Consider the following 57,230-nt stretch of genomic DNA (forward strand, 5'->3'; position numbering starts at 1 on the left):
GCCGTGGTGTTGAAGAAGCACCGGTTCTGCGCCGCCACACAGTCGGCGGTGACGTTCATCTGGATCTGGGTGGCGCCGTCGACCGGGATCGACGACGTGCCGGAGTTGGATGCGCCGGCGGCCGTGGCAGGCTGCGCGAGCCCCGCCGCTGCCAACAGGACGGCGGTGCATGCTGCTGCGAGCCGGTTCATCGTCACGAAGGTAATCCCTAGCTACTCGTCGTAGGTGACTTCGACCGAATCCGACAGGGGATGGGCCTGGCAGGCCAGGATCAACCCCTCCTCCAGATCGGAGTCCTCGAGGACATCGTTGACCTCCATCTCGGTGTCGCCGGATTTCTTCACCACCGCGCACGCGCCGCAATGCCCTTCCCGGCACGAGAACGGCGCGTCGAGCCCTTTGTCCAGCAGCACGTCGAGCAGTTTCGCGCGCCGCGGCCAGGACACCTCGTGCGTCTGACCGTCGAGGGTGACCACCGCGGAGGCCGGTCCCTCGTCGCTGTCGTCCTCCTCCAGTACCACGGCAGCGAACGGGTCGGAGTCGAGTGACTTGAACACCTCGATGTGGATGCGGTCGGGGGACATCCCGGAGCTGGTCAATGCCTCCTCGGCGGCTTTCATGAACGGTCCCGGGCCGCAGATGAAGGCTTCACGGGCGCCGAACGGGGCGACCAGCTCGGCCAGTCCGGCCACTGCCGGCAGGCCCTGCACCGACTCCAGCCAGTGGATGACGGTGAGCCGGTCGGGATATTGGGCCGCGAGCTCGCGTAGCGCGGCGGCGAAGATGACCGAATTCTCGTCCCGGTTGGCGTAGATCAGCGTGACCTTGCCGCTGCCTTCCGCCAGCGCCGACTTCAGGATCGCCATCATCGGCGTGATACCGCTGCCGGCGGCGAGCAGCACGAAGTCGGTGTCCAGCGACTTCGGCACGAAGGTGCCCGAGGGCGCCAGCACATGCACCTTCATGCCGGCCTGAGCGTGGTCGCACAGCCAGTTCGACGCGTAGCCGTCGGCGGTGCGCTTGACGGTGACGGTCATCGGGTCGCCGGTGAACGGCGAGCTGCACAGCGAGTAGCACCGCGCGACCGAACCGGTCAGATCGCTGGGCACCCGCAGGGTCAGGAACTGGCCGGGTTGGTAGCGCAGTTTCTCCGGTGCGACGGGGGCGTCGGCAGGAGAGGTGAACACCAGGGATCGGGCGTCGGCCGTCTCGTCGATGACCTCGGCGATCTCCAGTTCGAGCACATGGGTGCCCAGTGGTTCGTCGGCTTTGACGTCCGTCACTCGCGCGCCTCCCTTTCGACGGGCACCGTCATCTGACGCCACCCCAATAACTAGAACAGGTTACAGAAATGAATGTCTGCAGGTCCAGCCGCCGCAGGGCACCGCTGCTCGACACAAATCGTAACGTGTTCTAATCTCAATACCGTCAGTCCGCACTCCCTGGGAGGCATACCCGTGACGTCCATTGAACAGCGCGACGTGCAATCGGTGCTATCGGGCATCGACGATCTCCTGCCGCGGATCGCCAAGCGCTCCGCGGCCGCCGAAGAGTTGCGGCGTCTGCCCGACGAGACGGTCGCCGAACTCGACGAAGTCGGGTTCTTCAAGCTGCTCCAACCTGAGCAGTGGGGCGGACTGCAGTGCGATCCGACGCAGTTCTTCGAAGCGGTGCGGCGCATCGCCAGCGCGTGCGGCTCCACCGGATGGGTCTCGTCGATCCTCGGTGTGCACAACTGGCACCTGGCGCTGTTCGATCAGCAGGCTCAGGACGACGTCTGGGGCGACGATCCGACGGTGCGCGTGTCGTCGTCGTACGCGCCGATGGGTGCGGGCACCGTGGTCGACGGTGGCTACCTGGTCAGCGGCGCCTGGCAGTGGTCGTCGGGCTGCGACCACGCCACCTGGGCGTTCCTCGGCGGTCCGGTGATCAAGGACGGCAAGCCGGTCGACTTCGGCAGCTTCCTGATCCCGCGCAGCGACTACCGCATCGACGATGTCTGGAACGTGGTGGGTCTCAAGGCAACCGGAAGCAACACCGTGGTGGTCAAGGACGTGTTCGTCCCGCGTCACCGGTTCCTGTCCTACCGGGCGATGAACGACGGGACCGCCGGCGGATACGCGAACAACACCGCACCGGTCTACAAGATGCCTTGGGGCACCATGCATCCCACCACCATCAGCACCCCCATCATGGGGATGGCGTACGGCGCCTACGAGGCGCATGTCGAGCATCAGGGCAAGCGGGTGCGTGCCGCGTTCGCCGGTGAGAAGTCCAAGGACGATCCGTTCGCCAAGATCCGTATCGCCGAGGCCGCCAGCGACATCGACGCCGGCTGGCGTCAGCTGATGGGCAATGTCGCCGACGAGTACAAGCTGCTGCAGGCCGGTGAGGAGATCCCGTTCTCGCTGCGGGCCAGCGCACGCCGCGATCAGGTCCGCGCGACCGCGCGGGCGATCGCGTCGATCGATCTGCTGTTCGAGGCGTCCGGTGCGACGGCACTGCAGCTCGACCAGCCGGTGCAGCGGTTCTGGCGGGACGCACACGCCGGCCGGGTGCACGCCGCGAACGAGCCCGAGCGTGCCTACCTGATCTTCGGCAACGAGGCGTTCGGCCTGCCGCCCCAGGACACGATGGTCTAGATGACATCCTTCGCCGCCGAAACTGCTCAGCAGCAAGAGATCACGTTCGATTCGACCTCCCGCTATGCGCAGGTCCGCGAGGACATGCGGTTGCACTATCACGAGGCGGGCGACCCGGAGTCGCCCACCATCGTGCTGCTGCACGGCGGCGGCCCGGGCGCATCGAGCTGGTCGAACTTCGGGCGCAACATTCCGGTGCTGGCCGAGCACTTCCACGTGCTCGCCGTGGATCAGCCCGGCTACGGGCATTCCGACAAGCACACCGAGCACGAGCAGTACAACCGCTACAGCGCCACGGCGCTGCTCAACCTGTTCGATCACCTCGGCCTCGAACGGGCTGCGCTGGTGGGCAACTCACTCGGTGGCGGCACCGCGGTGCGCTTCGCTCTGGACAACCCGAAGCGGGCGGGCCGTCTGGTGTTGATGGGGCCCGGTGGGCTGAGCGTCAATCTGTTCGCGCCCGACCCGACCGAGGGCGTGAAGCTGCTCGGCCGCTTCGCTGCCGACCCGACGCGGGAGAACATCGAGAAATTCCTGCGCATCATGGTGTTCGACCAGAGCCTGATCACCCCCGAACTGGTCGAGGAACGTTTCCAGATCGCCAGCACGCCTGAGTCGTTGGCCGCCACCAAGGCGATGGGCAAGTCGTTCGCGGGTGCGGACTTCGAGCTCGGCATGATGTGGCGCGACGTCTACAAGCTGCGCCAGCGGGTACTGCTGATCTGGGGCCGTGAGGACCGGGTCAATCCGCTGGACGGGGCACTGGTGGCGCTCAAGCAGATTCCCCGCGTCCAGCTGCATGTGTTCGGCCAGTGCGGGCACTGGGCGCAGCTCGAGAAGTTCGACGAGTTCAACAAGCTCACCGTGGATTTTTTGTCCGACGTCGCTGAGGGGGGTTCACGATGATCCGCTCATTGGGGTACCTACGCATCGAGGCCACCGATATGGGGGCCTGGCGCGAGTACGGGCTCAAGGTGCTTGGCATGGTCGAGGGGTCCGGCGGCACCGAGGGTGCGCTGTACCTGCGTATGGACGAGTTCCCGGCACGCCTGGTGATCGTGCCCGGCGAGCATGACCGGTTGCTGGTCTCCGGCTGGGAGACGAGCAACGCCGCGGGGTTACAGGAGATCCGGCACCGACTCGACCTGCAGGGCGTCCCGTACAAGGAGGGCACCTCCGCGGAGAAGGCTGAGCGTCGCGTTGACGAGATGATCGTGTTCGACGATCCGTCCGGCAACACCCTGGAGGTGTTCCACGGTGTCGCGCTCGAACACCGCCGCGTGGTGAGCCCCTACGGCCACAAGTTCGTCACCGAGGAACAGGGCCTCGGTCACGTGGTGCTGACCACCCGCGACGACGCGGAGACGCTTCACTTCTACCGCGATGTGCTGGGCTTCAGCCTGCGCGACTCGATGCGGCTGCCTCCGCAGCTGGTGGGCAGGCCCGCCGACGGGGAGCCGGCGTGGCTGCGGTTCCTCGGGGTCAACCCGCGCCACCACAGCCTGGCCTTCATGCCCGGCGAGACTCCGAGCGGAATCGTCCATCTGATGGTCGAGGTGGGAAACGCCGACGATGTCGGCCTCTGCCTGGACCGGGCACTGCGCCGCAAGGTCAAGATGTCGGCAACGCTGGGGCGCCACGTCAACGACAAGATGCTGTCGTTCTACATGAAGACGCCCGGCGGGTTCGACGTCGAGTTCGGTTGCGAGGGTCTCGAGGTGGACGACCACAGCTGGGTTGCGCGGGAGAGCACCGCGGTGTCGCTGTGGGGACACGACTTCAGCGTCGGCTTCAAGAGTTGATGACGGGCGCTGACACGGGGAGCCATCGGTAGTGGGTAGCCCACCGATCGACCCCCGCACTTTCCGCAGTGTGCTGGGCCAGTTCTGCACCGGTATCACCGTCATCACGACGGTGCACGACGACGTTCCGGTGGGGTTCGCCTGCCAGTCGTTCGCCGCGCTGTCTCTCGACCCGCCGCTGGTGCTGTTCTGCCCGACCAAGATGTCACGGTCGTGGGCGGCCATCGAGGCGAGTGGCTCGTTCTGCGTGAACATCCTGCACGAGAACCAGAAGGACGTTTCGGGCCGGTTCGGCTCCCGGGAGCCGGACAAGTTCGCCGGCATCGACTGGACCCCGTCCAAGCTCGGCTCGCCGATCATCGACGGGTCGCTGGCGCACATCGACTGCACCGTGGCGTCGGTGCACGACGGTGGCGACCACTTCGTGGTGTTCGGTGCGGTGCACTCGCTGTCTGATGTCCCGCGCAAGAAGCCGCGGCCGCTGCTGTTTTACCAAGGTCAGTACACCGGCATCGAACCGGACAAGAACTCGCCGGCCGACTGGCGCAACGACCTCGAGGCTTTCCTGACCGCGACGACGGACGACACCTGGCTCTGAGCAGGGAGTTACACGAGTGTGATTCATCCACACTGTGCACAACTGCTGTGGATAAGTGCCGTCCCGTCGCCGTCAGGCCTGTAGCGCGATCAGCATTTCCCGGACGTGCGCAATGTGCAGAGCGGCGGCGGTGCGAGCGCCCTGCACGTCGCCCGAGATGATCGTGTCGAAGATCGTCTGGTGCTCGGCGATGGAGAGATCCAGCCGGCCCGCCGGGGTGAACCCGACGGACCGGGCTTCGCGCAGGTGCTGGTGCAGCTCGCCCAGCAGGTCGACGAGCAGTGGGCTGCCGCTCGCTTGGGCGATCGCCAGGTGGAATGCGATGTCGAGGTTCGCGAGCGTGTCGAGGTCGCGCTCGCCGGCCCCGACGGCGGCGACGAAGGCGTCATGCGCAACCCGCATCGCCGTGCGGTGCTCCTCGTCGGCGCGCCGCGCGGCTTCGCCGGCGGCGAGTTCATCCAGCGCGCCCCGTACGAGCATCATGTCCATCACCTCGGCGCGATGTTCGCCGAGCCACTTCATGACGTCGATGGTCGGCCGCCGCACCGTCGCCTTGACGAAGTAGCCGTGGCCATGTCGGACTTCGACCAGTCCGACCGCCTCCAGGGACCGCATCCCTTCCCGCACGCTGACCCGGCTCACGCCGAGCATCTCAGTGAGTTCGCGTTCGGACGGCAGCTTGGCGCCCACCGGATAGATACCCTTCTTGATCGCCTCTCCCAGTTGGTCGCGGACCTGGTCGGCGCGCGAGCGCGACGGCAACCGGGTGAAATGGCTGGAACTCGTCACATACTCACCGCCCGCCGGCGCTGTTCAATCCTGTTCCGCACGCCCTGCCACTGACTGCTGCCGACCGTCACCGGCGCACGGCGCCCCATTCCCCTCGCCCACACTGCGCGATGGCCTAGCTCGGTCGCGGCGCTCAGATCCACACTCCCCGGAGGCGCTGAAATGTCCACCACCAATGAGCCCGGACGCAGACCGGTGAGAACGCTGCTGTCCACGATCGGTGCCGGCACGGCCGAGAACAACATCGACGCGCCGGTAACGGCGGAGGGCAGCTCGGCGAGCGGCACCGATTGGAGGTGGGCCGCGTAGGCGGCGGCGCGCTGCACCGGATTGCGCGCGGCTACCGTCACTGAAGCGCCGAGTGCACGCAGTGTGGTCGCCAACCGAGCGCCGATGTTGCCATAGCCGACCACCACCGCGGCTGCGTCGTTGAGGGTGAACCGGGTGTTCTCGATCGCCACTCGCAGTACCCCCTCGACGATCGCGGGGGCCCGCAACAACATCAGTTCCTGGTCGTGCTCGTATTCGTCCAGTCGTGCCCCGACTTGGGCGGCCGCTGCAGCGAGTGCGGGATCGGCCTTACCGAGGATTATATGTGCCGGCGACACCATCAGCTTCAGGAGCGCGGCGGTGATCACGATGGGGGGAGCGTGGCCCGGCGCGAAGAGAGACCCGTCGGCTGCGATGCCCGGGATCGGCAGTAGCAGCACATCAGCACCATCGACTGCCTCTTCCAGTCCGGCCACGCTGTGCACACCGTCGATCGGCGTGTCCGCGCCGACGAATCCGTATGCCCGAACGGATGCGCCCGTCTGCGCGGCCAGCCTGGCGATCTCTTGCTCGCGCTCGTCACCACCGACGACTGCGATGGTGAGATCTGACCAGTTCATAAGGCTCCACTTCTCACGAGACCCCGAAGCTCCTCCACGCTGTCCGTCTCCAGACCGATGTCGTGGAGCCGCAGCCCCGTACGCGTCGGCTCCCCACGCAAGGCGCAATCCGCCAACGTCAGCAGTGCTCGCGCGACCGGCACGTCGACACCTGCGACAGCGGCCAATTCGATCAGCGGCACTACGGCGAATCCGAAGTCCTCTCGGTAGTAGCGATGTCGGAGGGAAGCCGGTGCCGTGATCGAAGCGTTGGCCCGCCCGGTCGACACCGCCACCCTCAACTGCTCGTCGGTGGTGCCGTCGGCAGGCAGCGCATCGACTGTTCCGATAGCGAGCATCTCCATCATGAGTGGATCGAGTGTATGGCCGTAAGCGCTTGCCACATTGAGCCTTTCATTGTCGAGATCAGCCATTACGGCCGCAACCGCAGGGGTGGTGGCGTCGGCGTAGTAGGCGAACTCACCTCCTGTGGCCTCCACCCAGGCAGCCGCGAGGACTGCCGCCGGTGGATGCAGGACCATGTTGACGTTGGAAAGGCCTGTCGCGAACACATCGGATTGTGGCTTGCACGCAGGCCACAAGCCGGTCGCAAAGGCCAGCGCCGCATCGTCGACACCGATCACCGCGGCGCGGACGCGCCGTGCCGTCCCGGTGATTCGTACGGTGGCGCCGGCACCTGTTCGCGCCACGTAGGTCATAGTCGACAGCTCGACGATCGATGGCCGTTCGACCCCGAGGCGGGCGAAACGTGAGGCGAAATGCGCCGCTCCCAAGGTGTGACCGGGGTTCAACACCAACGGAGTGCGTGACTTGAGTGTCGCCAGTTCGTCGGCCAGTGCGCGGTGACCCAGAGCGGGCAGACACACCACCGCGACGTCGGCTCCGTCGAGCACTTCTCCCAAGGAGGTGGTCATGACCGGCAGCTCCGTGAAGCCGTCGCCCAATACGCCGCTGGCGTCCACTCCACCGGCCTGCCGGTAGGCGGCCAGCGTGGATTCACGGCGGTTCCACACCCGCACGGCGTGCCCACCCCCGGTGAGTTCGACTGCGGCGGAGAGGCCTCCTGCACCAGCGCCGAGAACCGCGACCGTCGTCACACCGGAACCGATTCGTCGGAGTACTTGTCGAGCTTGTCCTGGTCGACCTCGATCCCCAGTCCGGGACCGTCGGGGCAGAGCAGGATTCCGTCGCGGAAGGTGAACGGCTCGGTGATCAGGTCGTCGAGATAGTAGACACCTGCGATCCGGGGGCCCTGCGCGCCCTGCACGGTGGTAACCGGGCACACGCTCGGCAGGATGGCCGCCTCTGCGGCTACCCCGAGGTGCAGGTTGGCGGCCGTACCGATGCCGAACTCGATCGAGCCGCCGACATCGTGGTAGAGACCCATCGCCGCGGCGAACTCGGCTTGCTGGCGGGCGCGCCACAGGCCACCCGGCTTGGTCACGTAGCAACTGAAGCACTCTGCCGCCCCCCGCTGATGCAGTTCGAGGATATCGTGCACGGTCCACGCGGACTCGTCGGCCATGACGGGAACGCCGATCCGCCGGGCGACCTCAGCCAGACCATGTGCCCCCGATACCGGTTGCTCGCACAGCAGCAACCCGTATTCCTGCTGGCGCAGTGTGATTCGCACTGCTTCTGCGATGGTGGGGTAACCCTCGTTGGCATCCACACGCAACTCGACGTCGTCGCCGACAACTGCGCGCATCTGTCGCATGAGTTCGACATCGCGTTCACCGTCGATTCCAGTCTTGAGCTTGAAGACGGTGATGCCCTCCGCGACCGCTGACTGGGCCTCTTCGAGCGCGTCGGCGATCGGCATCAGTCCCAGTGAATGGGTGATCCGCACGCCGTCACGGCATTTGCCGCCGAGCAACGTGTGTACCGGCACTCCCAGTGACTTGCCGGCGATGTCGTAGCAGGCGATGTCGATGGCGGCCTTGGCGTAGGGAGCCCCTTTGGCTACCCGGTCCATCGCACGGTGGACGATGCGGGGCTCGCGCGGATCCAAGCCGCGGATTGCCTCGAAGAGGTAGTCGCGGACCAAGGCCAACACCGTCTCGGGCGATTCACCGCCATAACGCATCTGGGAGCCTCCCCAGGTGGGGATGGCGGGGGTTTCACCCCAGCCGTGGACACCTTCGTCGGTGTCGATCCGCACGATCGCATGGTGGCCGATGCGTCGATGGGTGTTCCCGGCCCAAGAGTGTGTGCGCCGCAGCGGCAGCGTCACAAGGTAGATCTGACCGCCGACTATTCGCATTGGTGCCTTCCGTTGTTGACCGACGGCCGTCTTCAGGTACCCGGCGCGTCACCGATCATCTCGACCTTGTTCCCATCGGGATCCAGCATGTAGAGGCTCAAACCGTAGCCGCTGGGTTCGGGACCGGACACGATGGTGATGCCACGCTCCTCGGCTCGTCTAGCGATCGCGGGCAGGTTGCGTGCCCGGAATGCCACGTGCTCAACGGGATTGCCCCCGTCAGGCCGCCCGGTCGTGAGACCGAGACCCTGATGGGTGACCACCAGCGGCCGACCGTCGCGAAAGTCTTCCCGTTTGCGCACGGTGAGTCCGAGAAAGTCGATGTAGAAGTTCTCGGCCGCGGCCAAGTCGGTGGTCTGCAGGAGCAGATGACCCAGCCCGTATATCAGCGGCGGTTTCTCACTACCCAGCACGCCGTGCCGTTCGATGTCGGATCCGAGGACACCGGCTCTGGCCCAGTCTTGTGGCGGATACTCACTGATGGCGACATGGAGGTGATCGGGGCTGGCTCCAGCATGCTCGACCATCGCATCGGTGATCGCCCGGGCCAGGCGGCGCTTCTGTTCGTCGGTGCGCCCATCCCACATGTGCACGGTGACAAAAGGCATGTATCTCCTTTGCTTTGGTCTTCGAGATTGATTGGTAGTCGAGCCTGCTCAGTCGTAGAGAACGGTCGACGTCGGGGTCTGGGCGCCGAGACCTGCGCGCGCGACGATCGCGCGGGCCCGCGCGGTGGCTTCGGCGCGCAGGGCCTTCTCGTCGAGGGAAACCACTGCGCCGTCGCGGTAGACGAGCCTGCCCGCCACCCAGGTCTGGCTGATGCTCGCGGTGCTGGCTGACCACCCCAGCGCCAGTACGGGATCGCCGTAGGGTATCCATTCCGGATGGTGCAGATCCCACAGCACGAAGTCGGCCTGCTTGCCGACCTCGATGGAACCGATCTCGTCGTCCCAGCCGAGTGCGCGGGCACCGTCTATCGTCGCCATCCGCAGCGCCCGGCGTGCGCCGATCAATGATTCGTCGAGCCGTGCGTCCTTGAACATCCCTGCCACAACGGGGATCTGCCGCATCAGGTTCATGTTTCCCGCCGCGGCGACGCCGTCGGTACCGAGACCCACCGTGACGCCGGCCTCGAGCATCTCCGGGTATCGACCGATTGATGACGTGGCGCCTTTGCCCAGTTTGAGGGAGGAGAAGGGGCAGAAGGCGACGCTGGTGCCGGTGCTCGAAAGCAACTCGACCTCGGCGTCGGCGACAGCGACAGCATGGGCCAGCACCAGGTTCGGACCGAGGCCGTCGGTATCGCCGATTCGTGAGATCGGCCACTTCCCGTACTTCTTCTCGCTCACGTGGGCTTCTTCGATACTGCTCGCCAGGTGATATGTGGTCCCCACCCCCAGCTCTGCCGCCAGCGCCCGGGCGCCGACATGCAGTTCCAGCGAGCACGGCTCCTTCCCTTCAATGTTCACCCAACAGCGGATACGGCCGTCGGCGTGGCCGTTCCATCGTCGTACCGCGTCGCCTAGCGCATCGAGGGCTTCGACATGGTTGGCGAAGAAGTGGTGTTCGACCATCTCCGGGGACCAGCCGGGCGGTAGCTCGGCTGGCGGGCGGTCAGCAGCGTGGCGCCCGACCACCCCCCTGATCCCGACCTCGGCGGCACCGGTGGCGGTGATGCCCGGATCGTTCTGCGCACCCATGTCCAGAAAGCACGTCGTGCCGTTGCGCAGCATCTCTGCGGCTCCCAGGCGAACGCTGACTCCCTCATCCTCCACCCCGACATGGGCGTAAAACGGCTTGCCCCAATGAAAAACCCAGGTTCGCGTCGAGATGTTGTCGGGAAAGACAGCGCGAGAAAGGGTCTCGGAAAGGTGCACATGAGTATCGATGAATCCAGGGCTCAAGCCCAAGCCCCTGGCGTCTATCACGACATCGGTCCGGCGGGGAGGGTCCTGGCTCAGTACCTCGTCGGTCGTCCCGACCGCGGCAATGGTGTCGCCGTCGATCACGACCGTCGCATCCCGCACCACGGTGTCGGTGGCGTCCACCGTCACAATCCAGTCGAGGTTTCTCAGGTAGGTCCGGTCAACCGTCGATGACAAAGAGTTCCCCTCCGTCGAGGAGGTCGGAGATGACCTCGTAGCCGGTGTCGGTGACGGCGACGACATCTTTGACCTGGAACCCGAAGCGGTTCGGGATCATGGCGAAAGGCTCGACTCCGATGATCGCCCCGGACTCGATGACATCAGTCGATGTACCGCTCAGGTAGGGCAATTCGTGCATGTCGAGGCCCATGCCGTGGCCGAAGAACGCGATCGCATACTTGCTCAAAGGTCCCAACGCATCGACGTAGGTACGGTAGATCTGGCGGGGGTCAGCTCCTGGACGAATCATCCGCAGACCGGCCTGACGCGCCCCGCTCACCAGATCCCAGTGCCATTGGACGTCTTGACTGGGTTCACCGACCACTGCGGTGCGGGCGACGCCTGCCTGGTATCCGTCTCGGCCGCCGAAGATTTCGACTCGAACCACATCTCCGTGGTCGATCTTCCGTGATGTCGGCCCAGCGTTCGGGTATTGGCTCCCGAGCCCGGTCGCGGCGATCAGAAAACGATGTTCGCTGACACCGGAGGAGTACAACGCGGACACGATGCTTTCGCCCAGTTCGGTTTCGGACTGCCCTACCGCCGCCGCTTCCAGGCCGACCCGTAACGCGTTGTCGGCGGCCAGCGACAACTGGCGGATGGTATCGAGTTCGCCGCGGGTCTTGCTTGCGCGCAGAAGTTCCAGGTCGTCGTCGATGGCGACCCAGGTCACGTCAGGTAGCGCGGCGCGCAGCCGGTCCAGCCGCACGGCGGGGATGAAGTCCGTTTCGATCCCGATCCGTAACGGTCCGGTGCCCCAACTATGCCCGATGAGGCCGGCCAAGGCCACCATCGGTTCCTCGACGAATTCCTTCCACACCACCAGCGGAACTCCCGGCATCGCGTCGGTGACGAAGCTGCGCTCCATGTCGATCACCAATACGCCCGCCAAGTCGTCAGGACCGATCAGAGCTGCGGCATGGCGCCAGCGCATCAACGGATGTGACACGATCCGTAGACCGGTGGCGTAGGTGAAACCCTGCGGGGAGAGCAACACCGTGCCGTCGAGGTTCCGGCGCCGCACCAGGTCCGCGATTCTGCCGACCGTCTCTCTGGGCGATAGGGGTGCGGTCTTCTCAACTGTCACGGTGACTCCAACTGACGATGCGCCGGTCGAGGAGTTCGACGACGAGATACGAGCCGTAACCCATCAGCGCGAGCACGACGACCAGGGCGAACGACTCGGCGATCTGTAGTTGAGAGTTGAACGTCGTGATCATCACACCCAAACCGATGTTTCCGCCGACGAATTCGCCCACGATCGCGCCGACGAGAGAAGCCGGAACGGCCAGCCGCAGGCCTGCGAAGATGGTCGGCAGTGAAGCCGGGAGCAGCAGCTTGCGGAACATCGTCCATCTGGACGCGCCCAGTGAGCGCAACAACGTGCGTGCGTCCTGATCGGCGGCGTTGAGGCCCACAACCACGGCGACCAGGACAGGGAAGAAGCAGGACAATGCCGCGAAGAAGACGCGGGGGGCGATCCCGAAGCCGAACCAGATCAAGAACAGCGGCGCGATGGCCACCTGCGGAGTGCTCTGTACGGCGACTGCCAGCGGATACACTGACTTGCGGGCAAAGTTGCTGATGCCGATGATCAGGCCGGAGGCGAAGCCCAATCCGACTCCCATTGTGAATCCGGCGGTAGCCTCGAATGCCGTCCAGTAGAAGTTCTCCCAGAAGTACTGTTGGCCGGCCAGCACGAACAATGCCTGCACGATTTCGCTCGGCGGCGGCACGATCAGGGGGTTGACCAACCCGAGGCGTGACGCGGCTTCCAGCAGGGCAAGCATCGCCAGTAGCGTCAAAACTGGCCAGATCCATGCTGTTCGGGTGTGTTTGGCGATGGTCGGCGACTGCGGTTTCGCGTGTCCGCCGACGGTAGCTGTCATAGTTGCTGCTCGGAGATGTTGTCGGCGAGAGTTTTTCGTATTGCTGCAACCAATGCGACGGCTTCCTGGCTGTCCATCACTTCCGGGGTGCGCGGCTTGGGTAGATCGACGGTCACCCGGTCGACGACCTGTCCCGGTCTCGGCGTCATCACCACGACTTCGTCGGACAGGGCGACCGCTTCGCTGATGTTGTGGGTGACGTACACGATGGTGCGATTGAGCCGCCGCTGCATCGAAGCGACTTCCTGGTCGAGGCGTTCTCGGGTGAACTCGTCGAGGGCGGCGAAGGGTTCGTCCATCAGCAGAACGTCGGGCTCGAAGATGAGCAGCCGGGCGAGACTTGCCCGTTGTTGCATGCCGCCGCTGAGTTCCCAGGGCTGTTTGTGCTCGAACCCGCGCAGGCCGACCATCTCGATGAGGTCCATCGCACGGGCCCGAGCCGCCGAGCGGTCCAGACGGAGCACCTCGACGGGCAGCAGGATGTTGTCCAATGTGCTGCGCCAGGGCAGCAGGACAGGTGACTGGAGCATGATCCCGCAGTCGGCGCGCCCGGCGCTGGCGGGCTTGTCGTTGATCGTGACGGCCCCGGTACTGGGTTCGACCAGCCCGGCGATCATCTTCAGCAGTGTGGATTTGCCGCAGCCACTGGGGCCGACGAGGGATACCACGTCACCCTTGTGGACTGTCAGGTCGACATCGGTCAGTGCGACCACGTCGCCCCCGTTCCGGGTCGGGTATGTCCGCGAGGCACCGGAGACCGAGATGATTGTTGGTGAGCTGGCGAGTGCGCCGTCGTTGAGCATGGCGGTCGGCGAGCACATCACCGAGTGCTGTTGATCTGGTCGATGTAGTCGTTGGTGAACACGTCGCCGAAGGGAACCTCCATGGTGCCGTACACCGCGTTGAGGAGGGTGCTGGTCGACTGCTCGTCGATGTAGCCCCAGCGGTCGCCGATGGGTTCGGTGCCCTGTGATGCCAGATCGACCGAGTAGGAGGCAGTTTCGGGATCGGTGCAACCTTCAGGAGCTTGCTGGCAGACGATCTCGACAGCCTCGGCCTGATTGGTCATGATCCAGTCGGCGGCCTGCAGCCAGCCGCTGGCGAGCTTGATGGCGATCTCGGTCTTGGCGGGGTCCTCGAGCAGGGAGTCAGGGACGACCATCATGTTGCCGGGCAGGTTGGCGAATTCTTCGGGCATGATCGACCGCAATTCCATTCCGGCGCCCATCTCCATGGCGGCCATGTCGCCGCCGCCGTGGGCATAGGCTTGGATCTGGTCGGTCTGAAAGGCGTTGACCACCGCCGCGCCGCCTCCGCCGACGATCGGTTCGTCCCACTCGGTCACGCCGACGGAATTCATCACCGCTGCGACGATCGGGATGGCTCCGTCGGTTGCGGATGTGACGCCGATGGCTTTGCCTTGGAGGTCGGCGGCTGTTTGGATGGCGCTGTTGTCGGCGGGCACGCTCAGCATCGCCACGTCTCCGTGGGTGAGCATGGCGATCGCGGTGATCGGAGCGCCCTCCAAGGCTCCGCCGTAGACGGCCTGGGCGCTTGCCGCACCGTAGTCGGCGTTGCCGGCGACGATCTGCTGCACGACGTTCGACGAGCCGTCGGTGCCGATGCCGCTGACATCGAGCCCCATTTCCGGCCAGAACTTGTCCGCGGCGACGAGGAATGCGGCCCAGTCGATACCCAAGGTCGCCGGCAACACCATGTCGACGCTGGTCATGCCACCTTCAGCCGAGGTGGACTCGGCAGCGTTGTCCGAGGAACACGCGACCAGAGCCGCGCCGGTCAACACGCTGGATGCCACCGCAAGCGAGCGGAACAGGGATTTCTTGCCGTGAACTGCCATTTTCACCTAGCGCCTCTCGGATCCGCATCTCTGGTCAGTTGTTAGTTATAAGACCAGTTTGTTTCAGCGCCGTTTCGGTCGGTTTCTTTCAGGCAAAAGCCTGCAAATCATGAGGCTCGGGTTCGCTCAGCCCAACTGACCTGCGACGAAATCGACCACGGCGGCGGCCACGTCGCGGTGTTGAACTTCGTTGAGAACGTCGTGACGTGCGCCGGCGAACTCGACGAACCGCAGTGCGTCGATCTGTTCGGCGTACGCGCGGACCGCGCCGACGGGCGCGATCAGGTCATTGCTGCCGTGCACCGCCAGCGTCGGAACGGTCAGTCCGGGCAGCTCGGCACCGAAGCGGTCCCAGCCGCGATCGAGTTCGCGGACCAACGCGACGCCGTCGGCGCCGACAAACGCCAGCGGGTCGTTGATCAGGGAGTCGACGTAGAACGGGTCGGCTGACAACAGGGCCGGGTCGAGGTCGAACGTGGTGTTGGGGTCTCGCAGGGCGGGCACGGCAACCACCGGTGCCCCCGAGACCACCGCGGCGCGGTACGTCTGAGGTTGCGCGAGCACCCGGAAAAGCGTCACGACCGCGCCGAACGAATGGCCCTGCGCCACCAGGGGCACACCGGGGCGGCGGTCGGCGGCCAACTCGGTCAGCGCGTCGGCCAGTGCCGAACTGTCCTCGATCGTGCCGAAGTCGCCCCGGTCGCCGGGGCTGAGCCCGTGCCCGAACTGGTCGACTGCCCACAGGTCGATACCGGCGGCGTTGAGCGCGAATCCGTAGCGGTGGTACAGACCGGTGTGCTCGCCGAATCCGTGCAGGAAGATGACGGCCGCTCGGGGTTCTTCGGCCGCCCAGTGCCGGTAGTAGGCGGGGCCGAGGCGGTGGTCGGCGCGGTGTTCGAGGAAGGGCATGCCGCCGACGTTAGTGGGCGCCCAGCAGCACGGTGCGCTGCTCGGCCATCCGGGCTCCGATCGCCTCGACGACCGCCGACACCTCGGGTCGACGCAGGGTTTCTTCGCGGGTCACCAGCCAGTACGTGAGCCGGATCGACACCTCGGTGGCCAGAACCCGGACCAGATCTGGGTGGCGGTCGGCCATGAAACACGGCAACAGCCCCAGACCCGCTGACGCCCGGGTGGCCTCCACATGGACGAACACATTGGTCGACGTCACCGACTCCCGCATGGCCGGCGCGAAGCTGGGTGCCAGATCCAGATCGTCGACCTGCAGCATCGAGTCGATGAAGTACACCAACGGGAACCGTTGCAGATCGGCGACATTCGCCGGCGAGCCGTGGTCGGCGAGATAGTCGCGGGACCCGTACAGCCCGAGGCAGTAGTCGCCCAGGCGAAGGGCTTTGGCGCGGTGCACGGTCGGTTCACCGACCACCACCTCGACGTCCAGGCCAGAGCGCTGCTGGCTGGCGCGCCGGGTCGCCGCGACGATCTCGACCGCCACATTGGGGTGTTCACGCTGTACGGCAGCGGCAGCGGGCGCGGCGATATAGGCCGAGAATCCGTCGGTGGCAGAGATGCGGACGACGCCTTCCAGCGCCCGCTTTCCGCCGGCCTCGGTGCTCAACGAGCGGACCGCGGCTTCGACCGCCTCCGCCGCGGCGAGTGCTTCGCGCCCCAGCTCGGTCAGCTCCCAACCGCCCGAGACGCGGGCCAGCACCCGCCCGCCCACGGCCAGCTCGAGTGCAGCGATCCGCCGGCTGATGGTCGTGTGGTTGAGACCGAGTTCGTCGGCGGCGGTCGTGTACTTACCGGTGCGTCCGACCGCCAACAGGATCAGCAGGTCATCGGCGCTGGGTCGTCGGCTCGGACCGGTCATGTCTGCATTTTCGCAGATGCTTCCTGCAGGTTTGGTCATTGCTCGGCCGGGGCACCTGCATGAATACTCACGACTGAGTGTGGCGGCTGTCACAGAGGAGGGAGTACCGATGACCACCCAACAAAGCTCCGATGCATCGGGGGGCAAGGTCAGCACCGGACTGAAACGCGTTGTCGCCGCGTCGATGGCCGGCACCGTCGTCGAGTGGTACGAGTTCTTTCTCTACGGCACGGCGGCGACCCTGGTGTTCAACAAGGTGTTCTTCGCCCAAACCGGCAGCGAGCTCGACGCGATCCTGGCGGCGTTTCTGACGTACGCGGTCGGCTTCCTCGCCCGACCCCTCGGCGGTGTGGTCTTCGGGCATTTCGGCGACAAGTACGGCCGCAAGAAGCTGTTGCAGTTCAGCCTGCTCCTGGTCGGTGCCGCCACCTTCTTGATGGGATGCCTACCGACGTTCGGTCAGATCGGTTACTGGGCGCCGGCCCTGCTCGTGGTGCTGCGGTTCCTCCAGGGCTTCGCAGTCGGCGGAGAGTGGGGTGGCGCCGTGCTGCTCGTCGCCGAGCACAGCCCCGACCGGCAGCGCGCATTGTGGGCCAGCTGGCCGCAGGCCGCCGTGCCCGTCGGCAACATGCTCGCCACCGTCGTTTTGCTGGTCTTGACCACGACGCTGTCGGACGAGGCGTTTCTGTCCTGGGGTTGGCGTGTGGCGTTCTGGCTGTCGGCCGTGGTGGTGCTGATCGGCTACTACATCCGCACCAAGGTCACCGACGCACCGATCTTCGTGGCGGCCCAAGCAGAGGTCGAGCGCGTGAAGGCGGTGTCCTACGGTGTCGTGGAGGTGCTGAAGCGCTACCCGCGCGGCGTGTTCACCGCGATGGGCCTGCGGTTCGCCGAGAACATCATGTACTACCTCGTGGTCATCGTGTCGATCACCTATCTGAGCCAGCAGGTCGGCGCCGATACCGGCGACATCCTGTTGTGGCTGCTGATCGCGCACGGAGTGCACTTCCTGATCATCCCCCAGGTGGGTCGGCTCTCCGATCGCATCGGTCGCCGTCCGGTCTACATCGTCGGCGCCATCGGCGCGGCAGCGTGGGGATTCATCGGGTTCCCGATGATGGACACCGGTAACTACCTGTTCGTCATCGGCGCCATCGTTCTCGGCCTGATGATCCACGCCCTGATGTACTCGCCGCAGCCGGCGATCATGGCCGAGATGTTCCCGACCCGCATGCGGTATTCCGGTGTGTCGCTGGGGTATCAAGTGACCTCGATCGTGGCGGGGTCGCTGGCCCCGATCATCTCCGTGAAGCTGCTCGACATCTATGACTCCTGGGTACCGATCGCGATCTACCTCGCAGTCGCCGCGATCATCACCTTGGTGGCAGCGCTGTTCATGCGCGAGACCAACGGTGTCGACCTGGCGATGATCGACGCCGCCGACCGCGAGCAGCTGGCGGAGGCGGGGGCGCGGTGAACGACCTCGACGGCCGTTCGGCTCTCATCACCGGCGGCGCCGGCGGAATCGGGGCGGCGTGTGCGCGGGAACTGGCGCAGCGCGGTGCGAAGGTGACCGTCGCCGACATCGACGAGGCGGGCGCGCAGAGTGTCGCCGACGAGATCGGTGGTTCCGCATGGACGCTGGACCTGCTGGATGTCGGGGCGCTCGAGGACCTGGACTTGCACACCGACATCCTGGTCAACAATGCCGGCGTACAGACGGTCAGCGAGATCGCGGCATTTCCGCCCGACAGGTTCCGTCTGATGATGACGCTGATGGTCGAGGCGCCGTTCCTGCTGATCCGGGCCGCACTTCCGCACATGTACCGCAACGAGTTCGGCCGCGTCATCAACATCTCGTCCATCCACGGCTTGCGCGCATCGCCGTTCAAGGCCGCCTATGTCACCGCCAAGCACGCGCTCGAAGGTCTGTCGAAGGTCACAGCGCTGGAAGGCGGTCCGCACGGCGTCACCAGCAACTGCGTCAACCCCGGCTACGTCCGCACCCCGCTGGTGACGAAGCAGATCGCCGACCAAGCCCGAACGCATAACATCGGCGAGGACGAGGTGGTGGCGGAGATCCTGCTGAAGGAGAGCGCGGTGAAACGTCTTGTGGAGCCCGAAGAGGTCGGCTCACTGGTGGGGTGGCTGGCGTCGCCGAACGCGGGCATGGTGACCGGGGCGTCCTACACGATGGACGGTGGATGGAGCGCCCGGTGAGCGAGCAGGTCCCGGTAAGACAAGCCCACGCCGGCGGGCCGGCAAGACAAACCCACGCCGGCGGGCCGGCAATTGAAACCCACGCCGGCGGGCCGGCAATTCAAACCCAGTGGGAACCGACCGAGCAGGACATCGCCGATGCGCGGGTCACCGACTTCGCGCGGTTCGTCGAAGCCCGCACCGGTGGGCAGTTCGGTGACTACGCCGCGCTGTGGCGCTGGTCGGTCGAGAATCTCGACGATTTCTGGGCGGCGCTGTGGGACTACTTCGAGCTCGGCGAACGCGGCGAGACCGTCGTGGAGTCCGTCGACATGCCCGGCGCCCGGTGGTTCCCGGGCACGTCGCTGAACTATGTCGATCAGGTGATCCGCCACGCACGTGCCGATCGCCCGGCGATCGTCCACGTCAGCGAGCAGGAGCCGGACCGGGAGATGTCCTGGGACGAACTGCTCGGCCGCACGGCGGCCCTCGCCCAGACGCTGCGTTCCCACGGGGTCGAGCCGGGGGATCGCGTGGTGGGCTACCTGCCCAACATCCCCGAAGCCGTGATCGCGTTCCTGGCCACCGCATCCGTGGGGGCGGTGTGGAGCGCGTGCGGGCAGGACTATTCGGCCAAGGCGGCGCTGGACCGGCTGGGGCAGCTGGAACCGAAGGTGCTGATCGCCGCGGACGGCTATGTGTTCGCCGGTAAGTACCGCGACAAACACGAGGACGTCGCGGCGCTGAGTGCCGGTTTACCGACCCTGGTGGCCACGCTGGGTCTCGACGACCTTGCCGCCCACAGCGACCAGCCCGTCGACACCGTCGCCGTCGAGTTCGACCATCCGCTGTGGATTCTGTTCTCGTCAGGCACCACCGGGCTGCCGAAGGGCATCGTGCACGGTCACGGCGGTGTTGTCGTGGAGCATCTGAAAGCCGTTGCACTGCAGTCGGACATGGATCGCGACGACACGTTCTTCTGGTTCACCAGCCCCAGCTGGATGATGTGGAACTTCCAGGTGGCCGGCCTGCTGGTGGGTGCGACGATCGTCTGCTACGACGGCAGCCCCTCGTCGCCGACACCAGATGCGCTGTGGGGCATCGCCTCCCGGGTGCGGGCCACAGTGCTGGGCACCAGCCCAGGCTATGTGCTGGGTTGCATGAAGGCCGATGCGGATCCGAGCAAGAGCCACGACCTGTCCGCGCTGCGGACGGTCGGTATCACCGGGTCGTCACTCCCGCCGGCCTCATCGCTGTGGCTGGCCGAACACGTGGGCGTGCAGGTCGCGTCCATCAGTGGCGGCACCGACGTGGTGTCTGCATTCGCCGGGGGGGTGCGCACCGTGCCGGTGTGGCCGGGCGAGCTGTCCGCCCCCTATCTGGGCTGCGCGTTGGAGGCGTGGGACGAATCCGGCAAACCGGTACGCGGCGAGGTCGGTGAACTCGTGATCACCAAGCCGCTGCCTTCGATGCCGGTGAAATTCTGGAATGACCCTGATGGGCAGCGTTACCGCGACGCGTATTTCGAGATGTTCCCGGGCGTATGGCGGCACGGGGACTGGATCACCCTCACCGATCACGGCAGCGTGATCGTGCACGGGCGCTCCGACTCCACCCTCAACCGGCACGGCATCCGCATGGGTAGTGCCGACATCTACCAGGCCGTCGAAAGCCTTCCCGAAGTGGTCGAGGCGCTGGTGATCGGCGCCGAGCAGTCCGACGGCGGCTACTGGATGCCGTTGTTCGTCGTCCTGGCCGACGGACTCGAGTTGACCGACGAGTTGCGCGAGACGATCAAGGACACCATTCGCACCGAGGTTTCGCCGCGGCATGTCCCCGACGACATCATCGTCGCGCCGGGAGTGCCGCACACCCGCACTGGCAAGAAGCTCGAGGTGCCCGTCAAAAAGCTCTTCCAGGGCGGTGATTCAGCCAAGGTCGTCGAGCGCAGCGCCGTCGACGATCCGGCGCTGCTCGACTGGTACCTCACGCAGCGTCGAACGTGATGAGGTTGATGCTCAGTCCGTCTTCGATGATGCTGCGGCGGCTGACGGGGGTTCGGCCACGGACACGTCACCGCAACGTCAGCGTCTGCGCGGAGTCGTAGCGCTCCCGCACGTGCGGCGTTGGGTCGGCCGTGTACACGGCTGGGCTGCCCACCGACCACGGCGGCGGGGCAGACTGACCGCCGAGAACCCAGGCCGCCTGACGGGCCGCTCCGAGTGCGACGTACTCGGACGGTCTCGGCACGTGGACGTCGAGCCCGAGCACGGCGGGCGCAATCTGCCGGACTGCCTCTGATCGGGCGCCACCTCCGACCAGGATGATTCTCTCGACGTCGACTCCTTGACCGCCGATGGTGTCGACGCAGAACGCCATCGAACTGAGTAGACCCTCGACAGCGGCGCGGGCCATGTTCGCCGCGGTCATGTTCCGGGAGGTGACGCCGTGCAGCGCGCCCGAAGCGTCTGGCAGATTGGGTGAACGTTCCCCGTCGAAATAGGGAATCAACACCATGCCTTCGGAGCCCGGCGGTGCCGACAGCGCGAGGCGGTCGAACTCGGTGAAGTCCACCTTCAGCATCGCCGCCACGGCGGCGAGTACCGGGGCGCCGTTGAGAGTGCACACCAGGGGCAACTGCCGTCCCGTCGCATCAGCGAAACCTGCGACGAGGCCGTCGGCGTCGTGTGGAGCGGCCGTGGCCACGGCGCTCACCACACCGGAGGTTCCGAGGGAGACGATGCAGTCCCCGGGAACTGCCCCCAGCCCCAACGCGGCAGCGGCGTTGTCGCCCGCGCCGGCACCCAGCAGCGCCCCCTGGGAAGCGGTGCCGGCCGATTCCCGGGGGCCGAGGACTTGCGGAACCACGGGACGCCTCCCGCGGAAGGCCAGTTCCAACAGGTCGGGCTGGACGGCGTTGCTCTCGGCAGAGAAGTACCCCGTTCCGCTCGCGTCGCTGCGATCGGTGCGCAGATCGGCGATGTCCGACGAGCCACTCAGCCGCCACGTCAGCCAGTCGTGCGGCAGGCACACCGCCGCGGTCGCGTCGGCGTGGTGTGGTTCATGGTCGGCCAACCAGCGCAGCTTCGTCGCTGTGACAGCCGCGACCGGCACCACCCCGGTGCGACGCGCCCATGCCTGCGGGCCTCCGAGTTCGTCGGTCAAGTCAGCGGCCGCGTGAGCAGACCGGGTGTCGTTCCACAGCAATGCGTCTCGAACGACTCGGCCGTGGGAATCCAGGCAGACCATGCCGTGCTGCTGGGCGCCGACCGAGACTGCCGCGACGTCGGCGATGCCGCCGACGGCGCTCATGGCCTGCTCGAGCGCATCCCACCAACGATCAGGATGGACCTCGGTGCCATCGGGATGCGGTGCGGACGCCGAGCGCAGGATCTCTCCGCTGTCCGCGTCGCACACCAATACCTTGCATGACTGTGTGGACGAATCTATACCGGCGACAAGGGACATCGTCAGTTCCTTCCGGGGTCGGCGAGCACGGGACCAAAGGCCAGTTCGGCGGCGCCGATCATCAGGGTGTCTGCCCCCAGGGTGGCGGGAACGACACGGACCAGCTGTCGCGGGGCGGTCATGCTGTGGCGGGCCAGTTCGGCGCGCAGGGCCTCTGCGGCGTACCGGGGGAAGACCCGAAGGAAGCCACCCAGCACGATCAGGCCGGGGTTGAGCATGTTGATCGCATTGCCCAGGGCGATCGCCAATGCCCGAGTCTGCCCGCTGAGTACCTGCCGCTCGTCCTGATTCGGTTCTGCCGAGCTGTGTTCGGTGGGTCCGCCTGACTCGCTGTCGAGTTCGGACAACAGCCGTGCGAGCGGCGCGTGGGTCACCTCGGTCTCCAAGCAGCCGATGCTGCCGCAGTGGCACGCGCCGGTCCCCCCCACAAAGGTGTGGCCCAATTCGCCGGCATAACCGGCCAGCCCTTCGAGCAGGCCGCCGGCGACCACGAAGCCGGCGCCGATGCCGCTCGGGCCGCCGTTGACATAGATGAGGTGTTCGGCGCTGTGATGGTTGCCGAACAGATGCTCGGCGATCGCCCCGGCGTTGGCATCGTTGGCTGCGTACACAGGCAGTTCCGTTGCGGCGCTGAGCATCGGGCCGATATCGGCGTCATGCCAATCGAGATTGGGTGCCAGTTGTACGGCCGACTGCCGACTGTGTACCAGACCGGGGACCGCGACTCCCACGGCCGTGATGGACTGCGCATCGCTCAATGTGCGGCGGATCTCGGCAAGCGTGTCCACGACAATCGCCACAGTGTCCTCGGGTGTGGGCACCCGGTCGGTGGCACAGCGCAGCACTCGCAGGACTGCGCCGCCCATGCCCACCAGGCCCACGGTGACCGCGTCGACTTCCGGTGTCACTGCCGCGGCCAGCACCTTGTGTGCCGGGCGCACGACCGGACTGGGTCTGCCCACCTGAGACGGCGCCGCGGCGGGGGATTCTTCGACGAGTCCGCGCGCGACCAATTGTTCGACGAGATCCTTGGTGGTCGACCGGGACAGCCCGGTGTGCCGAGTGAGCTCGGCGCGAGTGAGGGCGCGATGCCGGTGAACCAGCGTCAACACGGTCGACAGATTGCGCCGGCGGACGTCATCGGTGTTGGTCCCGACTCGGACCGTGCTGCCATTTCCGGTCGGCTTCAACGCCACAACCACCCCTTGCATTCGGTCTTGACAGTGTTGCAGGCCACATCTTATGTTCGGGCGGAGAACAAAACAAAATGGTCTGGGCCGCGTGGCCCGCACCGACACCTCATGATCTCGGAGGAGCATCCGCGATGACCGTCCTGGAATCCCGCGCCGCGTCGGACTCCCTCATCCCGCGGCGGTCCGACAAGTTCTCGTTCGGCCTGTGGACGATCGGTTGGCAAGGCAATGACCCGTTCGGCGTCGCGACACGGCCCCTGCTGGACGTGACCGAGGCTGTGGAACGGCTCGCGGATCTCGGTGCATACGGTGTCACACTGCACGACGACGACCTGTTTGCGTTCGGAAGTTCGGATACCGAGCGACGCCGAATGATCGACCGACTGTCCTCGGCATTGAGCGCGACGGGTCTGGTCGTGCCGATGGTGACGACCAACCTGTTCACCCAGCCGGTCTTCAAAGACGGCGGGTTCACCAGCAACGACCGTGCAGTGCGTCGGTTCGCTCTCCGTAAGGTCTTGCGCAACATCGACCTGGCCGCAGAACTCGGAGCGCACACCTTCGTCATGTGGGGTGGTCGTGAAGGAAGCGAATACGATTCGGCCAAGGATGTCCGAGCCGCGCTGGAACGGTATCGCGAAGCGCTCGATCTGTTGTGCCAGTACGTGATCGATCAAGGTGTCGGAATCCGCTTCGCCATCGAACCCAAACCCAACGAGCCTCGAGGCGACATTCTGCTACCCACGGTGGGACATGCGCTGGCCTTCATCGAGACCCTCGCCCACCCCGACATGGTCGGGGTGAATCCGGAGACCGGTCACGAGCAGATGGCCGGGTTGAATTTCATGCACGGGATCAGCCAGGCGCTGTACAGCGACAAGCTGTTTCACATCGACCTCAACGGACAGCGCGGGATCAAGTTCGACCAGGACCTGGTGTTCGGCCATGGTGATCTGGCCAATGCCTTCGCGCTCGTCGACCTCCTCGAACACGGTGCCCCCGGCGGCGGGCCCGCCTACGACGGGCCCCGGCACTTCGACTACAAGCCGAGCCGTACCGAGGACGCCGACGGTGTCTGGGCCTCCGCTGCGGCCAACATGCGGATGTACCTGCTGTTGCGCGAACGCGCGGCCGCATTCCGCGCCGATCCTGAGGTCGTCGCCGCGATGGCCGCGGCCAAGGTGGAGGAGTTGCGCCAGCCCACCCTCGACGCGGGCGAGTCCTACGCCGATCTGATCGCCGACCACACCGCCTACGAGCAATTCGACGCGGACGCCTACTTCGGTGGAAAGGGTTGCGGATTCGTCGCCCTTCAACAGTTGGCACTCGAGCACCTGATGGGAGCCAGGTGACGGTCAGGCGCACCGATATCGACAACCAACCAATTCATCGACCGGGAGGGAAATCGTGAGAAGACTTCGCACACTTTCAGTTGGCGTCATCATCGGGGTGGGGCTGGCTCTGACCGCATGCAGTTCGGGCTCGGACTCCTCGGGCAGCGGCGCCGGCAAGGTCGGGGTCATTCTTCCCGACACCAAATCGTCGGTGCGCTGGGAAAGCAAGGACCGTCCCGCCCTGGAGGCGGCGTTCCAGGACGCCGGGGTGGACTACACGATCCAGAATGCCGAGGGTTCGGCGGACACGATGGCCACCATCGCCGACGGGATGATCGCTGATGGGGTGACCGTCCTGGCCATCGTCAACCTCGATTCCGACAGTGGGGCATCGATTCAGCAGAAGGCCGCAACCCAGGGCGTGAAGACCATCGACTACGACCGCCTGACATTGGGTGGCTCCGCCGATGTCTACGTGTCGTTCGACAACACGAAGGTCGGGGAGCTGCAGGGTCAGGGTCTGGTGGACTGCCTCGGCGGCCGGCCGGCGAACGTGGTGTTCCTCAACGGTTCTCCGACCGACAACAACGCCACATTGTTCAGCGACGGCGCGCACTCGGTGATCGACGCGACTCCCACCGTCACCATCGTCGGTGAGCAGTCGGTGCCGGACTGGGACAACGACAAAGCGGTGACGATCTTCGAGCAGCTCTACACCGCGGCCGACGGTCGCGTCGACGGGGTGTATGCCGCCAACGACGGTCTCGCCGGTTCGGTCATCTCGATTCTCGAGAAGAACAAGCGCGCCGGCCAGGTACCGGTCACCGGCCAGGACGCGACGGTCGAGGGACTGCAGAACATCCTGGCCGGATCGCAGTGCATGACTGTCTACAAGTCCGCGACCGAGGAAGCCAATGCGCTCGCCGACGTGGCCATCGCGCTGGCCAACGGTGAGCAGCCGAACACGACGAGCACCTCACGTGACGACACCGGCGGCCGGGACGTTCCCTCGGTGCTGCTGACCCCGAAATCCATCACCAAGGACAACCTCAACGTGGTGTTCGACGACGGCGGGCAGTCCAAAGATGAGGTGTGTTCGGGCCAGTTCGCGTCGCTGTGCACCGAAGCAGGAGCCTGATCGCCGATGACCGCCGACGTGCAGCCGATCCTCGAACTATGCGGAGTGAACAAGAGTTTCGGTGTCGTTCACGTGCTCCACGACGTCGACTTCCAGGTGTATCCGGGACAGGTGACCGCCCTGGTCGGCGACAACGGGGCAGGCAAGTCGACCCTCGTCAAGACGATCGCGGGCATCTATCACATCGACAGCGGCAGATATCTCTTCGAGGGGCGCCCGGTGACCGTCCGCAGCCCCAACGACGTCTCGGCGCTGGGCGTCGAAGTCGTCTACCAGGATCTGGCACTCTGCGACAACCTCGACATCGTCGAAAACATGTTTCTCGGCCGAGAACTCACCAGCAGAGGTCTGCTCGACGAGGCGCGTATGGAGACAATGGCCCGGGATGCGCTGGCGTCGCTGTCGGTGCGCACCGTCAAGTCGGTCCGCCAGACGGTGTCGAGCTTGTCCGGCGGACAACGCCAGACCGTGGCGATCGCCAAGTCGGTGCTGTGGAACTCCAAGGTCGTCCTGCTCGACGAACCCACCGCGGCGCTGGGGGTGGCGCAAACCCGTCAGGTGATCGATCTGGTCCGCCGACTGGCCGATCAAGGACTGGGAGTGGTTCTGATCTCCCACAACATGTCCGACGTCTTTGCCGTGGCCGACCGGATATGTGCGCTCTACCTCGGACGGGTCGCCGCCGACGTCGAGGCTTCCGAGGTGAGTCACGCGCAGGTCGTGGAGCTGATAACCGCCGGCCGATCGGGTGATCTCGGGTTGGTATCGCTGACCGAACCGGTGTGAGCGCCGGCGCCGTGCACCACCGTGACGACACACATGAGGAACCCGTGATGACAACTTTCCGCTCCCGACCTGCTGTCAGCCTCGCCGACGCGGATTTCGCCGGCGACGTCGGCGAACAACAGACACTCCGTAGCGCGATGGTCGGGTACTGGAGGCGCGTGCGTGGCGGTGACATGGGTTCGCTGCCTGCGGTTCTCGGTCTCGTCGTGCTCTTCGTCGTCTTCGGACTCGCCAACGACCGCTTCCTGTCCGCGTTGAACCTGGCCAACCTGATCACCCAGGCCGGAGCCATCTGCGTGCTGGCCATGGGTCTGGTGTTCGTGCTGCTGCTCGGCGACATCGACCTGTCGGCCGGGGTGGCCGGCGGAGTCTCGGCCTGTGCCATGGCGCTGACCGTGGTGAACATGAGCTGGCCGTGGTGGGCCGCCATCCTCGTCGGCACGGCGTGCGGCGCATTGATCGGGCTGGCCATCGGCGTCCTGCGGGCCAGCCTCGGAATTCCCTCGTTCGTCGTGACATTGGCGTTCTTCCTCGGGCTGCAGGGCGTGACGCTCAAGCTGATCGGCGAGGGCGGCTCGGTCCGAGTGGACGATCCGGTGATCCGAGGTCTGACCATCGAGAACCTGTCCGTCCCTGTCGGCTGGGCGCTCGCGCTGGCAGTGGTGCTGGGATACGCGGGTGTGGAGGCCCTGCAGCTTCGGCGCAAGAAGGCGCTACGACTGTCGCACCCCCCGGGTGGGGTGGTCCTGGCGCGCATATCGGCGATAGCCGCAGTCGTTTTCGGTGTGACGGTCGTGCTCAATGTCAACCGCAGCGTCAACCCGAGCGTGGAGATCCGCGGCATTCCCTACGTGCTGCCGCTCGTTCTGGTCCTGCTCGTGGTCGCCACCGTCGTGCTCACCCGGACGTCCTACGGACGGCATATCTACGCCGTCGGCGGCAATGCCGAGGCGGCCCGTCGGGCGGGAATCTCGGTTGACCGGATACGGGTTTCGGTGTTCGTCGTCTGTTCGTCGCTGGCGGCGCTGAGCGGGATCATCGCCGCGTCCTATGCGGGCAAGGTGTCGGCGTCCTCAGGGGCGGGAAACACGCTGCTCTATGCCGTCGGCGCCGCGGTCATCGGCGGCACCAGCCTGTTCGGCGGCAGGGGCAGGGCCATCGACGCCGTGATCGGCGGCGTGGTGGTGGCCACCATCGCCAACGGCCTTGGCCTGCTCAACCAGTCGTCCTACATCAACTTCCTGGTCACCGGCGGTGTGCTGCTGCTCGCCGCCAGCGTGGACGCGATCTCCCGTCGTCGGCGCTCGTCGACCGGTGTGGGCTGACAGCTCCCGGATGCCGGCCTCCTCACACGCATTCCACGAGCGCAGCACTGGCGTCCCTGACGTCCCCCATGGTCGCGTGGACCCGGAGAACCGCCCCATCGTAGGTGGCGCAGACGATTCCGCACGTGCCATCGTCTACCCGATGCGTCAGCGCGGGAGAGCGCTTGAGCAGTGACAGACCGGTTTCGACCGCGTGCGCGGCCGCGACATGCGCATGGGATTCCACGGATGCGCCGCGACCCACCAGCGACATGAGCACTCCCTCGACCGCGGCGCGCATCGCACCGTCGGGCAGCTCCGCGTGATTCCAGGCCTTGACCGCAGCGCGAATCGCGGCGCAATCATCGTGTCCGAGCACCACGATCAGCGGCACCTCCGCGGTTTCGACGGCGAAGTCGACCCCGGCCAGCACGCTGGTGTCGACGGCCAGGCCCCACGAACTCAGGTCGACCAATGACCCTGCAGGCCGGCCGAAGATGCCGGGACCGCTCATCGTGGCGTCCGCGCAGCGCAGCACCGCGGCGACGGGTCGACCCATGTCGGTGTCGTTCGGGGCGTGCAGTCCGTCGGCTCCGGCGCGGAGGCGGTTCCAGATTTCTTGCGGATTGGACATGTGCGGTGTTCCTTTCGTGGTGGGTCAGCTGAAGTATTCGGGGCGACTGACATAGGTCTCGGTCACGAACATCACCCCGGATGACGCGTCGAGCAGCGGCCGGAGTCCGGCCAGGAGCGCGTCGGCCCTCTCCTGGGGAACGACGGTGATGATGAGTTCGAGGGTGGCCTGCTGGTTGAACAGCAGCCGGCCCTGGTGATAGCCGTGGTGGCCGAGGCCCGACACACCCGAGAGGCTGGTGAAGCCGGTGGCGCCGACGGAGCCGATGAGGTCGCGCACCGCCGGGGCATCTTTGCCGGCCACCACGACCTCGACTTTCGTCATCTTCGTCAGGGCGGTTGTCATCTCAGTGTTACCTCCGTCAGATCGTTTGCAGGACAGTTGTTGTCGAACCACGATCGCCAACTGGACCGAGTCCAGCGCTGCCATGGCTCGCTCGGATGGGCGCGGGCGGCCACGCTGACCCACCCGTTTCCGAAGAGTTGCTGCAGGATCGGGTTGCGGGCGATCACCGTGTCGATCAGGTCCAGCGGGGCTTGGATGACGGCCAGGAGCCGTTGCGGTTCGTGCACCAGCCGATCTCCGACGGCGACCGATTGCGCGGGCAGTCCGAGCTTCAGGTCACCGGTGTGACCGGCGATGACGCCGGAGCCGCCGACGACGTTGTGGATGGTCTTCGAGCCCGCGCCGAAGATGTCAGGTGCGACGGTGGAGAAGTAGTACTGCGAGTTGATCCAGTGGGCGACAACCAGCGGTGCGGTGAGAATCGTCTCCAATGCGGCGCCGTCCGGATCCACCGCCGCGTCGTAGGAGTGCAGGAATGTCCGTCGCTGCAGATCTATCCCGCGGGTGACCGTGCGCGGAGCGATGACCATGGCGGCGTTGCCGGCCAGGCCCCACTCGGGATACACCTGCGCCCAGTCCACCGAACGTCGTGCGACACCGCGGGCCGTACCCCGGCGCGCTGTCGTGCCGGGAAGTGCCACGGCCCGCTCGGCGGCGAGCGCGGCGCCGGCGCGGCGGAGGTCGGCGGTGAGGCGGGCGATGTCGGGTCGATGACCGGCGGGAACCAGGTGGGTGTCCAGAATCGTGACCACGTCGGTCGTGGTGTCGTGCAGCGCGGCCACGGCGACGGTGTGCGCCGGAATGTCGATCCCGCGCGCCCGCAACCCTTCTCGGACCTCAGCTCGGTTGAGGACCCGAGCGGCGGTTCGGGCGTTGGGTCCGCCTGCCTGGCCGCCGCAGGCGCCGCAGTCCAGAGAGGCCTGATAGGGGTTGTTCTCCGTGGTGCTGCCGTGGCCACACAGCACGATGAGTCGTCCGAACCCGCGGGTCAGTCCGATCGCGGTGAGCATCACCTCGGCGAACAGGATCTGTTCGTGCACCGGCATGGCGCTGACGTCGACGTGTGTCGGAGCCGGGGGCGTGACCAAACCGTGCAGACGACGGCGTACCCGGGCTGCTGCGGCGGGCATGAAGGTCTTCGCGGCGGCCAGCGGCCCGGCGATCCAGCCGGCGGCCTCGGCCAGCGCGTAGGGCGCGACCATCGCATCTTTGGCGGCGTGGAACGCCGACTCCGCGCCCGCCAGTTGCTGGTTGCCGCGGATGTGGCGGCACACCGCAGCCGACTCGGATTCCTCGGCGTTCTCGCTGATCTCGTGGGCCGGTGAGATCAACACCGGGCAGAGGTCAGCAGAGGCACCGCCGAGCAGGCCGGTGTACCTGATGGCGACCGCGAAGAAGCCGGCGAAGCCGTAGGTGTCGTAACCCTGTGACGTCTCCAGGTGCCTACGCAATCCTTCCGACCGGGTGTCGATGCAGGTGACCAGGTGGGTGTGCGCCGGCTCGGTCTCAATTGGCGGGTCGGTCGCCAGGTCTGCCAGGAGGCGGTCCCGGTAGGCGCCCTCGAAAGCGTTCTGCCAGATCATCTCCCGGGTGGTGACCGGCAACAGTGCCAGGATGCGGGCCGCGGCGGTCAGTTCGCTCTCGTCGCCCGGGGTGATGTTCCACAGATCCAGCAGGTGCGTGAGCCGATCTCGCGCGGTCGGGGGAGTGGGCCGCTCTGCGGGGGCAGCTGGTCCGGGGTACTCGTCGGACAACAGCGCGGCCTCGTACAGCAGGCGCATGGCCAGGTAGTCCACCAGGTCGATTCCCGCTGCCCGGTCCCCGCACCACTGCACGTGCGCGGCCCATCCCGGCAGCTTGGTCAGGTGTGCCTGCAGGTAGGTGATGCGGTTGTCGTCGTCGACACCGAGCGCGTCGAGCGCGGAGAGCACAGCGTCGTCGGCGCGCTCGGCGGTTGAGGTCAGGGCGATCCGCGCCGCGCGGGGTAGCGTGCGGTCCTTCGGTGCCAGCGTGCGCCATGCGCGGTAGAAGCCGTTGTCACGGCCCGGCATCGGCCAGGCGGCCGCACCGAAGAAGGCCGAACACCATTTCGCGACCTGCGTGTCGACCTGCTCTGCGACGCGAGGAGCGCTCTGCTCGGCGCGGGTGCGGTACCGGCGTAGCGGGTTCGGGTACTCGGCACCGTTGAGAAGGTCCGCGCGTAACAGCTCGGTGGCATCGACGCGGCGCCCGCCCAGCAGCACCGGCGGTTCGTCGACGAGGTTGGGGTGGCGGCGCACAAGCGCGTGGTCCAGGTCGGCGTCGGTGATCCGACCCTGGCGGTGCAGTGTGCGGAAAGTGCTCTCGGGCAGCGTCCCTCGTGCTCCGTACAGGTCGCCGGCACGGCGAATGGCCTGTTCGAACGGCATACCGAGCATGCCGCTGAGCGGGTTGACCGCGATGAAAGTCTCCAGCGGGTAGTGGGTGGGAAGCACCCGGGCAGCCAGCCGGACGTCGCTGCGTAGCTGTGCGCGGCGGGTCGCCGCGGTCGGTGCTGCTGTGACTGTGGTCATCGATGAGCTCCTGTCGTGGGGGTCGGCACATGTCCGGCGGCGAGGACTCGGGTGTAGATGGCGCCGTGCAGGCCGCCAGGTCGGTAGCGGAGCGTCGCAACCCCAGCCAGCAGCGTGACCGCGGCTGCGACGACGACCCAGGCGGTGGTGCTCGGCCCCGATGGAGCGGGCAGCGCGGGTTCGAGGAAGTGCCCCACCGCCCGGATCAGGCCGAGGTAGGCCACCGCGGCGGGCACCAGGAAGGACGCGGCGACGGCGGCACCACCGAGGCCGGGGCGTCGGTGCAGCCAGCCCCAGGTGGCGGCCACGCCGGTGACCCAGGCGAAGATCAGCAGGGCGTACTCGGCGCCGTGGTCGGCGGGTGCAGCCGGGATCACCGCGAGCGCGGTCAGAAGGGCGGCGGTGGGCAGTGCTACCGAGAGGGTCGCGGCGAGTGTTCGCTGTCGGCCGCTTGCCGCGATGTCGTGGGGAACTGCGGAGTTACGGCGCAGTCCCGCGATCGCCGAACCGGACGACAGGAACAGCGTGGCCTTGTAGAAGCCGTGTGCGACAAGATGGATGACCGCTGCTGCCCAGAGTCCCAGTCCGCAGGTGAGGATCATGAACCCCATCTGCGCCATCGTCGAATGTGCCAGTGCGCCTTTGACGTCGGGCTTGACCAGCATCACGGCGGCGCCGTAGAGCAACGTCGCGGTGCCCGCCACGATCGCGAGAGCGCCGGCCACAGCGGTGTCGTAGACCGGGTGCAGCCTCAGCAGCAGTAGCGCTCCGGCGTTGACGGCGCCTGCGTGGAGCAGTGCCGACACCGGCGTGGGTGCGGCCAGTGTGGCGGGCAGCCAGCGATGGAAGGGTATCTGAGCGGACCGGGAGAGCGCGGCGGTGACGATGAGGAAAGCCGCCACCGCGGGGAGGGTCCCGCCGGCGGACGCGTCGAGCGTGACCAGGCCGATGGCCGACCACAGCGCGACGTCACCGATGACGAAGGCGATGGCCGTTCGGCGGACCCCGTCGCGCGCGGCGGGCAGCTGCCAGTAGGTGGCCAGTAGTACGCAGAGCGCGATCCCGGCCCCGGTCCAGCCGACCCCGATCCCCACGGGTGCGGTGGCCGTCACCATCACCGCCGAGCTCGCCGTCAACAGCGATGCTCCCGCGGCGAACCATCCACCGCGGCGGTCGCCGGCCAGGTAGCGCACCGCGTACGTCTGGGCGACCGCGCTGACCCCGAAGATCAGCAGCAGCATGATCGCGGCGACCGGATCGACCTGCAGGCTGAAAACGCCCTTCCCGATGACAGTTTCGGTCCCGCTCAACAGGGCTGCCGCCAGACCCACACTGACGAGGAAGCCGATGCCGGCAACAGCTGCGCCAACTCGCACCAGCTGCTCGGGCCACCGCGCGCCGAGCAGCGCTGCGAGCAGTGCCGACATCAGTGGCGCCGATACCGTGGTGGCCAGGGCCGCCTGCGCGATTCCGCTTAACATACGAAGCACAGTACGTGTATTGTGTCTCGTGTGTCAATCTTCGCGAAAATAACAACGGATGAGCTCTCTGCTCTCCGGAGCGCAACCGCAGGTCAGGGGAAGTGATGACCGAACCTTTGGCGGTGCCGGTATGGGCGTGGGTCGCGGTCATGTCGGCCATCGTCGTGATGCTGGCCATCGACCTGTTCATGCATCGCGACAACCACGTCATCGAATTCCGCGAGGCGGCGGTGTGGTCGATCCTGTGGATCGGCGCAGGACTCGGTTTCGGAGCTGTGCTGTGGTGGACCTACGGGGGCGAGGTCGCAGGCACCTACTACGCCGGATATCTCATCGAGAAGGCGCTGTCGGTCGACAATGTGTTCGTCTTCGCCCTGATCTTCACCTATTTCGCCGTTCCCGACCGTTATCAGCACAAGGTGCTGTTCTGGGGCGTCATCGGTGCGCTGCTGTTCCGGTTGGTGTTCATCTTCGTCGGCGCCGAACTGCTCACTGCGTTCTTCTGGACCGCCTACCTGTTCGGTGGATTCCTGATCTACACCGCGTACAAGATGGCCTTCAAGCACGACGAGGATCTTCAGCCCGAGAAGAACCTCCTCGTGCGCCTGGTTCGTCGGGTGATTCCGGTCGACCCGAACTACCACGGTGACCGGCTGATCACGCGGATCGACGGGAAGCGGGTTGCGACGCTGCTGTTGGTGGTGCTCGTCGCCGTGGAAGCCACCGACTTGATCTTCGCGATCGACTCCGTCGCCGCGGTGCTGGCGATCACCACCAGCACCTTCCTGGTGTGGACGGCGAACGCGTTCGCCGTGCTGGGTCTGCGCAGTCTGTACTTCTGCCTGTCCGGGTTGATGCGCCGGTTCATCCATCTGCACTACGGCCTGGCGTTCCTGCTCGCCTTCGCCGGGGTGAAGCTGATCCTGTCGGAGACGCCGGTGGGCAAGCTACCCATACCGCTGACGCTGTCGGTCATCGTGGTGACGCTGGCGGTGTCGATCGGCTGGAGCCTGGTGGCGACCCGAAACCGAGACGCCGTCGACGATGAGAAAGGAGTTGCGTCCCGCGATTGATGAAACGTCTTTCGTGAACAGGGCAGTATCATGGCGCGGTGGCTGCGACGAAGCGAACGCGAACGACGACGACGCGGCGGCGCGCGCCGAGCACGGACCGCCCGGCTCGACGCGCTGCGGGCGCCGGGTCGGGCGGGCGTCTGCCGGAGGCCGGTGCCGAGCGGCCGCGCACCTGGACGTTTCTGACCAACCACGCCCATGTGCTGCTGTGTCTGGCCCAGGGGGAATCCCTGACCGCCCGGGAACTCAGTCAGCTGATCGGCATCACCGAGCGCGCCGTCCAGGCGATCGTGGCGGACCTCATCGCCGACGGTTACCTGGACAAGTCGAAAGAAGGCCGGCGCAACCGCTACACCGTCAACCCGTCGGGCCGGCTGCGGCACCCACTGGAGTCGGCGCACACCGTCGGAGAACTGATCGAAGCACTGACCTGACCCCGATTTCGGGCGGGCGGCTCATCCCAACCGGAAGCCGACCGGCTCAGGTGAGCCAGGCGCCGAGTCGGCGCAGCGCCTCCTCGATGTCAGAGGTCGGTCCGGCGAACGACAACCGCACGAACGCCCCGCCCCGCACGGTGTCGAAATCCACCCCCGGCGCGATCGCGACGCCGGTGTCGGCCAGCAGCTTCTCGCAGAAGGTCAGCGAGTCGGTGGTCAGGTGGGAGACGTCGGCATACACGTAGAACGCACCGTCGGTGGGGGCGAGTTTGTCCAGGCCGAGGGCGCGCAGGCCGTCGAGGAGCAGTCTGCGGTTGGCGCCGTAACCGTCGAGCAGCGCCTCGGCCTCGGCCACCGACTCCGGTGTGAACGCCGAGACGGCAGCCAACTGGGGGAGCACCGGTGGGCAGATGGTGAAGTTGCCGGTCAGACAGTCGACCGCGCGGCGCAGTTCCTGCGGTACCAGCAGCCAGCCCAGACGCCAGCCCGTCATCGCGAAATATTTCGAAAAACTGTTGACCACAACAGATTCCCGTGATGTCTGCCACGCGCAACTCGTCGCCGGTGCGCCGTCGTACACCAGGCCGTGGTAGACCTCGTCGCTGATCAGGCGCACCCCGTTCGAGTCACACCACGTTGCGATCGCGGCGAGCTCCTGCGGGGGAATGACCGTGCCGGTCGGATTGGCGGGACTGGCCACGATGACACCCGAGACCGGCGGATCGACGGCAGCCAACATCTCGACCGTCGGCTGGAACCGGGTCTCGGGACCACAGGGCAACTCGACGACGTCACATCCCAGGGCAGAGAGGATGTTGCGGTAACAGGGGTATCCGGGGCTGGCGATGGCCACCCGGTCACCGACATCGAAGCAAGCCAGGAACGCCAACAGGAAGCCACCCGAAGAACCGGTGGTGACGACGACATCGTCGGCGTCGACTGCAAGCCCGTGCCGAGCGCGGTAGGACTCGGCGATCGCTGCGCGCAGTTCGGGGATGCCCAGCGCCACCGAATAGCCGAGCTGGTTGCGGGTCAACGCCGCGACGGCGGCCTCGCGCACCGCCGATGGCGCGCCCGCGCTGGGCTGGCCGGCCGAAAGGTTGACCAGATCACCGTGGGTGCGCTGACGCTCGGCAGCAGCCAACCACACGTCCATGACGTAGAACGGCGGGATACCGGAGCGCAGAGCTGGGCCCCTGTTGCTCCTCGCGTCCGCAGAAGTCACGGTGTCCAGGCTAGAACACCTCGGATTCGAGACTGCGCAGCTGCTGTCTCGGGGGCCCGAGCAGCTGAGCGCTGCCGTGCGCGCGCTTGAAGTAGAGCTGGATGTCGCTTTCCCAGGTGATCGCGATGCCGCCGTGCATCTGTACCGCTTCGGCGGCCACCGCGGAGAAGGCCTCGCTGGCCGCCAGCCTGGCCAGTGCGGCCGACGTCGGTGACGGGTCGGCGACCGCCTCGGCGACCACAGCCCGCGCCGACTGCACCGCGACGTAGAGGTCGGCCATCCGGTGCTTGAGGGCCTGGAAGCTCCCGATCGGGCGACCGAACTGCACCCGGTCCTTGGTGTAGGCGACGGTGAGGTCCAGGCATCGCGTCGCGGCGCCGATCTGCTCGACGGCCAGCAGGATCGCAGCAGTGTCGGCCAGCCCGGGGTCGGCACCCACCGTCGCGGTGGCCTTGGCTTCCACCACAGCCAGCCGCCGCGTCGGGTCCATGGAAACCGATGGGGCCGCGGTGAACTCTGTCCACCGGGTCAACGTCTCACCGTCGGTCGCGATGACGACGTCGGCGACGTCGCCGTGGACCACGTAGCGGCGGCCGGTCTGCTCCTCGCGCAAGCGCTCGTCGGTGTTGGTCTGCTCCTCGCGCAAGCGCTCGTCGGTGTCAAACACCACCGCTCCGATCGCGGTCCCCTCGGCGAGAGCCCCCAGGGTCTCGCCGTCGGGGTCGTCGACCGACAGCAGCGCGAGCTCGGCGAGGGTGGTGCCCCACAGCGGGGTCGGCACCAGCGCCTTACCCAGCTCCTCGAAAACCACGGCGGCATCCGCCAGTTCGCCCCCCGCGCCACCCAGCTCTTCGGGAACCATCAGTGCCGCGGCGCCGACCTGTTCGCACAGCATCGTCCACAGCGCCTCGTCGTAACCGCGCTCGGAGACCATCGCCTCGCGAACGGCCTCGGGTGTGGCGTGCTTGTCCACGAGCGCAGCGACGGTGTCGCGCAGCAGTTCGCGTTCTTCGCTCATCTACAGGGCCTCCAGTACTCGCCGTCGATGCCAGGTCGGATCACCCCATGCGGGTCTCAACGCCTGTACCCGCAGCAACTGCAGCGACAGATCGTGTTCGGCGGTGAAACCGATCGCCCCGTGGGTCTGCAGGGCGGACCTGGCGGACAGCAGGGCGGCGTCGGCTGCGGCCACCTTGGCGGCGCTCACGTCGCGGGCGGTGTCGGGGGAGCGGTCGGCCAGGGACAGCGCTGCACCGTAAACCAGCGGGCGGGCCAGTTCGACGGCGATGAGCACGTCGGCCAGCTTGTGCTTGATGGCCTGGTAGGTGCCGATCACCGTGCCGAACTGGCTGCGCTGCTTGGCGTAGGCGACCGCGGCGTCGAGCATTCCCTGCGCGGCGCCGACCAACTGCGCGGCGGTGGCCAGCGCCCCGAACTCGAAGGCCAACGCCGTGTCGGCCGACCAACCGTCGCCGGTTGCCTCGACCGCGAAGATCTTTCGACTCGGATCCACCGACTCGTGTTCGGCGCCGGGACTCGCCTCGTGGACCTGTCCGTCACCAGCCAGCAGCACCAGGCCGGCGGTGGCGGCGTCCACGGCGCGCGGCACCCATGGCGGCTGCGCGACGGTGGCGATGAGCTCGCCGGACGCCAGGGCGCCGAGACGCTCGTCGTCGCCCAGCAGAATCGGTGCCACCGCAACGGATTCGACGACCGGGCCGGGCACACACCAGCGGCCCAGCCGCTCCATGGCCACCACCAGGTCGACCGGATGGGCGTCGATGCCGTCGAACCGCTCTGGGACCATCAGCGCGGTCACACCCAGGTCGGTCAGCTGGGCCCACACCTTGCGGGCGGGTGCGGTGTCGCCGTCGGCCCACGACCGCACTGCGGTCGGCAGGTCGGCGGCGCCGAGGGCCGCATCGATGCTGGCCGCGAAGTCGCGCTGCTGTTCGTCGATCTCAAAGTTCACGTCGATCTACTTTCGGGGCAGGCCCAGCAGCCGCTCGGCGATGATATTGCGCTGAATTTCGTTGGTACCGGCATAGATCGGGCCGCCGAGGGCGAACAGCAGGCCGTCAGAGACGGAATCGGCGATCTCGCCGTCAGCTCCGCGAAGGTCCAGCGCGGTCTGATGCAGCGCGACGTCGAGATCGGACCAGAACACCTTGGTGACCGAGGACTCCGCCCCCAGTTCCCCACCGTTGCTGACGCGGGTGACGGTGCCGAAGGTGTGCAGCCGGTAGGCCTGCGCTTTGATCCACGCATCCGCCACCCGATCGGTGAATGCCGGGTCCGGGTTCTGCTTCCACTGGGCCACCAGTCGCTCGGCCGGTGCCAGGAAGCGGGCCGGGCTGCGCAACGACATTCCGCGCTCGTTGCTGGACGTGCTCATGGCCGCGCGCCAGCCGTCGTTGGCCTCGCCGATCACGTCTTCGTCGGGGACGAAGACGTCGTCGAGGAAGATCTCACCGAACCCGGTGTCGCCGCCGAGCTGGGCGATCGGCCGGACCGTGACACCGTCGGCCTTCAGGTCGAACATCACGTAGGTGAGGCCCTTGTGGCGCTGCGCTTCGGGGTCGGAACGGAACAGGCCGAACGCCCGCTCGCCGAACACCGCGCGGGAGCTCCAGATCTTCTGGCCGTTGAGCAGCCACCCGCCGTCGGTCCTGGTGGCCGTCGAGCGCAGCGACGCCAGGTCGCTGCCGGATTCGGGTTCGGACCAGGCCTGAGCCCAGATCTCTTGACCACTGGCCATTTTCGGCAGGATTCGGTCGCGCTGTTCTTCGGTGCCGTGCGCGAACAGCGTCGGCGCCAGCATCGAGGTGCCGTTGGCGCTGGCCCGACCCGGTGCGCCGGCCCGGAAGTACTCCTCTTCGAAGACCACCCATTGCAGCAGCGTCGCGTCTCGGCCGCCGTAGCGTTCCGGCCAGGTGATGACCGACAGTCCCGCATCGAAGAGCACCTTGTCCCAACGCCGGTGCTGTTCGAAACCGTCGGCGGTGTCGTAGGACTTCGTCGGGAACGCGTCGGTGTTCGCGGTGAGGAACTGTCGCACCTCGGCGCGGAACTCGTCGGTGGCGTCGTCGAACGTGAGATCCACGTCAGGCCCTTTCGCTTCGCTGTCGGAGAAGGGGTTTGACGACCTTGCCGCCGGGGTTGCGGGGCAACGCGTCGATGAACTCCACCGAGCGGGGGGTTTTGAAATTGGCGAGGTGTTCGCGGGTGTGGTCGATCACCGACTGCTCGGTCAGGTCGGCTCCGGGCAGCACGACGACGAAGGCCTTGCCGACCTCGCCGAGCCGGTCGTCGGGCACGCCGATCACCGCGGCCTCGGCGACACCGTCGAGCCGGGCCAGCACCTGTTCGACCTCGGCGGGATAGACGTTGAACCCGCCGCAGATGTACATGTCCTTCAGCCGGTCGGTGATCCTCAGGTTGCCCGCGTCGTCGAGTTCCCCGACATCGCCGGTGTGCAACCAACCGTGCGAATCGATCGCCGCGGCGGTGGCATCGGGATCGTCGAGATAGCCCAGCATCACGTTGGGTCCGCGGAGCAGCACTTCCCCCTGGTCGCCGATGCGCAGCTCGAAGTCGGCGATCGGGCGACCCGAGGTGGTCGCGACGGTCACGGCGTCGTCGTCCGCGCGGCACATCGTGCCGAACCCGCTGGCCTCGGTCAGTCCGTATGCGGTGAGCACGATGTCGATGTCGAGCTCGTTCTGCATCCGCTCGATCAGCACGACCGGGATGGTGGCCGCACCCGTGACGGCGAACCGCAGCGAGGACAGGTCGTAATCCCCGCGTTTGGGGTGGTCGAGCAGCGTCTGATAGATCGTCGGAGGCCCGGGCAGGACGGTGATCCGGTGCTGCTGCACCGCCTGCATGGCTGCCTGGGGGTCGAACGTCAACTCCGGAAACAGCGTGGCGCCGGTCTGCAGACAGGCCAGGATTCCGGCCTTGTAGCCGAAGTTGTGGAAGAACGGGTTGATGCACAGGTATCGGTCGGCCTCTGACAGCTGACCGCAGGCCGCCCAGGCCGCCGACGCATCGAGCGACTGGCGGTGCGCACAGAGCACGCCCTTACTGCGCCCGGTGGTACCGGAGGTGAACAGGATGTCGGACACATCGTCGGGGCCTACTGCCGCGGAACGGGCGTCGACCTCGGTCAGCTCGACGTTGGCGGCCCGGGCCACGAACTCCTCCCATGTCCCGTCGTCGGAGTCCACCGGGATTCGCACGATGTGCCGCAGCGCCGGCAGTTGCGCGCGGTCCACGCTGGCGGCCTTGTCGGTGCCCAGGAACTCGCCGGAGGCGAAGAGCAGCGGAGCGCCGGTTCGCGCCAGGATGTCGGTGGCTTCGCTGGCGGTGTAGCGGGTGTTCAACGGGACCAGCACCGCACCGGCGCAATGGGTGGCCAGGCATGCCACCACCCAGTGCCAGGTGTTCGGCGACCAGACCGCCACGCGGTCGCCGGGCTGGACACCCAGGTCGATCATCGCCGCGGCGGCCTGCCGGACGTGGCTGCGCAGCACGGCGAACGTCAGCGTCTGCGCCGGTGTCACCACTGCGTCGTGGTCGGGCAGCTCGCGGGCGATCCGGTCGAGAACCGCGGGAGTGGTTCTCGGAGAGGTCGTCATCGATACTCCTCTGGGGATCGGGTACCCGAGCAAGTGCTTGGTAGGTTAGCCTACAAGGGTGATAGAGGTCCAGGAGTTCCGGTCGGAGGTCCGCGACTGGCTCGCCGAGAATCTGGTGGGTGACTACGCCGCGCTCAAGGGGCTGGGCGGGCCGGGTCGCGAGCACGAGGCATTCGAGGAACGGCTGGCGTGGAACCGGCATCTGGCCGCTGCGGGGTTGACCTGTCTCGGCTGGCCGACCGAGCACGGCGGCCGCGGACTGTCGGTCGCCCACCGCGTGGCGTTCTACGAGGAATACGCCAAGGCCAACGCCCCCGACAAGGTCAACCACCTCGGCGAGGAGCTCGTCGGTCCCACGCTCATCGCCTACGGCACCCCCGAGCAGCAGCAGCGGTTCCTGCCGAAGATCCTCGACGTCACCGAGCTCTGGTCACAGGGCTATTCCGAGCCCGGCGCGGGCAGTGACCTCGCCAACGTCGCAACCACCGCCGTACTCGACGGCGACCAGTGGCGCATCAACGGCCAGAAGGTCTGGACCTCGTTGGCGCACTGGGCGCAATGGTGTTTCGTGGTGGCGCGCAGCGAGAAGGGCTCCAAGCGGCACGCCGGTCTGTCGTATCTGCTGGTCCCGCTGGATCAACCGGGCGTGGAGATCCGCCCGATCATCCAGCTGACCGGAGACTCGGAGTTCAACGAAGTCTTCTTCACCGACGCCCGCACCGACGCCGACCTCGTCGTCGGTGAGCCCGGTGACGGATGGCGGGTGGCGATGGGCACGCTCACCTTCGAACGCGGTGTCTCCACGCTGGGGCAGCAGATCCGTTACGCCCGTGAACATTCCAACCTCGTCGAGGTGGCCAGGAAGACGGGCGCGGCCGACGACCCGCTGATCCGGGAACGGCTGACCCGGTCGTGGGCCGGGTTGCGTGCGATGCGCTCGTATGCGCTGGCGACGATGGACGAGGAACAGCCGGGCCAAGATTCGGTGTCGAAATTGTTGTGGGCCAACTGGCACCGCGAGCTCGGCGAGATCGCGATGGACGTCCAGGGCATGGCCGGCCTGACCCTGCCGGACGGCGAGTTCGACGAATGGCAGCGGCTGTACCTGTTCTCGCGATCGGACACCATCTACGGCGGATCCAACGAAATCCAACGCAACATCATCGCCGAGCGCGTGCTCGGCCTGCCCCGGGAGGCTCGACCGTGACCGACCTGTCCATCGCGCCCGAGGAGATCCCCGGCCACGGTCTGCTCACCGGCAAGGTCGTGCTGGTGACCGCGGCGGCAGGCACCGGCATCGGGTCGACGACGGCCCGTCGCGCACTGGCCGAGGGGGCCGACGTCGTGGTCTCCGACTACCACGAACGCCGGCTCGGCGAGACCCGCGACGGGCTCGCCGCGCTGGGGCTGGGCAAGGTCGACGCCGTCGTCTGCGACGTCACCTCCACCGAGGCCGTCGACGCGCTGATCAACCAGACGGTCGAGAAGGCCGGCCGGTTGGACGTGCTGGTGAACAATGCCGGTCTGGGCGGCCAGACCCCGGTGGTCGACATGAGCGACGACGAGTGGGACCGGGTTCTCAACGTCACGCTCACCTCGGTCATGCGGGCCACCCGCGCTGCGCTGCGCTATTTCCGCGACGCACCCCACGGCGGCGTGATCGTCAACAACGCCAGCGTGCTGGGTTGGCGGGCACAGCATTCGCAATCCCACTATGCGGCGGCCAAGGCGGGGGTCATGGCGCTGACCCGGTGTGCGGCTGTCGAGGCGGTCGAGTTCGGGGTGCGGATCAACGCGGTGTCGCCCAGCATCGCCCGGCACAAGTTCCTGGAGAAGACCAGCAGCTCCGAGCTGCTGGACCAGCTCGCCCAGGGTGAGGCGTTCGGCCGGGCCGCCGAGCCGTGGGAGGTGGCGGCCACCATCGCGTTCTTGGCCAGCGACTACTCCAGTTACCTGACCGGCGAGGTGATCTCGGTCTCGAGCCAGCACCCATGACCGCGCAGCGCCCCGCGGCTCCGGCGAACACCCGACGTGACGAGCTCCTGCGTCTCGCCGCGGCGATGTTCGCCGAACGGGGCCTGCGGGCGACGACGGTGCGTGACATCGCCGACTCGGCCGGCATTCTGTCCGGCAGTCTGTATCACCACTTCTCCTCGAAGGAGGAGATGGTCGACGAGGTGCTGCGCGGCTTCCTGGACTGGCTGTTCGACCGATACCAGCAGATCGTGGCTACCGAACCGAACCCGCTGGAGCGGCTCAAGGGACTGTTCATGGCGTCGTTCGAGGCGATCGCCACCCGTCATGCCGAGGTGGTGATCTACCAGGACGAGGCCAAACGGCTGTCGTCACAACCGCGGTTTGCCTATGTGGAGGAACGCAACAGGCAACAACGCAAGATGTGGGTCGACGTGCTGACCGAGGGCATCGAACAGGGGTTGTTCCGTCCCGACGTCGACGTCGACCTGGTGTACCGGTTCATCCGGGACACCACCTGGGTTTCGGTCCGCTGGTATCAGCCCGGGGGCCCGTTGACCGCCGAACAGGTTGGTCAGCAATATCTTTCGATCGTTCTCGGTGGTATCACCACGACACAAGGAGACTGAACAATGGCTGTCACATCTCAGGCGTACGTCATCGATGCCGCGCGCACGGCGATCGGCAAGCGCAACGGATCCCTGGCCGGGGTGCACCCCGTCGACCTCGGAGCCGCCGGCTGGCGGGGATTGTTCGACCGCGTCGACGTCGATCCGGCCGCCGTCGACGACGTCATCGCGGGCTGTGTCGACGCCATCGGCCCGCAGGCCGGCAACATCGCGCGGCTGTCCTGGCTCGCGGCCGGGTACCCGGAGGAGGTGCCCGGGGTGACCGTCGACCGGCAGTGCGGATCCAGCCAGCAGGCCATCTCGTTCGGCGCGCAGGCGATCATGTCGGGCACCGCGGACCTCATCGTCGCCGGCGGCATGCAGAACATGAGCCAGATCCCGATCAGCTCGGCCATGACCGTTGCCGAGCAGTTCGGTTTCACCTCCCCGACAAACGAATCCAAGAGTTGGCTGCACCGCTACGGCGACCAGGAGATCTCCCAGTTCCGCGGCGCGGAGATGATCGCCGAGAAGTGGGACATCTCCCGCGAGGAGATGGAGCAGTTCGCGCTGACCAGCCACCAGCGCGCCCAGGCCGCCATCCGGGCCGGGTACTTCGAGAACGAGATCATCCCGGTCGACGGCTTCGTTACCGACGAAGGCCCGCGGGAGACGTCGCTGGAGAAGATGGCCGGCCTGAAGACGCTGGTCGACGGCGGCCGGCTCACCGCCGCGATGGCCAGCCAGATCTCCGACGGCGCCAGCGCCGTGTTGTTGGCGTCCGAACAGGCCGTCAAGGACCACGGCCTGACGCCCCGTGCCCGCATCCACCACATCAGTGCGCGCGGCGCCGACCCGGTTTTCATGCTCACCGGCCCGATCCCGGCCACCCGCTATGCGCTGGACAAGGCCGGCCTGACCATCGACGACATCGACACCGTCGAGATCAACGAGGCGTTCGCTCCCGTCGTGCAGGCGTGGATCAAGGAGACCAAGGCCGACCCGGAGAAGGTTAACCCCAGCGGCGGGGCGATCGCGCTCGGACACCCGTTGGGTGCCACCGGCGCCAAGCTGTTCGCGACGATGCTGAACAACCTGGAGCGCATCGGTGGCCGCTACGGCCTGCAGACGATGTGCGAGGGCGGCGGCACCGCCAACGTCACGATCATCGAAAGGCTCTGAGCCCGAACCTCAGTGGTCGTGCAGGATGACGCCGCGGATGTTGCGTCCGTCCCGCATGTCCTGATATCCCTCGTTGACCTCGGCCAGTTTGTACTCGTGGGTGACGGTTTCGTCGAGTAGCAGCTTGCCCTCGCGGTAGAGCGACAGCAACCGCGGGATGTCGGCGCGGGGGTTGGCCTCCCCGTAGAGGCTGCCCAGCAGCCGCTTCTGGAACAGCGTGAACATCATCATGCCCAGTGTCGGCTGATTGTCCGCCATGGTGGACAGCGCTGTCATCACCACCGCGCCGCCCTTGCGGATGATGTTCGCGGCCTCCTCGAGCATCGAGCCTTCCAGCAGGCCGACGGTCAGGATGGCAGAGTCGGCCATGACCCCGTGGGTCAGGTCGGCGACCAGCGCGGTGGCCTCCTCCATCGATGTGACGAAGTGGGTGGCGCCGAAGCGGAACGCCAACTCCCGCTTGGCCTCCACCGGTTCGACGACGACGATCTTCTCGGCTCCGGCCAGCCGGGCCCCCTGGATCGCGCCGCTGCCGATGCCGCCCAACCCGATGATCACCACGGTGTCGCCGGGGGACACGTCGGCGGTGTTGACCGCCGAACCCCACCCTGTGGTGACTCCGCAGCCCAGCAGGCAGGCGCGTGACAGCGGGATGTCGTCGTCGATCTTGACGATCGACGCTTCGGGGACGGAACCCATCTGCGAGAACGTCCCCACGAACGCCATCGCTCCCACGTTCTGGCCGCGTGCCCGGCGCCGGTAGGTACCGTCGACCTGGGTGCCCGCCATGATCAGGGCACCCAGATCGCACAGGTTCTGGTGACCGGTGGAGCAGAACCGGCAGCGGCCGCAGGCCGGCAGGAAGGATGCGACGACGTGATCGCCGGGTGCCAGGCCGACGACACCGGCGCCGACCTCGCGCACGATCCCGGCCCCTTCGTGTCCACCGATCAGCGGCAGCGGGGCGGGCAGATCACCGGTGCGGATGTGTTCGTCGGAGTGGCACAGGCCGGTGGCCTCCCAGGACACCAGGACCTCGCCGTCACCGGGCGGATCGAGGTCGATTTCTTCGACGGTCCACTCGGACCCGTACTCCCACAGGATGGCGGCGTTGGTCTTCATGGTTCGGCAGTCTAAGAAGACGCGGGTCCGCTGCGGGCGGGTTTACCCCGACTGGACTCGCCGCAGCGCGGATCAAGCGATGAAGCCGGACGCCTTCTGGAGATGCTCGACAGCCTCGGCCACGATCGCGGGGACCAACTCGGCGCACGAGGGCAGGTCGTCGAGCATGCCCGCCACCTGCCCGGACGCCAGCACCCCGGCATCGGTGTTGCCCTCGACCAGGCCGGCCTTGAGCAGCATCGGCGTGTTCGCCGCCATGATCACCTGCGACCAGCTCAGGTCTTTTCCGTGGCGCATCTCCATGCCGTCACTGATCATCGAACGCCACGACATCTTCGACATCTTCTTGAACTTCTGGGCATTGAGCACCGCCGCCGACAGGCCTCGCAGCGGCGAGCCGCTCTCGAGCTTCTCGACCAACCCGGTACGCAACACCCGGTGGGGCATGCCGTCGACCTTGGTCGAGACCACTGTCCCGTCGAGTGCGGACGCGAGATACCGCTGCTTGACCGAGTCGGGGACGGTCGAGTCCGACGTCAACAGGAAGCGGGTGCCCATGGCGACGCCCGCGGCCCCGTAGGACAACGCGGCGGCGAGTCCCCGGCCGTCGAAGAAGCCGCCCGCAGCGACCACCGGCATACCGGTGTCGGCCACCGCGTCGAGGACCGACGGCAGCAGCAACGTCGTGGCGATCGGTCCGGTGTGGCCGCCGCCTTCGCCGCCCTGCACGATGACGGCGTCTGCGCCCCAGCCGGCGACCTTCTTGGCGTGCTTGGCCAGCCCGACCGACGGGATGACGACGACGCCGGCATCCTTGAGCTTGGCGATGAGGTCCGGCTTGGGAGCCAGGGCGAAGGAGGCGACTTTGACTCCTTCGCTGATCAGGAGGTCGACGCGGTCGTTCGCGTCGCCGGCGTCGGCACGGATGTTGATGCCGAACGGTTTGTCGGTCGCGGCCTTGACCTTGCCGACAGCGGTTTTCAGTTCGTCGAGGGTCATGGTCGCCGACGCCAAGATCCCCAGGCCGCCGGCGTTGGACGTCGCTGACACCAGCCGAGCACCGGCCACCCATCCCATGCCGGTCTGCACGACCGGATGTTCGATGCCGACCAGTTCGGTCAGCGGGGTCTTCAGCCGCGACGTCACGCTGGATCTCCGTTTCTCGCGCAAGCCCTCATGACCGAACCTCTTTGTCGCGCAGCGACTTGGGGTCGATGACCTCGCGCAGCAGTTTCTGCTCGTCACCCGTGGGAAGCCGGGTGGTGTCGGCGGTGTCGAGCCCGTGCACGTCGAAGGAGGTGTTCTCGGCGACCTGTTCGGCCGTCACCCCGGGATGCAGCGACACCGCACGCATCTGGTGGTCCGGGCCGTTGAAGTCGAACACGCCCAGGTTGGTCACCACCCGGTAGACGTTGACGAAGCGGTAGGCCGGGTTGTCGGGATCGACCTTGTCCCAGCCTATTCCGGACACGATATCGACGGAGTCACCGAAAACCCGCTTGGAGTGATTACCCACCCAGTAGCTGGTGGCGTGGTTGATCGAGTTGCCGGGTGCGCCCCGGACCCCGAACATCTGGCGGGTCGGATGTTGCAGCGGTCCGAAGGCCGACAGGTTCTGGTTGCCGTAACGGTCGATCTGGTTGGCGCCCATCACCACATGGCGGCGGCCCCAGGCCAGTGTCTCGAACACCCGCCCGAAGGGCATCCAGCCCTCGATCGCCGCGGACGCTCCGATGGCGGGGGTGTCCGCGATGAGCCGCGCCTCGCCGTCGGTCAGCAGGATGTCGGGGGAGAAGGTCAGCCGGGCCAGCCGCGCGCCGACCGACACGATGGTGGTCATCGGGCTGACCATGATCTCGCCGGCGTCACGGAACAATTCGGCACAGGCGACAGCGCACACCTCGGCGCGGGTTGCGGACATCACTTCTGTGCCTCCTTCTGCTCCTCGGCGAAAGCGCGAACAGCCGCCTGGTAGTCGGCCTCGCTGCCCGACAGGAACCTCTGCACGAACGCCGACCAACTCTCGTCGCTGCCGGCGGCTTCGGCGTAGTGGCGCTGGAACTTCTCGTCACGGCGGTAGTCGGGTTCGGCGGTGGTGAAGTGGGCGCCGCCCCGCGCCTCGACGACCGTGTCGACCATCATCCGGTTGATCAGCAGCGCCTGCGGCGGAACCGATTCGACCAGTTCCTCGGTGCTGACCACGTTCTCCACCGACAGCAGGCGACGCTGCGCCGACATCAAGAACAGATCGTCGAAGTACGGATCGATGCCGGTGTAGGCCGCGTTGCCGGCCGAATCGCCGAGGTTCATGTGCACGAAAGCGGCATCGAGGTTCAGCGCCGGCATCGCGATGAGTTCCTCGTAGTCGGAACCGGTCTGGTAAGGCGAGCGGACCGTCTTGAGTTCATCTCCCCAGAAGGTCCGCACGTCGCTGCCGAGACCGGCCCGGATCGGCAGGAACGGGAGTCGTTGGGCGGCGGCCTGCAGCCCGCAGCGCAGCATGCCCTCGTCCATCTCGCGGGCTTCGATCGTGCCGGACGTGCGCGCCTTGGCGAACCACGGATCGTAGAACGGCGGCGAATCCAGCGACACGAAGCCGTAGTACGCGCGTTTGACCTTGCCTGCCGAGCACAGCAGGCCGAGGTCGGGGCCGCCGTAGGTGACCACGGTCAGGTCGGTCACGTCGGTGCGCAGCAGTGCCCGCACGAATGCCATCGGCTTGCGCCGTGAACCCCATCCGCCGATGCCGATGGTCATGCCGCTCTCGATGGAGGCGACGGCCTCGTCGATCGTGGTTCTCTTGTCGCTCATATTTTCCCCAGTCGTCCCCTGCGCTGCGCGCGTGGCCCCATCGCTCCTACCCGCCGAATCACGCCTTCTCCCTCTTCGACGTCCCCGCGAACGCGTCGCGGTGCTCGTCTGCGACGCCGGCGAGGTTCAGCTCGAACGTGAAGCCCTGCTCCATCCGGTAGCTCGAGTTGACCCGCTGCACGTCGATGAAGTTCAGCGCCTCCTTGGCGGCCCGGATCACCCGGGTGTCCTTGGCGGCGATGTCCCTCGCGACGCGCAGCGCCGCCTCGTCGAGATCGGCACGTGGCACGACCTCGTGCACCGAACCGTGATGCCGCAGCGTTTCCGCGTCCACGGTCGCGGCGGTGAAGAACAGCCGGCGCATCATGTGCTGGGGAACCAGGCGGGACAGATGGGTGGCCGCGCCGAGCGCACCGCGCTCGACCTCGGGCAACCCGAACTTCGCGTCGTCCGAGGCGACGATCACGTCGGCGTTGCCGACCAGGCCGATGCCGCCGCCGACGCAGAAGCCGTTGACGGCCGCGACGACCGGCACCGCACATTCGTACACCGCCCGGAACGCCTCGTAGCAGCCGCGGTTGGCGTCGATCAGCGCGGTGAAACCCTCGGTGTTCTGCATCTCCTTGATGTCGACGCCGGCGTTGAAACCGCGCCCCTCGGCGCGCAGCACGACGACATGGGTGCTGAGGTCGCGTCCGGCCGCAGTGATCGTGTCGGCGAGTTCGAACCAGCCGCGCGACGGGATGGCGTTCACGGGCTGGTAGTCGACGGTCACCGAGACGATGCCCGGCTCCACGGTTTTCGTGGCGATGCTCATCGCTGAACTCCTGGGTCTGCTGGGGTGGCTACCTAAGCAAGCACTTGCTTGGTACGCTAGCACAGTGACTGACGCCGTCGACAGTGCTGTCAAGCTGGGCCTGGAAGGCCGCGTCGTGCTGGTGACGGGGGGTGTGCGCGGCGTCGGTGCCGGCATCAGCGCGGTCTTCGCCGGCCAGGGCGCGACGGTCGTGACCTGCGCACGGCGCCCCGTCGAGGGGTCGCCGTGGGACTTCCATTCATGCGACATCCGCGACGACGACGCCGTCAAGACGCTCATCGACACGATCGTCGCCGATCACGGCCGCCTCGACGTCGTGGTCAACAACGCCGGCGGCTCACCGCACGTACCCGCTGCCGAGGCATCGGCCAAGTTCAGCCGCAAGATCCTCGAGCTGAACCTGCTTGGTGCCCTGTCGGTGTCGACCCACGCCAACGAGGTCATGCAGGGCCAGGAGTCGGGCGGCGCGATCGTCAACATCGGCAGCGTCAGCGGCCGGCGTCCCACCCCGGGCACGGTGGCCTACGGTGCGGCCAAGGCCGGCATGGAGAACATCACCGCAACGCTGGCCGTCGAGTGGGCGCCCAAGGTCCGCGTCAACAGTGTCGTCGTTGGCATGGTCGAGACCGAACAGGCCGACCTGTTCTACGGTGACGCCGACTCCATCGCGGCGATCTCGCAGAACGTTCCGTTGGGCAGGCTCGCCAAACCGGCCGACATCGGCTGGGCCACGGCGTTTCTGGCGTCCGACGCGGCGTCGTACATCAGTGGTGCGTCGCTCGAGGTGCACGGCGGGGGCGAGCCGCCGCACTATCTGTCGACCACCACCGCCGACATCAAAAAGTAGAAGGAGACTCTGGCAATGGGACTGCTTGACGGCCGCGTGGTCATCGTGACGGGTGCAGGTGGCGGGATCGGCCGGGCGCACGCGCTGGCTTTCGCCGCCGAAGGCGCCCGCGTGGTGGTCAACGACATCGGGGTGGGCCTCGACGGATCACCCGCCGGGGGCGGCAGCGCCGCGCAGGGCGTCGTGGACGAAATCGTCGCCGCCGGAGGAGAAGCGGTCACCAGCGGTGCCAACGTCGCCGACTGGGCGCAGGCCGAGGGGCTGATCCAGACCGCCGTCGAGAACTTCGGTGGGCTGGACATCCTGGTGAACAACGCGGGGATCGTGCGGGATCGCATGTTCGCCAACACCAGTGAAGAGGAGTTCGACGCGGTCACCGCGGTGCACCTCAAGGGACACTTCGCCACGATGAAACACGCCGGTGCCTACTGGCGGGCGAAGTCCAAGGCCGGGGACACCGTCGACGCGCGCATCATCAACACCAGCTCCGGCGCCGGTCTGCAGGGCAGCGTCGGGCAGGCCAACTACAGCGCATCCAAGGCCGGCATCGCCGCGTTGACCTTGGTGGCCGCGGCCGAGATGGGCCGCTACGGAGTGACGGTCAATGCGATCGCCCCGTCGGCGCGTACCCGCATGACCGAAACGGTGTTCGCCGAGATGATGTCCACCCAGGACGCCGAGTTCGATGCGATGGCGCCGGAGAACGTCTCCCCGCTGGTGGTGTGGCTCGGCAGCGCCGAGGCGCGCGACGTCACCGGCAAGGTGTTCGAGGTCGAGGGCGGCAAGATCCGCGTCGCCGAAGGATGGGCACACGGTCCCGAGATCGACAAGGGCGCCCGCTGGGATCCGGCCGAACTCGGTCCGGTGGTCAGCGACCTGCTGGCCAAGGCGCGCCCCCCGGTGCCGGTCTACGGCGCCTGAGCGGCGTCACCTCTTCAGCCGGCGGCTTCCGGCGTGCCAGTCCTCCTGCTTGCCGACCTCGCCGATGTCGACGCCGAGACCCGCCAGCTGCGGCAACTCGCGCAGCGAGCGTTTCAGTTCGGCGAATCCCGCGAACGAGGCGAGCCCGATCACGTGGTCCCACAGCGTGATCGCGTCGTCCGGATCGGGGAGGCGGCTGATCACCGGCCCGAAGAACGCCGTGCCCTCCGGCGGCTGGAAATGCAGGATCGGGGTGCCCACGTCGCGTCCGGTGAGAGAAAGAGCTTCGCCGGTCTCGGCGCGCACCTGCTCGTCGAGGGTGGCATCGTCGAGCGCGCGGACCAGGTCAGCGGGAAGCCCGGCCTCGGCCAGTAGCGGGGCAACGAGCCGCTCGGCCCCCTGCGCAGCCGCCGTGAGCGGGTCGGCGTCGTGGCGGGTGTCGAAGATGTGCGCGCCGATCGCTTCGTAGAGGCTGCCCACCGCGGCCCGTCCATGCTCGGAACGCACCCGCGTCATCATCCGCAGCAACCGCAAACCCGCAGTGTGTCCGGCCTCGTACTCCGGTGGGAAATGACTCGCGTAATCAATGTGCGCGTTGAGGATTCGCAATGAGACGAATCGCCAATCGACCCGATAGTCCCGCTGCGCGGCCACCATCCGCACCCACTTGCTGGTCATCCATGCGAACGGGCACACCGGGTCGAAGTAGAAGTGCAGATCGAACTCACGCTGCTCCGTGGGCGTCGCCATGACGCCAGTCTAGGTGCGCGCGTTCTCAGACCGGATCGCAGAGGATGATCGGGATCTTCCGGTCGGTCCAGGAACGGTAGTTGGCGAAGTCGGGGTAGATCGCGTCCAGCTTGGGCCAGTACTCGTCCCGCTCAGAGTCGGTCGCGTCGCGGGCCGTCAACTCGAGCACTTCGTTCTTGATCTGGAACTTCACCCGCGGATCGGCCTGGATGTTCAGGTACCACATCGGATTGGTCGCCCGACCGCCCTGCGAGGCGACGAGAACGATTCGGTTGCCCTCCCGCAGGAACAGCAGCGGACTGTCCCGGGGCTGTCCCGACTTGCGTCCGGTCGTGGTCAGGATGCCCACCGGCGGCGGAGCGGAGAACCGGTTGGACCCGCCGCGCCAGCTGTAGCCCAGCCGGCCGCCGGTCGCCTTGTAGATCCACGTGTTGAAACGCGACATCCACTTGATGGCGGTTCCGGTCTGCTTGGAGTTCAAGCCCTTGGGTGCAGTGGCCACGGCAGAGACCTTATCTGGTCAGAAACGGTCGGATGGAGGCGTTGATGTGATGGATCTGCGCGCGCCCCGACGGATCGTCGGCGGGAATGAGGAACGTCTCGTCGATGTGCGCGCCGACCTTGCGGCCCGCGAGCGACGGTTTGGTCGACAGGTCGAATCGAGCCCGCACGGTATCCCCGTCGACGCTGAACTCGGGAGTGCTGACCGACTCGATCACGCGAAACTGCAGTCCTCGATTCAGGCTGCGGCGCAGATGGTTTCCGGAAAATCCGGTCTTGAGGCCCATCTCCACCCTGGTGCAGCCTGGTGCGAACGGTACGGCGTCGGCGTCGTGGCTGGCCAAGGCGCTGATGTAGGCCTGTGCCGCCGCGATGCGGTCGGTGTCGGCGATCACGGGCACGCTCAGATCCGCTCGATGATCGTCCCGGTCGACAGCGCCCCGCCGGCGCACATCGTGATCAGCGCGGTGGTCTTGTCGGTGCGCTCGAGTTCGTGCAGCGCGGTGGTGATCAGCCGGCTGCCGGTGCTGCCCACCGGATGTCCGAGCGCGATGGCGCCACCGTTGACGTTGACGGTGTCCATGTCGGGCTCGTGCACCCGGGCCCAGGACAGCACCACCGACGCGAACGCCTCGTTGATCTCGGTGATGTCGATGTCGCCGATCTTCATGCCGGCCTTCTCGAGCACCTTCGTCGTCGACTGCACGGGGCCGTCGAGGTGGTAGTAGGGCTCGGCCCCGACCAGCGCCTGGCTGACGATGCGGGCGCGGGGCTTGAGACCGAGCGCTTTGGCTTTGTCCTCGTCCATCCACAGGACCGCCGCGGCACCGTCGGAGATCTGCGACGACGTTCCGGCAGTGTGGATTCCGCCCTCCATGACCGGCTTCAGCGATGCCAGGCCCTCCAGCGTGGTGTCGCGCAGACCCTGATCGCGGGTGACCGGCGCCCGCTCGGCGGTGGGCTGCTTGTTCTCGTCGAGCACTGGGGCCTCGATGGGGCTGATCTCGCGGTCGAATCGACCCTCGGCCCAGGCCTGCTGGGCCTTGCGCTGCGAGTCCAGGCCGAAGCGGTCGATGTCCTCGCGGGTGATGCCGCGCCGCTTGGCGATCCGCTCGGCAGCGGTGAACTGGTCGGGCAGGTCGATGTCCCACGACGAGGGCCGGATGATGCTGCGGTCGGGTCCGGCGTTGGCGCCGAGACCGACCCGGCTCATCGCCTCGATGCCGCAGGCGATGCCGACGTCGATGGCGCCGGTGGCGATCAGGCCGGCGATCAAGCCGTTGGCCTGTTGACCGCTGCCGCACTGGCAGTCGACGGTGGCCGCGCCGACGTGATCGGGCAGCCCGGCCACCAGCCATCCCACCCGGGTGATGTTGTTGGACTGTTCGCCGAACTGCGTGACACATCCGCCGATGACCTGCTCGACGGCGCCGGCGTCGATGCCGGCCTTCTCCACCAGTGCTTTCTGCACGGCGCCCAGCAATTCGGTCGCATGCAGACCTGACAACCAACCGTTGCGCTTGCCGATGGGGCTGCGGGTGGCTTCGACGATGACAGGGTTACCCATTCCGCCAGGCTAGAACACGTTTCATTACTCTGACAAGCGACGATGCACGCACGCCTTTGATCTGCGGTGGAGGCATGTTTTACTGGCACTAGAACACGTTGCAACTACAGGAGTGCGCACGTATGCCAGGACCGTCCTCATGCCCGATCGCGTCGGACTTCGACTTCCTCGATCCGGACGTCAACCTCAAAGCCCTGCCCATCGCCGAACTCGCCGAGCTGCGCAAGTCCGAGCCCATCCACTGGGTTGACGTGCCCGGTGGCACGGGTGGCTTCGGAGACAAAGGCTACTGGCTGGTCACCAAGCACGCCGACGTCAAGGAGGTGTCCAAGCGCAGCGACATCTTCGGCAGTTCACCCGACGGCGCCATCCCGGTGTGGCCGCAGGAGATGACCCGCGACGCGATCGACCTGCAGAAGAACGTGTTGCTGAACATGGACGCGCCGCAGCACACGCGGCTGCGCAAGATCATCTCGCGTGGTTTCACCCCACGCGCCATCGGCCGCCTGAAGGATGAGCTCAACGAACGGGCTCAGAACATCGCCCGCGAGGCTGTGGCCGCGGGCACGGGCGACTTCGTCGAGCGGGTTTCCTGCGAGCTGCCGCTGCAGGCCATCGCCGAACTGCTCGGCGTCCCGCAGGATGACCGCGACAAGCTCTTCCGCTGGTCCAACGAGATGACCGGCGGCGAGGACCCGGAGTACGCCGACATCGACCCGGCCATGTCGTCCTTCGAGTTGATCACCTACGCGATGAAGATGGCCGAGGAGCGGAGCAAGAATCCGACCGAGGACATCGTCACGAAGCTGATCGAGGCCGACATCGATGGCGAGAAGCTCTCCGACGACGAGTTCGGATTCTTCGTCATCATGCTGGCAGTGGCCGGCAACGAGACGACCCGCAACTCGATCACCCACGGCATGGTCGCGCTGGCGAACAACCCGCAGCAGTGGGAGCTGTACAAGAAGGACCGTCCGGAGACCACCGCCGACGAGATCATCCGCTGGGCCACCCCGGTATCGGCGTTCCAGCGCACCGCGCTGGAGGACACCGAGTTGTCGGGTGTGCAGATCAAGAAGGGGGAGCGGGTGGTGATGTCCTACCGCTCGGCCAACTTCGACGAAGAGGTCTTCGACGATCCGCACACGTTCAACATCCTGCGCGACCCGAATCCGCACGTCGGATTCGGCGGCACCGGAGCCCACTACTGCATCGGCGCGAACCTGGCCCGGATGACGATCAACCTGATCTTCAACGCCGTCGCCGACCACATGCCTGATCTGAAGCCGATCGGCGAGCCCGAGCGGCTACGGTCGGGGTGGCTCAACGGCATCAAGCACTGGCAGGTGGACTTCACCGGCACATGTCCGGTCACCAGCTGACGAGGTAACTGACCTTTCCCGGGATCAAGGAGGATTCGGGTGGACTTCAGTCCAGACGAAGGGCAGCAGGCGGTCGCCGACGTGGTGACGTCGGTGCTCGGTCGCGACAACAGCTGGGACGCGCTGGTCAGCGGTGGGGTCACCGCACTGGCCGTCCCGGAACGCCTGGGTGGTGACGGCGTCGGTCTGGCCGAGATCACGGCGGCGCTGACCGAGATCGGCAGACACGGCACCGTCAGCCCGGCGTTGATGACGCTGGGTGCGACAGCGGTGCTGCTGGATCTCGCCGACGACGCCCAGCAGGACCGCTATCTGGCCGGCGTGGGCAAGGGGGCGGTGTTATCGCTGGCGCTGAGTGAACCCGGGCGCGCCCTGCCCGAGCACCCTGGTGTCGCGCTGGCTGACGGCAAGCTCACCGGCACCAAGGTCGCGGTCGGGTATGCGCAGCAGGCGGAGTGGCTGCTCGTCACCACCGACAGCGGCGTCGTGGTCGTCCCCGCCGGAGCGGACGGCGTCACCGCCGCGAAGACGCCGGCGTCCAACGGCGCCGACGAGTACGTGGTCACCTTCGACGGCGTCGCCGTCGACGGAGCCGATGTCCTCGCCGGCGCGTCGGTGACGCGGGTCAACCAGCTCGTGCTCGCCGTCACCGGAGCGCTTGCGGCCGGTCTGGTCGCCGGCGCGTTGCGGCTGACGGCCGACTACGTCGCCACCCGTGAGCAGTTCGGCAGGCCGCTGTCGACCTTCCAGACCGTGGCCGCGCAACTCTCCGAGGTGTACATCGCCTCGCGCACGATCTCGTTGCTCGCCGACTCGGTGGCATGGCGGCTGTCCGAGGGGCTCGACGCCGACGACGATCTCGCGATCCTCGGGTACTGGCTGACGTCGCAGGCGCCGCCGGCGATGCGGCTGTGCCACCACCTGCATGGCGGCATGGGAATGGACATCACCTACCCGATGGACCGCTACTACTCCTCCATCAAGGACCTCACCCGGCTGCTGGGTGGTCCGACGCATCGCCTCGATCTGGTGGGAGCCTGATGTACATCGAACTCACCCCTGAACAGCGCCAGCTGCAAGCTGAACTGCGTCAGTACTTTTCGACGCTCATCACGCCCGACGAAGCCGCGGCGATGGAATCCGACCGCCACAACGAGGCCTACCGCACGGTCATCAAGCGGATGGGTTCCGACGGCAAGCTGGGCGTCGGCTGGCCCAAGGAGTACGGCGGGCTGGGCTTCGGCCCGGTCGAGCAGCAGATCTTCGTCAACGAGGCCAACCGCGCCGACGTGCCGCTGCCTCTGGTCACACTGCAGACCGTGGGACCCACGCTGCAGGTGTACGGCACCGACGAGCAGAAGAAGAAGTTCCTCCCCGGGATCCTCTCCGGCGACATCCATTTCGCGATCGGATACTCCGAGCCGGAGGCCGGCACCGACTTGGCCTCGCTGCGCACCACAGCCGTTCGTCACGGTGACGAGTTCATCGTCAACGGGCAGAAGATGTGGACCACGGGCGCCCACGACGCCGACTACATCTGGCTGGCGTGCCGCACCGACCCGGATGCGCCGAAACACAAGGGCATCTCGATCCTCATCGTCGACACCAAGGATCCGGGTTATTCCTGGACGCCGATCATCCTGTCGGACGGGGCGCACCACACCAACGCCTCCTACTACAACGACGTGCGGGTGCCCGCCGACATGCTGGTCGGTGAGGAGAACGGCGGCTGGAAGCTGATCACCACCCAGCTCAACCATGAGCGGGTCGGACTGGGGCCGGCCGGACGCATCGCCGGCATCTACGACCAGGTGCACACGTGGGCCTCGAAGCCAGGTTCTGATGGGGTGACCCCGATCGACCAGCCCGCGGTGCAACGCCTGCTGGCGCAGATCAAGGCGATCTGGCGGGTCAACGAACTGCTGAACTGGCAGGTGGCCGCCTCCGGAGAGACCATCGCCGTGGCCGACGCCGCGGCCACCAAAGTCTTTTCCACCGAACGGATCCAGGAAGTGGGCCGGCTCGCCGAGGAGATCGTCGGAGGTTACGGGAACCCGGCCGACACCGAGACCGCCGAACTGCTCGACTGGCTGGACAAGATGACCAAACGCAATCTGGTCATCACCTTCGGTGGCGGCGTCAACGAAGTGATGCGGGAGATGATCTCCGCCTCGGGCCTGAAGGTGCCGAGGGTGATCCGGTGAGCACCGATCTGCAGCAGGGCATCGACGCG

57 protein-coding genes (2 of these 57 only partly in view) are annotated in these 57,230 nt (G+C 66.8%); 23 read left to right on the plus strand and 34 right to left on the minus strand.

Annotated features, from left to right (window positions below):
* Positions 1-191 carry the start of a hypothetical protein gene (locus tag J3476_RS03410; RefSeq protein ID WP_207065137.1) on the minus strand. Its footprint begins 391 nt before the window's first position, so the window shows 191 of its 582 coding nt (coding positions 1-191); it begins with the start codon at positions 189-191; its stop codon lies beyond the left edge, outside the window.
* A 21-nt stretch (positions 192-212) separates the two neighbouring features.
* Positions 213-1,283 carry a ferredoxin--NADP reductase gene (locus J3476_RS03415; RefSeq protein ID WP_207065138.1) on the minus strand — a complete coding sequence of 357 codons (1,071 nt, stop codon included), beginning with the start codon at positions 1,281-1,283 and terminating at the stop codon, positions 213-215.
* A 174-nt stretch (positions 1,284-1,457) separates the two neighbouring features.
* Here J3476_RS03415 and hsaA point away from each other — a divergent pair, with 174 nt between their 5' ends.
* Genes hsaA through hsaB form a run of 4 tightly spaced genes read left to right on the plus strand, consistent with a single transcriptional unit; the run spans position 1,458 to position 5,042 of the window.
* Positions 1,458-2,642, plus strand: a complete 1,185-nt coding sequence (gene hsaA / locus J3476_RS03420; protein WP_207065139.1) for a 3-hydroxy-9,10-secoandrosta-1,3,5(10)-triene-9,17-dione monooxygenase oxygenase subunit — start codon at positions 1,458-1,460, stop codon at positions 2,640-2,642.
* Complete coding sequence (gene hsaD / locus J3476_RS03425; RefSeq protein ID WP_207065140.1) at positions 2,643-3,548, plus strand: 4,5:9,10-diseco-3-hydroxy-5,9,17-trioxoandrosta-1(10),2-diene-4-oate hydrolase; 906 nt, start codon at positions 2,643-2,645, stop codon at positions 3,546-3,548.
* Positions 3,545-4,444 carry an iron-dependent extradiol dioxygenase HsaC gene (gene hsaC, locus J3476_RS03430; protein ID WP_152518893.1) on the plus strand — a complete coding sequence of 300 codons (900 nt, stop codon included), beginning with the start codon at positions 3,545-3,547 and terminating at the stop codon, positions 4,442-4,444. Before hsaD ends, hsaC begins: the two co-directional genes overlap by 4 nt.
* A gap of 31 nt (positions 4,445-4,475) precedes the next feature.
* Positions 4,476-5,042, plus strand: coding sequence for a 3-hydroxy-9,10-secoandrosta-1,3,5(10)-triene-9,17-dione monooxygenase reductase subunit (gene hsaB, locus J3476_RS03435; protein WP_207065141.1), 567 nt, complete (start codon positions 4,476-4,478; stop codon positions 5,040-5,042).
* 72 nt (positions 5,043-5,114) lie between these two features.
* Here the strand turns inward: hsaB and J3476_RS03440 are convergent, their stop codons facing one another.
* From J3476_RS03440 to J3476_RS03495, 12 genes are all read right to left on the minus strand, one after another.
* Positions 5,115-5,831, minus strand: coding sequence for a FadR/GntR family transcriptional regulator (locus J3476_RS03440; RefSeq protein WP_207065142.1), 717 nt, complete (start codon positions 5,829-5,831; stop codon positions 5,115-5,117).
* Positions 5,828-6,721, minus strand: coding sequence for a dipicolinate synthase subunit DpsA (locus J3476_RS03445; RefSeq protein ID WP_207065143.1), 894 nt, complete (start codon positions 6,719-6,721; stop codon positions 5,828-5,830). The genes J3476_RS03440 and J3476_RS03445 overlap by 4 nt, the downstream gene beginning before the upstream one ends.
* A complete protein-coding gene (locus J3476_RS03450; protein ID WP_207065144.1) occupies positions 6,718-7,818 on the minus strand; it encodes an NAD/NADP octopine/nopaline dehydrogenase family protein in 1,101 nt (366 codons plus the stop codon). Before J3476_RS03450 ends, J3476_RS03445 begins: the two co-directional genes overlap by 4 nt.
* Positions 7,815-8,882: an enolase C-terminal domain-like protein gene (locus tag J3476_RS03455; RefSeq protein ID WP_207065145.1), complete on the minus strand. Its 1,068-nt coding sequence runs from the start codon at positions 8,880-8,882 to the stop codon at positions 7,815-7,817. The genes J3476_RS03450 and J3476_RS03455 overlap by 4 nt, the downstream gene beginning before the upstream one ends.
* A 134-nt stretch (positions 8,883-9,016) precedes the next feature.
* Positions 9,017-9,592, minus strand: a complete 576-nt coding sequence (locus J3476_RS03460) for a 2-hydroxymuconate tautomerase (protein WP_207065146.1) — start codon at positions 9,590-9,592, stop codon at positions 9,017-9,019.
* A 48-nt stretch (positions 9,593-9,640) separates the two neighbouring features.
* The gene (locus J3476_RS03465; protein ID WP_207065147.1) at positions 9,641-11,032 is read right to left on the minus strand and encodes an amidohydrolase family protein; all 1,392 of its coding nucleotides are present in this window, start codon (positions 11,030-11,032) and stop codon (positions 9,641-9,643) included.
* 37 nt (positions 11,033-11,069) lie between these two features.
* A complete protein-coding gene (locus J3476_RS03470; protein WP_207065148.1) occupies positions 11,070-12,215 on the minus strand; it encodes a Xaa-Pro peptidase family protein in 1,146 nt (381 codons plus the stop codon).
* Positions 12,205-13,017, minus strand: coding sequence for an ABC transporter permease (locus J3476_RS03475; protein ID WP_207065149.1), 813 nt, complete (start codon positions 13,015-13,017; stop codon positions 12,205-12,207). The genes J3476_RS03470 and J3476_RS03475 overlap by 11 nt, the downstream gene beginning before the upstream one ends.
* Positions 13,014-13,838 carry an ABC transporter ATP-binding protein gene (locus tag J3476_RS03480; protein WP_207065150.1) on the minus strand — a complete coding sequence of 275 codons (825 nt, stop codon included), beginning with the start codon at positions 13,836-13,838 and terminating at the stop codon, positions 13,014-13,016. The genes J3476_RS03475 and J3476_RS03480 overlap by 4 nt, the downstream gene beginning before the upstream one ends.
* Complete coding sequence (locus J3476_RS03485; protein WP_207065151.1) at positions 13,838-14,875, minus strand: ABC transporter substrate-binding protein; 1,038 nt, start codon at positions 14,873-14,875, stop codon at positions 13,838-13,840. The genes J3476_RS03480 and J3476_RS03485 overlap by 1 nt, the downstream gene beginning before the upstream one ends.
* Before the next feature lie 126 nt (positions 14,876-15,001).
* Positions 15,002-15,784: an alpha/beta fold hydrolase gene (locus tag J3476_RS03490; protein ID WP_207065152.1), complete on the minus strand. Its 783-nt coding sequence runs from the start codon at positions 15,782-15,784 to the stop codon at positions 15,002-15,004.
* A gap of 10 nt (positions 15,785-15,794) precedes the next feature.
* Entirely contained in the window at positions 15,795-16,745 is a 951-nt protein-coding gene (locus tag J3476_RS03495) for a LysR family transcriptional regulator (RefSeq protein ID WP_373889014.1), read from the minus strand.
* A gap of 70 nt (positions 16,746-16,815) precedes the next feature.
* Here J3476_RS03495 and J3476_RS03500 point away from each other — a divergent pair, with 70 nt between their 5' ends.
* From J3476_RS03500 to J3476_RS03510, 3 genes are all read left to right on the plus strand, one after another.
* Complete coding sequence (locus J3476_RS03500) at positions 16,816-18,183, plus strand: MFS transporter (RefSeq protein WP_207065154.1); 1,368 nt, start codon at positions 16,816-16,818, stop codon at positions 18,181-18,183.
* Complete coding sequence (locus J3476_RS03505; RefSeq protein WP_207065155.1) at positions 18,180-18,926, plus strand: 3-hydroxybutyrate dehydrogenase; 747 nt, start codon at positions 18,180-18,182, stop codon at positions 18,924-18,926. Before J3476_RS03500 ends, J3476_RS03505 begins: the two co-directional genes overlap by 4 nt.
* 98 nt (positions 18,927-19,024) lie before the next feature.
* A complete protein-coding gene (locus J3476_RS03510) occupies positions 19,025-20,911 on the plus strand; it encodes an acetoacetate--CoA ligase (RefSeq protein WP_286182578.1) in 1,887 nt (628 codons plus the stop codon).
* Positions 20,912-20,978: 67 nt separating this feature from the next.
* Here the strand turns inward: J3476_RS03510 and xylB are convergent, their stop codons facing one another.
* Together xylB and J3476_RS03520 are read right to left on the minus strand one after the other, a co-directional pair.
* Complete coding sequence (gene xylB / locus J3476_RS03515) at positions 20,979-22,373, minus strand: xylulokinase (protein ID WP_207065157.1); 1,395 nt, start codon at positions 22,371-22,373, stop codon at positions 20,979-20,981.
* 2 nt (positions 22,374-22,375) lie between these two features.
* On the minus strand, positions 22,376-23,569 hold the full coding sequence (locus J3476_RS03520; RefSeq protein WP_286182559.1) for an ROK family transcriptional regulator: 1,194 nt from the start codon (positions 23,567-23,569) through the stop codon (positions 22,376-22,378).
* A gap of 128 nt (positions 23,570-23,697) precedes the next feature.
* Between J3476_RS03520 and xylA the strand changes: the two genes are divergently transcribed.
* The 4 genes from xylA to J3476_RS03540 are packed head-to-tail and all read left to right on the plus strand — an operon-like array spanning position 23,698 to position 28,149.
* Positions 23,698-24,918, plus strand: coding sequence for a xylose isomerase (xylA, locus tag J3476_RS03525; RefSeq protein WP_207065159.1), 1,221 nt, complete (start codon positions 23,698-23,700; stop codon positions 24,916-24,918).
* A 55-nt stretch (positions 24,919-24,973) separates the two neighbouring features.
* Positions 24,974-26,038, plus strand: a complete 1,065-nt coding sequence (locus tag J3476_RS03530; protein WP_207065160.1) for a sugar ABC transporter substrate-binding protein — start codon at positions 24,974-24,976, stop codon at positions 26,036-26,038.
* 6 nt (positions 26,039-26,044) lie between these two features.
* Positions 26,045-26,824 carry an ATP-binding cassette domain-containing protein gene (locus J3476_RS03535; RefSeq protein ID WP_207065161.1) on the plus strand — a complete coding sequence of 260 codons (780 nt, stop codon included), beginning with the start codon at positions 26,045-26,047 and terminating at the stop codon, positions 26,822-26,824.
* A gap of 47 nt (positions 26,825-26,871) precedes the next feature.
* Positions 26,872-28,149, plus strand: coding sequence for a sugar ABC transporter permease (locus J3476_RS03540; protein WP_207065162.1), 1,278 nt, complete (start codon positions 26,872-26,874; stop codon positions 28,147-28,149).
* Between the two features lie 22 nt (positions 28,150-28,171).
* Here J3476_RS03540 and J3476_RS03545 read toward each other — a convergent pair whose 3' ends face one another.
* Genes J3476_RS03545 through J3476_RS03560 form a run of 4 tightly spaced genes read right to left on the minus strand, consistent with a single transcriptional unit; the run spans position 28,172 to position 33,140 of the window.
* A complete protein-coding gene (locus tag J3476_RS03545) occupies positions 28,172-28,762 on the minus strand; it encodes a carbonic anhydrase (RefSeq protein WP_207065163.1) in 591 nt (196 codons plus the stop codon).
* 24 nt (positions 28,763-28,786) lie between these two features.
* Positions 28,787-29,107 carry a P-II family nitrogen regulator gene (locus J3476_RS03550; RefSeq protein WP_207065164.1) on the minus strand — a complete coding sequence of 107 codons (321 nt, stop codon included), beginning with the start codon at positions 29,105-29,107 and terminating at the stop codon, positions 28,787-28,789.
* Positions 29,104-31,659 (minus strand): DUF2309 domain-containing protein, encoded by a 2,556-nt coding sequence (locus tag J3476_RS03555; protein ID WP_207065165.1) that lies wholly within the window; start codon positions 31,657-31,659, stop codon positions 29,104-29,106. The genes J3476_RS03550 and J3476_RS03555 overlap by 4 nt, the downstream gene beginning before the upstream one ends.
* Positions 31,656-33,140, minus strand: coding sequence for a proton-conducting transporter membrane subunit (locus tag J3476_RS03560; protein ID WP_207065166.1), 1,485 nt, complete (start codon positions 33,138-33,140; stop codon positions 31,656-31,658). The genes J3476_RS03555 and J3476_RS03560 overlap by 4 nt, the downstream gene beginning before the upstream one ends.
* Before the next feature lie 104 nt (positions 33,141-33,244).
* Here J3476_RS03560 and J3476_RS03565 point away from each other — a divergent pair, with 104 nt between their 5' ends.
* Together J3476_RS03565 and J3476_RS03570 are read left to right on the plus strand one after the other, a co-directional pair.
* Complete coding sequence (locus J3476_RS03565) at positions 33,245-34,213, plus strand: TerC family protein (protein WP_207065167.1); 969 nt, start codon at positions 33,245-33,247, stop codon at positions 34,211-34,213.
* Positions 34,214-34,353: 140 nt separating this feature from the next.
* Complete coding sequence (locus J3476_RS03570) at positions 34,354-34,647, plus strand: winged helix-turn-helix domain-containing protein (RefSeq protein ID WP_152519908.1); 294 nt, start codon at positions 34,354-34,356, stop codon at positions 34,645-34,647.
* A gap of 46 nt (positions 34,648-34,693) precedes the next feature.
* Here J3476_RS03570 and J3476_RS03575 read toward each other — a convergent pair whose 3' ends face one another.
* From J3476_RS03575 to fadD3, 5 genes are all read right to left on the minus strand, one after another.
* Positions 34,694-35,806, minus strand: coding sequence for a pyridoxal phosphate-dependent aminotransferase (locus J3476_RS03575; protein ID WP_207065234.1), 1,113 nt, complete (start codon positions 35,804-35,806; stop codon positions 34,694-34,696).
* A 79-nt stretch (positions 35,807-35,885) separates the two neighbouring features.
* Positions 35,886-36,893 (minus strand): acyl-CoA dehydrogenase family protein, encoded by a 1,008-nt coding sequence (locus J3476_RS03580; protein WP_207065168.1) that lies wholly within the window; start codon positions 36,891-36,893, stop codon positions 35,886-35,888.
* Positions 36,894-37,847: an acyl-CoA dehydrogenase family protein gene (locus J3476_RS03585; protein WP_207065169.1), complete on the minus strand. Its 954-nt coding sequence runs from the start codon at positions 37,845-37,847 to the stop codon at positions 36,894-36,896.
* A 6-nt stretch (positions 37,848-37,853) separates the two neighbouring features.
* On the minus strand, positions 37,854-38,978 hold the full coding sequence (locus tag J3476_RS03590) for an acyl-CoA dehydrogenase family protein (RefSeq protein WP_207065170.1): 1,125 nt from the start codon (positions 38,976-38,978) through the stop codon (positions 37,854-37,856).
* Position 38,979: 1 nt separating this feature from the next.
* A complete protein-coding gene (gene fadD3 / locus J3476_RS03595) occupies positions 38,980-40,515 on the minus strand; it encodes a FadD3 family acyl-CoA ligase (protein WP_207065171.1) in 1,536 nt (511 codons plus the stop codon).
* Positions 40,516-40,573: 58 nt separating this feature from the next.
* Here fadD3 and ipdE1 point away from each other — a divergent pair, with 58 nt between their 5' ends.
* The 4 genes from ipdE1 to fadA6 are packed head-to-tail and all read left to right on the plus strand — an operon-like array spanning position 40,574 to position 44,279.
* Positions 40,574-41,722, plus strand: coding sequence for an acyl-CoA dehydrogenase IpdE1 (ipdE1, locus tag J3476_RS03600; RefSeq protein WP_207065172.1), 1,149 nt, complete (start codon positions 40,574-40,576; stop codon positions 41,720-41,722).
* Positions 41,719-42,510 carry a (5R,7aS)-5-hydroxy-7a-methyl-1-oxo-2,3,5,6,7,7a-hexahydro-1H-indene-carboxyl-CoA reductase gene (gene ipdF / locus J3476_RS03605; protein ID WP_207065173.1) on the plus strand — a complete coding sequence of 264 codons (792 nt, stop codon included), beginning with the start codon at positions 41,719-41,721 and terminating at the stop codon, positions 42,508-42,510. The genes ipdE1 and ipdF overlap by 4 nt, the downstream gene beginning before the upstream one ends.
* A complete protein-coding gene (gene kstR2, locus J3476_RS03610) occupies positions 42,507-43,118 on the plus strand; it encodes a TetR family transcriptional regulator KstR2 (RefSeq protein ID WP_152518870.1) in 612 nt (203 codons plus the stop codon). The genes ipdF and kstR2 overlap by 4 nt, the downstream gene beginning before the upstream one ends.
* A gap of 3 nt (positions 43,119-43,121) precedes the next feature.
* Entirely contained in the window at positions 43,122-44,279 is a 1,158-nt protein-coding gene (gene fadA6 / locus J3476_RS03615) for a steroid 3-ketoacyl-CoA thiolase FadA6 (RefSeq protein WP_207065174.1), read from the plus strand.
* A gap of 9 nt (positions 44,280-44,288) precedes the next feature.
* On the opposite strand, the gene J3476_RS03620 is transcribed toward fadA6, so the two are convergent.
* The 5 genes from J3476_RS03620 to echA20 form a co-directional block, all read right to left on the minus strand.
* Complete coding sequence (locus J3476_RS03620) at positions 44,289-45,401, minus strand: NDMA-dependent alcohol dehydrogenase (RefSeq protein WP_207065175.1); 1,113 nt, start codon at positions 45,399-45,401, stop codon at positions 44,289-44,291.
* A gap of 72 nt (positions 45,402-45,473) precedes the next feature.
* On the minus strand, positions 45,474-46,547 hold the full coding sequence (gene ipdC, locus J3476_RS03625) for a (3aS,4S,5R,7aS)-5-hydroxy-7a-methyl-1-oxo-octahydro-1H-indene-4-carboxyl-CoA dehydrogenase (protein ID WP_207065176.1): 1,074 nt from the start codon (positions 46,545-46,547) through the stop codon (positions 45,474-45,476).
* A gap of 28 nt (positions 46,548-46,575) precedes the next feature.
* Entirely contained in the window at positions 46,576-47,322 is a 747-nt protein-coding gene (ipdB, locus tag J3476_RS03630) for a cholesterol ring-cleaving hydrolase subunit IpdB (RefSeq protein ID WP_173012116.1), read from the minus strand.
* Positions 47,322-48,212, minus strand: coding sequence for a cholesterol ring-cleaving hydrolase subunit IpdA (ipdA, locus tag J3476_RS03635; RefSeq protein WP_207065177.1), 891 nt, complete (start codon positions 48,210-48,212; stop codon positions 47,322-47,324). Before ipdA ends, ipdB begins: the two co-directional genes overlap by 1 nt.
* Before the next feature lie 58 nt (positions 48,213-48,270).
* The gene (gene echA20 / locus J3476_RS03640; RefSeq protein WP_207065178.1) at positions 48,271-49,029 is read right to left on the minus strand and encodes a (7aS)-7a-methyl-1,5-dioxo-2,3,5,6,7,7a-hexahydro-1H-indene-carboxyl-CoA hydrolase; all 759 of its coding nucleotides are present in this window, start codon (positions 49,027-49,029) and stop codon (positions 48,271-48,273) included.
* A gap of 64 nt (positions 49,030-49,093) precedes the next feature.
* On the opposite strand from echA20, the gene J3476_RS03645 reads away from it, so the two are divergent.
* Positions 49,094-49,876 carry an SDR family oxidoreductase gene (locus J3476_RS03645; RefSeq protein WP_207065179.1) on the plus strand — a complete coding sequence of 261 codons (783 nt, stop codon included), beginning with the start codon at positions 49,094-49,096 and terminating at the stop codon, positions 49,874-49,876.
* Between the two features lie 15 nt (positions 49,877-49,891).
* Positions 49,892-50,797, plus strand: a complete 906-nt coding sequence (locus tag J3476_RS03650) for an SDR family oxidoreductase (RefSeq protein ID WP_207065180.1) — start codon at positions 49,892-49,894, stop codon at positions 50,795-50,797.
* A gap of 6 nt (positions 50,798-50,803) precedes the next feature.
* On the opposite strand, the gene J3476_RS03655 is transcribed toward J3476_RS03650, so the two are convergent.
* From J3476_RS03655 to J3476_RS03670, 4 genes are all read right to left on the minus strand, one after another.
* A complete protein-coding gene (locus tag J3476_RS03655; RefSeq protein ID WP_207065181.1) occupies positions 50,804-51,547 on the minus strand; it encodes a hypothetical protein in 744 nt (247 codons plus the stop codon).
* Positions 51,548-51,572: 25 nt separating this feature from the next.
* Complete coding sequence (locus J3476_RS03660; protein ID WP_207065235.1) at positions 51,573-51,992, minus strand: nitroreductase family deazaflavin-dependent oxidoreductase; 420 nt, start codon at positions 51,990-51,992, stop codon at positions 51,573-51,575.
* Between the two features lie 67 nt (positions 51,993-52,059).
* The gene (locus J3476_RS03665) at positions 52,060-52,443 is read right to left on the minus strand and encodes a hypothetical protein (protein ID WP_373889016.1); all 384 of its coding nucleotides are present in this window, start codon (positions 52,441-52,443) and stop codon (positions 52,060-52,062) included.
* A gap of 8 nt (positions 52,444-52,451) precedes the next feature.
* Positions 52,452-53,615, minus strand: coding sequence for a steroid 3-ketoacyl-CoA thiolase (locus tag J3476_RS03670; RefSeq protein ID WP_207065183.1), 1,164 nt, complete (start codon positions 53,613-53,615; stop codon positions 52,452-52,454).
* A gap of 122 nt (positions 53,616-53,737) precedes the next feature.
* Between J3476_RS03670 and J3476_RS03675 the strand changes: the two genes are divergently transcribed.
* The 4 genes in view from J3476_RS03675 to J3476_RS03690 are tightly spaced (at most 39 nt apart) and all read left to right on the plus strand, a layout consistent with a single transcriptional unit that may run on beyond the window.
* A complete protein-coding gene (locus tag J3476_RS03675) occupies positions 53,738-54,997 on the plus strand; it encodes a cytochrome P450 (protein ID WP_207065184.1) in 1,260 nt (419 codons plus the stop codon).
* A gap of 39 nt (positions 54,998-55,036) precedes the next feature.
* On the plus strand, positions 55,037-56,038 hold the full coding sequence (locus J3476_RS03680) for an acyl-CoA dehydrogenase family protein (protein WP_207065185.1): 1,002 nt from the start codon (positions 55,037-55,039) through the stop codon (positions 56,036-56,038).
* Positions 56,038-57,201 carry an acyl-CoA dehydrogenase FadE29 gene (gene fadE29 / locus J3476_RS03685; protein ID WP_207065186.1) on the plus strand — a complete coding sequence of 388 codons (1,164 nt, stop codon included), beginning with the start codon at positions 56,038-56,040 and terminating at the stop codon, positions 57,199-57,201. Before J3476_RS03680 ends, fadE29 begins: the two co-directional genes overlap by 1 nt.
* Positions 57,198-57,230 carry the start of a bifunctional MaoC family dehydratase N-terminal/OB-fold nucleic acid binding domain-containing protein gene (locus tag J3476_RS03690; protein ID WP_207065187.1) on the plus strand. The gene runs 942 nt beyond the window's last position, so only the first 33 of its 975 coding nucleotides appear in the window; the start codon lies at positions 57,198-57,200; its stop codon lies off the right edge, out of view. The genes fadE29 and J3476_RS03690 overlap by 4 nt, the downstream gene beginning before the upstream one ends.

The organism is Mycobacterium sp. PO1 (genome assembly GCF_017312405.1).
Lineage (GTDB): Bacteria > Actinomycetota > Actinomycetes > Mycobacteriales > Mycobacteriaceae > Mycobacterium.

Coding starts and splice junctions, on each gene's coding strand:
- hsaD (WP_207065140.1), top strand. CDS start 2,643: ATGACATCCTTCGCCGCCGAAACTGCTCAGCAGCAAGAGATCACGTTC.
- hsaC (WP_152518893.1), top strand. CDS start 3,545: ATGATCCGCTCATTGGGGTACCTACGCATCGAGGCCACCGATATGGGG.
- J3476_RS03445 (WP_207065143.1), bottom strand. CDS start 6,721: ATGAACTGGTCAGATCTCACCATCGCAGTCGTCGGTGGTGACGAGCGC.
- J3476_RS03460 (WP_207065146.1), bottom strand. CDS start 9,592: ATGCCTTTTGTCACCGTGCACATGTGGGATGGGCGCACCGACGAACAG.
- J3476_RS03475 (WP_207065149.1), bottom strand. CDS start 13,017: ATGACAGCTACCGTCGGCGGACACGCGAAACCGCAGTCGCCGACCATC.
- J3476_RS03480 (WP_207065150.1), bottom strand. CDS start 13,838: ATGTGCTCGCCGACCGCCATGCTCAACGACGGCGCACTCGCCAGCTCA.
- J3476_RS03485 (WP_207065151.1), bottom strand. CDS start 14,875: ATGGCAGTTCACGGCAAGAAATCCCTGTTCCGCTCGCTTGCGGTGGCA.
- J3476_RS03490 (WP_207065152.1), bottom strand. CDS start 15,784: ATGCCCTTCCTCGAACACCGCGCCGACCACCGCCTCGGCCCCGCCTAC.
- J3476_RS03495 (WP_373889014.1), bottom strand. CDS start 16,745: ATGACCAAACCTGCAGGAAGCATCTGCGAAAATGCAGACATGACCGGT.
- J3476_RS03500 (WP_207065154.1), top strand. CDS start 16,816: ATGACCACCCAACAAAGCTCCGATGCATCGGGGGGCAAGGTCAGCACC.
- xylB (WP_207065157.1), bottom strand. CDS start 22,373: ATGTCCCTTGTCGCCGGTATAGATTCGTCCACACAGTCATGCAAGGTA.
- xylA (WP_207065159.1), top strand. CDS start 23,698: ATGACCGTCCTGGAATCCCGCGCCGCGTCGGACTCCCTCATCCCGCGG.
- J3476_RS03535 (WP_207065161.1), top strand. CDS start 26,045: ATGACCGCCGACGTGCAGCCGATCCTCGAACTATGCGGAGTGAACAAG.
- J3476_RS03540 (WP_207065162.1), top strand. CDS start 26,872: ATGACAACTTTCCGCTCCCGACCTGCTGTCAGCCTCGCCGACGCGGAT.
- J3476_RS03545 (WP_207065163.1), bottom strand. CDS start 28,762: ATGTCCAATCCGCAAGAAATCTGGAACCGCCTCCGCGCCGGAGCCGAC.
- J3476_RS03550 (WP_207065164.1), bottom strand. CDS start 29,107: ATGACAACCGCCCTGACGAAGATGACGAAAGTCGAGGTCGTGGTGGCC.
- J3476_RS03555 (WP_207065165.1), bottom strand. CDS start 31,659: ATGACCACAGTCACAGCAGCACCGACCGCGGCGACCCGCCGCGCACAG.
- J3476_RS03560 (WP_207065166.1), bottom strand. CDS start 33,140: ATGTTAAGCGGAATCGCGCAGGCGGCCCTGGCCACCACGGTATCGGCG.
- J3476_RS03565 (WP_207065167.1), top strand. CDS start 33,245: ATGACCGAACCTTTGGCGGTGCCGGTATGGGCGTGGGTCGCGGTCATG.
- J3476_RS03575 (WP_207065234.1), bottom strand. CDS start 35,806: ATGGACGTGTGGTTGGCTGCTGCCGAGCGTCAGCGCACCCACGGTGAT.
- J3476_RS03580 (WP_207065168.1), bottom strand. CDS start 36,893: ATGAGCGAAGAACGCGAACTGCTGCGCGACACCGTCGCTGCGCTCGTG.
- fadD3 (WP_207065171.1), bottom strand. CDS start 40,515: ATGACGACCTCTCCGAGAACCACTCCCGCGGTTCTCGACCGGATCGCC.
- kstR2 (WP_152518870.1), top strand. CDS start 42,507: ATGACCGCGCAGCGCCCCGCGGCTCCGGCGAACACCCGACGTGACGAG.
- fadA6 (WP_207065174.1), top strand. CDS start 43,122: ATGGCTGTCACATCTCAGGCGTACGTCATCGATGCCGCGCGCACGGCG.
- J3476_RS03620 (WP_207065175.1), bottom strand. CDS start 45,401: ATGAAGACCAACGCCGCCATCCTGTGGGAGTACGGGTCCGAGTGGACC.
- ipdB (WP_173012116.1), bottom strand. CDS start 47,322: ATGTCCGCAACCCGCGCCGAGGTGTGCGCTGTCGCCTGTGCCGAATTG.
- ipdA (WP_207065177.1), bottom strand. CDS start 48,212: ATGAGCGACAAGAGAACCACGATCGACGAGGCCGTCGCCTCCATCGAG.
- echA20 (WP_207065178.1), bottom strand. CDS start 49,029: ATGAGCATCGCCACGAAAACCGTGGAGCCGGGCATCGTCTCGGTGACC.
- J3476_RS03650 (WP_207065180.1), top strand. CDS start 49,892: ATGGGACTGCTTGACGGCCGCGTGGTCATCGTGACGGGTGCAGGTGGC.
- J3476_RS03655 (WP_207065181.1), bottom strand. CDS start 51,547: ATGGCGACGCCCACGGAGCAGCGTGAGTTCGATCTGCACTTCTACTTC.
- J3476_RS03660 (WP_207065235.1), bottom strand. CDS start 51,992: ATGTCGCGTTTCAACACGTGGATCTACAAGGCGACCGGCGGCCGGCTG.
- J3476_RS03670 (WP_207065183.1), bottom strand. CDS start 53,615: ATGGGTAACCCTGTCATCGTCGAAGCCACCCGCAGCCCCATCGGCAAG.
- J3476_RS03675 (WP_207065184.1), top strand. CDS start 53,738: ATGCCAGGACCGTCCTCATGCCCGATCGCGTCGGACTTCGACTTCCTC.
- fadE29 (WP_207065186.1), top strand. CDS start 56,038: ATGTACATCGAACTCACCCCTGAACAGCGCCAGCTGCAAGCTGAACTG.